Below are 47,650 nucleotides of genomic sequence, written 5' to 3'. Positions count from 1 at the left end.
GTCGGTGCCGATCACGTCCTTGACAACGCTCTTCACGCCCTTTGAGCGGCCTCGTAGTCGCATATAGGCAAGATCGTAGGAGTCGCTGCGGGGATGGCCATCCTGGCTGCGATCCTGACCGTGCGACCTACGCGGCAACGAGCTCGCACCATACGCATTTTCCCCGGTTGCCGTTCCTGGTCAGCGGCTGCCACCCCCACACGTCGGCACAGGCGCGGACCAGTGCGAGACCGCGGCCCTCCTCCGCGTCGACCAAGTCGCCCAGCTTCGATGGAGGTTCGGGCGGCTCGGGGTCAGCGTCCCAGGCGCCGATGCGCAGCACACCGCCGCGCCACCGCAGACGCAGGGCGGCGGGTCCTTTGGTGTGGCGTACGGCGTTGGAGGCCAGCTCTGTCGCGAGGAGCTCGGCGGTGTCGACGAGGCTGATCAAGCCGTGCATCGTGAGGATCAGGCGAACGGTACGGCGACAGACGGTGACGGCGCGCGGGTCGTTCGGGATGTACAGGGAGTACTCCCAGGGTTCGTTATCAGGCATGACAAAACTCCTGTCGGAAGAAGGGAAGTTGGCGAACTCTGCGGCAGGGCGGGCGGTGGCAGTGCCGCAGCCGTCATGGCAGGACGGAGCGGTGCGCTTCCGGAGGTCCCGAACTCCGCAGCGTGTGCGTCGCGTCACCGACGGTAGACTTAACTTTTTAAGTTTCGCAAGCCGGTCGCGTAATCTGGCCCCGAACGAGTAGCGCTTCCAGGCGCGTTGAGAGGAGCGGTAGATGGCGTTGAGGAGCGAGGCGACTGCACGTCAGATGCGTCTGGCGGTCGAACTGCGCAGGCTCCGCGACGCGGCAGGCCTCACCACTCGCGAGGCAGCAACCCTGCTCGGTGTGAGCGCCCCGCAGATCAGCCAGATCGAGGCGGCCCTCGCAGGTGTAAGCGAGAAGCGGCTACGCCGCCTTGCGGCCAATTATGCCTGTTCGGATGCCGAGCTGATCGAAGCACTGGTAGCCATGGCGACTGACCGGACGCGTGGCTGGTGGGAGGATTACCGGGGTCTCCTGCCAACGCAGTTTCTGGATCTGTCCGAGCTGGAGCACTACGCCAGTTACCGGTGGGACGTGGACTTCCTGCACATTCCGGGCCTTCTGCAGACTGCGGACTACGCTCGAGCGCTCTTCTCTTACGTAAACCCGGAGTTCTCGGAGGGCGAGGTGGAGCGCTGGGTGGAACACCGCATGAAGCGCAAAGTCATCATCGAGCGCCCTGAACCGATCCCGTACGCAACCCTGATTCATGAGGCGGCGTTGCGTATCAGGGCTGGCGACCGTGCCGCGACACGGGCTCAGCTTGCCCGCATCCTGGAGCTTTCCGAAGCCGACCACGTCACCGTGCGCGTTATCCCCTTCGAACTGGAGGGCTTCGGAGGGGCTGGGAGCACCATGGTGTACGCGGGCGGTCCCGTCTCCAAACTGGACACCGTGGTGCGAGACGGGCTCAACGGCCCTGTGTTCATCGATGCCGAAGCCCAACTCAGCCGCTATCGAACGCTCTTCCGTAGGGTAGAAGCGGTGTCGCTCGACCTCGATCGGTCGCGTGACTTCATCCACCGGCTGGCGAAGGAGCTGTAAGGACATGACCACCCCCGACACCTGGCAGAAGTCGTCCTTCTCGGGCGGCGGCCAGGGCGACGCCTGCGTGGAGATAGCGAACCTGCGCACCCGAGTCGCGATACGCGACTCGAAGGACCCGGCCCAGGGCACGCTCTCCTTCCCTGCCGACACCTTCACGGCATTCATCAGCACCCTCAAATCCGACACTGGTCGCATCGAAGGCCCGTAGCCTGTTGATGGCCAGGCTCCCCACCGTCGCGTCGCCATGTTCGTCGGCCCGTGCCCGGCGCGGATTCTCGACGCGTCCTCGGTGAACGTCACATCCCGCACGTGGTGCACGGTCACGGCCTCGATGTCCTGTTCCGAGCACGCCAGTTGCCCGGTGCCCCAGGGCTGATGCGTCGCGCGCCACCATGTCCGTGATCGTGTAGATGATCTGGCGTGAGACCTTGCCCGTCTTGATGTCGCGGCGTCGCCGGTGGATCCACGCCGCCTGCACCAGGTGCGGAAACCCCAGGCCCAGATCGGTTACGGTCCGCGCGCGCATCGACTGGGTCTCCCGCCGCCCCACTCCCGGCCTCTGTTCATGCACGGAAGACGGGGCTTGTCCGTGACAGGGGCGCGTCAGCTAGGGTGATCGCCTCGAACTCATGAGTGAGCAGGAGCAACGGGGGTTGCCTTATGTCCACTTGGGTGGACTTTTCGTGCCCTGAAGGGTGCTCGGGCTGGTCGAGCAGGAGCCGGCATGGCTTCTGATTTCTCCCGGCTGATGAAGCAGGACTTCTCCGACCTGGAAGCCGCGGCCAAGGCATGGCGTCAGCTGTCGACGACCATGGATTCCCTCACCGACCGCCACCGTCGGCAGGTCACCGGGCCACTGCACCAATCCTGGACGGGCGACGACGCCGACGCGGCGCTCTTCTATCTGGAGGACGTCGAATCGCGGATCGGTGTGGTCGAGACGGAGGCCATGGCCATCGCCTCCGTCCTGGAATCCACCAGGTTCTGGATGGAGCAGGCCCAGACGGACCTCCGCAACGCGGTGCGGCGTGCGGAGCAGGACCACTTTGAGGTCGACGGCGACGGCTGGGTCAGCGACCCGACGACCACGGACCTGCCACGCCAGGACCCCGACGCGCGCGTGATCATCGCGGACCGCAGCGCCCTGCGCGCGGAGCACCGCGCGGCCATCGACGAGGCCCTGACCGCCGCGCACAAGGCGAGCAACGACGGCGCGAAGGCCCTGGCGGAGCTGAACGGCGACATCCTCACCGACCCGTTCAGCCATGACGCGGCAGCGGAATCCGCCCAGGACGTCAAGAACGCCATGAAGGCTCTGGGTGAGCAGCCCCCGCAGATCCCTGAGGACGATCCCAAGGCCGCTGCCGAGTGGTGGAAGGCCCTCAGTCCCGAGGAGCGTCAGACCTACACCACGCTCTATCCGAAGGAGATCGGCGCGACCGACGGTCTGCCGACGGACGTACGCGACGATGCCAATCGGACGGCCCTCGCCCAGGAGCTCAATCTGCTCCAGGAGGGCAACTACGACGAAGGGTTCCCGGGCGAGAGCCTTGAGACGGTCAACAGGCGCCTGAACAACCTCCAGTTGCTCAACGACAAGCTCGAAGCCCGGGACAGCGCACCGAAGGGCAAGGAGCTGTACCTCCTCGGTTACGACTCCAAGGACGACGGGCGGGCGATCATCGCCATGGGCAACCCGGACACCGCCGCGCATACCGGGATCCTGGTGCCGGGCACCAACACGAACATGGACGCCGTACCCGGTCAGATCGAGCGCATCGGCAAGCTGCAGTCGGCGGCGGAGCAGCAGTCCAAAGGCGAGAGCGTGGCGATGATCACCTGGCTCGGCTACGACGCCCCCGAGGCTTCCATGACCGACTTCAACAGCGTCGGCGGGACCGGGCGGGCCGAGGATGCCGCGCCGGACCTGCGTCAGTTCGTGGCAGGCACGCACGCCTCGCACGACGGGTCGCCGAGCCACACCACCGTCATGGGGCACAGTTACGGCTCCACGGTGGTCGGTGCCGCCGCCTCAGGAGGCTCCGGTCTGGGGGCGGACGACGTCGTGGTGGTCGGTAGTCCGGGGATGACCGTGGACAGAGCGCAGGATCTGCAGATGGATCCGGAACACGTCTGGATCGGCGGGGCGGAGGACGATGCCGTCATCAACCACGCCTCCGACCTCACCCTCGGCCGCAACCCGATGCTTGGAGGCTTCGGTGGCAACAATTTCGGGGTCGACACCCACGGCCACAGTGGCTATTGGGACACGGGCAGCGATTCTCTCAGGCACCAGGGAGCGGTCATCGCGGGCAAGCAGCCTGCGGAGGTGCCGAAGGAGGGCAGCGACATGCCGCCGGGGGCCGACATCGTCCCCGGCCTGTAATCCCCTTCTCCGCACGGTATTGGCTGTTTTCGCGGCCCTGCTCTTGACTGGAGGCTGTATGTCTCAAGGTGACGACCCGAACGCCCCGCTGCCCCGCATGGAAAAGGACGCCGCGCTGAAATGGGCCAAGGACTACACCGCGTACATGGCCCGGCTCACCGACGTCGAGCTCACCCCGTCGACGGCCAAGGTGCACTTCGAGGCATGCATCGGGGAGAACGACGAGGTCGCCGAGGACGGTCGGTACAGCCTCTTCTACTACGTCAACTCCCCGGCCCTCGTCACGGAACACACCCGCGTCGCGCGGACGCTCCGCCGGGAGCTAGCTCAGCAGGGGTACGAGGTCACCTCATACCGGGAGTTCAAGAACGCCTACACGTCGATGATCTTCAGTGCTCGCAACAAGAAGAACTCCTATATGGTCTCGGCCGACACCGTCGGCTCCGGCAAGACGGAGCCACAAGCCCTCTCCTTCGCCATACGCACCCCCTGCATGCTCCCGCCCGGCGCCAAGCAGCAGCAGTTCTGAACGCCTGAGAGGAACCGGACGTGTCCCAGCGCACCGACGTCGCCCCGGCCGAGCTACGCGCCTCAGCCGGAGCCTGCGACGACATAGCCCGAACCATGAAGGGCCCCGCCGACAAGGCGGTCAAGGAGGCCGGGACCGCGGGCGGTTCACTCACCGGTTGGTCGATCGGGCCCGCCCTGACGGAGATCGCCACCAGCTGGAAGCCCGCGCTCAACGGTCTGCACGCCCGCATCCAAGCCGGCGGCGACAACCTCAGGTCGTCGGCAGACGGTCATGAGTGGAACGACGAGCGGGTCTCCCAGGACTTCGAGAAGACCGGCACGGACACCGCGACACAGGTCACCCCCGGTGAGATGCCCGCGGTGCTGCGTCCGAGCGGGGGCGGGCGCCACCCCGTCGGGCACCCGGGCAGCGCCCCGGGCTTCGGCCCCGGCGGCCGGCCATCCGGCGCCGGAGCACCGGACCCGCGCGCCTCGTACGGCACGAATATGCCGACGTACGACGAGATTATCGGCACCCGTCCCACGCCCGGCACGAGCGACTTCGGCTGAGTCGCCACTCCGGCCTGACTGTCACGGACCTGCGCGGCACACGCACCCGGAGGCTGTGCGGACCGGCGGACGTGTGGTGACACGATGTCCAAGGTCGAGCTGTAAGCGGCCCGATGGTCTCTCGGCGTGCTCGCCCTGTCCGGCACCATGAGGTGACACCCCTGTCGGCGCCGGGCCGCGGGTCGACATCGCCCGTGCCGGGACCGCCAGGGGGTTCCTCCTGGGCGCGTGTTGACGTCGTCGCCATTGCCACCGGCGCGGCATGCGCGGCAGGTCGGCTGGTGCACAATGCCTGTGGATCACCGATGGGGTGGCCAGCAGGGGGGAACGGGGGACCGGTCATGCCGATGTACCGCAAGAAGGTGATCAAGCCTTGGCAGTTGGTGCTGCTGGGGCTGCCGCTGATGATCGCCGGTGTGGGGGCGCCTGCCGTCATGATGCCGTCGGCGCTGGCGGACGAGCGAGCGTACACCGCCGCCCCACAATGCCCCGTGGGGACGCCACCGGAGGCACCGGGTGACTGCCTCAGCCGGCGGAATGCCACCGTCCTCGGCAAGGACATCACCGGCGTGGACAAGACCAGGAAGTACTACCTCATTCTCGGTTTTGCAGACGGTTCCCAACAGCGGGTGCGGCTGCAGTCCGGGATCTCCAACCAGAAGAAGGTCGAGCAGGGGGAGCCGGTCACGGTCACCGCCTGGCGCCACGAGATACGCGAGATCGCCACGCGCGACGACGAACTGCTCACCACCACCGCGTACCCCGTAGGGTCGTATCTGCCCCTCATGCTGGTGGCCGTGTCCATGACACCTCTGGGAGGATCGGTGTTGTGGATGGCCTACTGGGTGCGCCGGCTGCGGCATGCTGGCCGCAGCATCGAGTCCGCCGGGCGGTGGCACACCTCGGTCCCGTTCGTGACAGCCATGCTCTACGCCATCGTCGCCGGGGTCGCGGTGGCGGCGTCGCCGACTCTCGCTGTCGGGGCCGCCGCCGCGGGAGTTGCCGCGGTCGGCGCGGTGCTGATCGCCGCCCTGCGCTGGCGGGGGGAGCAGGCCAAGGCGGAGCGGCGGGCTGCCGCGCTGCTGGCCTCCGTCGGGGTGGGCGTCCCGGTGACCGAGATGCTGCTGCCCGCCCGGGTCATCGGCGAGGTCCCCTACAGCCGCGAGGACTGTGACCACCTCGTCGTCGGCCCGGCCGGGCTGACGGCCACGCCCGACCCGCGCGGCCTGGCGGGGCGTATTCCCCTGCCCGCGTCCCTGGCCTTCGTCCGTCTGCACGCCAGTGTGGCGCTGGCCCCGCGGGCGACCGGCCTCGTCCGGCCGCTGTTTGTGGAATGCCGGGACGGCGACCGCGAAGTGCTGATCGCAGTCGGCCGCGATCACGTGCCGTGGGTCCTGGGCGCGTTGCGGGCACAGCCCCAAGGCGTCGGCTACTGAAGTCTGCTGAGCCCGCCTTGGCGCCCCCTACTGGGTCCTTCCGCCTCTCGGAAGGGCTTCGCCGGCGCCCCTGCATGAGCTCGTGAGGCAAGTCCCATGGGCCCACCCATGAGGGTCGGGGCTGCCGTCACGCGAAGAACGCCACCAGCAGGCTGATGACGAGGCCGATCACGCCCACCGCGATCAGGGCGAAGGATGTACGGAACAGGTGCCGGCTCGGCGCCCGCCCGGAGGAGAAGCCGGTGACGGCCCCGAAGAAGCCGATGGTGAGCGGCATCAGGGCGCCGAAGAACCATGCGCACCCGACCGCGATGGCGCCGACCCAGCCGTGGTCCTGCTTGTAGGAGGTGTCGCCGGTCTTGAGGGCCTCGATGACGTAGCCGCGCTGGTGCAGGGCGTCGCTCTTGAGCTCGGCGTTGAGGTCCTTGGCGGTGCCGTCGCTGGCGGTGAAGGTGCCGTAGCAGTACCTGGTCTTGGTCTTCTTCCGTGAGCTGCTCGACGTGCTGGAGCGGTACTTGTAGTCGACGGTGCAGGTCTCGACGGTGAGCTTGCCCGGGGTGGCCGTGGCGTAGGTGTAGGGGCCGAGGTAGGCGCCGAGGGCCAGGAGGACGAGACCTACGAGGATCAGGCCGGCGCCGATGAGGCGGCCGAGGCGCGTCCGGTCTCCCGGTGGGGCGGCGTTCGGCGCGGCGTTCCCGTGCACTTTTGTCATTGAGGGTTCCTCGGAGTGGGGGGTACGGACTTCACGGGACGAGACATCACTCGACCAGACATCACAGGACGAGCGCGCAGACGAGCGCTGCCAGGGCGCCCACGGTGAAGAGGCCGCCCAGAACGGGGCCGGTGGCGGCTCGGGCCGGCAGGCGCTGCCAAGAAGCCGTGAAGCCGGGGCCGTTGCGGGTGCCGAAGCCGGTGAGGAGGCAGTAGACGCCGAATGCCAGCAAGGAGAGGCAGAACGCGAGAATCGCGGCGTCGTCTCCGGGATCCCGGTCCTGCGGCTGTTCGAAGGTGTCGTCCACTTGCACGACGGGGATTTTCGCCCCCGTTTCGAAACGCGATGTCGTGGCCACTGCTACGTCTTCGTAGGTGGTCCCACCTTCTTGTGCGGACCAGCTTCCGGTGCAGCTGAACTTGAGTTCTGTGGAACGCCTGTGCGTGCCGTAGTGGGTTTTCATGTGCGTATCACATGAAGAAACGGTGAGGGTTCCTTCGGTGCCTTCGCCGGCGAGTTCGCTGCGCAGTTCCGGAATGGTCACCACGGCGACGACCACGGCCGCGAGAAGCAGTCCCAGGCCGACGAGTCTTCCCATCCACAGGCTCCGTGTACTGCCGTAACTCGGCTGTGTTGTCAGCACAGTTGACTGTCCCTTGAGTCACTTGACGATCTCTTGACTGGCGGGTTCGCCGAGTCGTGCGCGAGGAGTCTAAGGTATCGGTCCGTCGTGCAATATGAACTGTGGCAAGGGGAGTTCGGGGGAGGACAATGGCGTACGACATCTTTGACGTGGAGACGGCTGTACTCCGGCAGCAGGGGCGGAGCTTCGCCGACCTCGGAGGCGATTTCTCGAACGCCTCCAAGCGGCTTCAGACCACCCTCGAAGGGTTGGGAGAGCCGTGGGCCGAGGCGGACTTCGGGGAGATCTTCGGCCAGGTCTACACGCCGATTCGCGACGGAATCTTCACGTCGATGGACAGCCTCGCGGAACGGCTCCAGAAGATCGGCTACAACCTGCAGGACATGGCAGGTAACTACGACGCCTCGGACGCGTCGAACAGCGGCCTGATGAACGGGATTGCCGGTCAACTTTAATCAAATACGGGGCTATTGGCATGTCGCTCACACTGCCCAGTGAACTTGTCTGGGTGCTTGACCTCCTCGGCTACACCTGGCCCGAGGTCGACGAAGAAGCACTGCACAAGGTCGCCGAGGCCTGGCGGGCCTTCGGCGAGGAACTCGAAGAGATCCAGGTGGAGGGCGAACGCCTCGCCCGCACCGTGGTCTCCCACAACGTCGGCACGGCTGTCGACGGATTCAGCAAGGACTGGGGCGCCTACACCGGCGCGAACGGCGAGGACAGCTACCTGCCGGACGCGAAGACCGCGTGCGAAGTGATCGCCTTCGCCTTCGACGCGGCCGCGGTGGCGGTCCTCACGGCGAAGCTGGCCGTGATCGCCCAACTCGTCGCTCTGGCCATCGAGATCATCGCGGCGCAGGCGGCGGCTCCCTTCACCTTCGGGCTGTCCGAGGTCGGTGCGCTGGGCGCGACACAGGCCACGCGGCTGATCGTCCGGGAGCTGCTGGACAGGCTCAAGAAGGAGGTCATGGAGGCGGTCACCCAGGCCATGGAGCACGCCACCATGGACGCCCTGAAGAAGATCGCCAAGGAGAAGCTCCAGCAGTACGCCAAGGACCAGGCCAAGCAGTTCATCCAGGAGCGGGTGGTCGACGCCGCCAAGGACAAGGCCACCGAGGCTGCCGTCGGAATGGCGCAGAACATCGGCCGGCAGGGTATCGAGACCTACTTCGACGCGCGGTCCGGCATCGACCTCAAAGAGACGGTGGACGTCGCCAGGACGGCGGCCGGCGAGTACGTGGACGGCCTCAAGAACGAGGTCACCGGGGGCGAGGGATCGGCCTTCGCCGACTTCACGGACCCGGCCACGCATGTGAACAACGCCGTGGACACCGCGACGGAGCGTGTCACCGGGGCGGCCGGGGACCGCGTACAGCAGGGTGTCGACGCGCTGACCGGACACGGTGCCCACACCACGCCGGCGCCCGACGGAGCTGCGGCCGCCACCGCCACCGCCAGCGCCTCCGCGGCGAGTTCCGGCTCCTCGGGCACCACGGGGAGCGCGCAGGAGTGGGCTCGGAACGAGTTCGGATGACGCCGCCGCGCCTTTTCATCGCCCTCAACACCCTCAACACCTTCACCGCCGACAGGAAGGACGTACCGCACCCATGACCGCGGACCGGGAGATCCAGGACGAGATCCAGGACGAGATCCAGGACGAGGAACTCATGGGGATCGCCCAGGACCCCGAGCAGGCCCTGCGGCTGCGCCGCTCTCTGCGCACCATCGCCGACGCGACAACGCTCGGCCCGGACCTGCGCGACATGGCGCGTTCGGTGCTGAGCGGGCGCGTCGACGCCAAGGACGCCTTCCAGGACCCGTGCTACACCGAGGCCGTATTCCAGCGGATGCACGAGATCCGCCGGGCGGCCGACGACCAGACGTACGCGGAACGCCAGCAGTCCAAGGCCCGGTTCACGGAGTGGGACGCGCGGCAGCAGGCGGAGCTGGACCGTGAACGTGCCGAACGGGACGCGCCGGTGCACGGCTCCGGCCGGGGAGCGCGGCCGGCTCAGCGCTGAGGCTCGGGCTCGACCGCGTCCTGAGTGCGGTCGCGGTCACGGTTGCGGTCACGTTACCTTCACCAGCCCCCACTGGAACGCGGCTCATACCGATCGGTAGGCTCCGATCGAAGATCGCTTTTGATGCGATGTGATGCCCGCAGCGGGCATCGCGTCGGGCACGGGGGTAGCCAGTGAGCTCTGACTTCGACGACATACGTCCGATATCCGCGCTGAACACCGGCCCGGATCCACGCATATCCGCACCGACCGCGCCCGCCACCGGCACGGACCCGCGCACGGCGTACCAGATGCCGGAACCGCCCGCACAGACCGATGTGCGCGACCTCGACCCCGCGCCGCGCGCGACCACGGGCGGCGGCCAAGACGGCGGCTACGACGGCGGAGGCATCCGGACCATGTCGGCCGGGGGCGACTCCGGCGGCGTACGGACGAACAGCCTGCACGGCGTGGAGGACCCCGCCGCGCTCAACCGCGCGGGACAGGCCGCCAACGAAATGGCGGGCGTCGTGCAGAGCCACGGACACGTCGGTGACGACGAGCGCATGTGGGGTGCGGTGGGCGCCCTCAGCGGCGACCTGTGGGGCGGGCAGCTGGGCGTGGAGCTCAGCAGGACGATGGAGAGCTGGGACAAGCAGGCCACGCGGCTGAAGAAGCTCTGCCAGGAGATCGGCACGCGGTGCACCACGACCGCGGGGAACTACACGCGCACGGAGTCGGCGAACGAGCAGGAGATGAACGCCGTCCACAGCTCCCTCTCCGACTTCAACTGACAGGACCGGCCCAGTGATCGCCTACGAACAGCTCTACCACCTCGACGTCGACGGCATAAAGAGCGCCGTCGACTCCTGGAGCGAGTACATCCGCCGCTACGACGCCATGGACGAGGCCTACGACGCGCAGGTCGTCAAGAACTTCGACCAGGCCGGCTGGACCAGCCTCGACGGCACCGCCCTGTACGCACGTACCCAAGTCGTCATGGCGAACCAGGAGTTCACCGACGCGGTGACCGAGGGCAAGGGCATCCGCACCGTCCTCCAGGATGCCTACGACGAGCTGAGGAAGTACAAGAACGACCTGCACCAGCTCACCGAAGATGCCAAGAAGGACAACATCACCATCAGCGCCACCGGTGAGGTGTCGCTGACCAACCCGGACCCGGACGGCGACAAGCCGTTCATCCCGACCGGTCCGCTGATGCCGGACGGGCCCTCCGTCAACCAGCTCAAGGTCGAGTTCTGGGCGGCGAAGATCGCGGTCGTCCTCGCGGCCGCCGACAACGCCGACATCTCCGCGTCGCACGCCCTGCGGCGCAACACCGGCAAGGGCGGCGACGAGGGCTTCAACGACAAGACCGTCAAGTCCGTCGACCAGGACGAGTCGCAGCGCGCGTCCAGGCTGCTGAAGAAGTACGAGAAGGGCGAGAAGCTCTCTCCCGCCGAGCTCAATGAGCTCGAGCGGCTGATGAGCCACAACGAGAAGGACCCCGAGTTCAGCCGGATGGTCGTCGACAGCCTGGGCCCGGAGACGACCCTGCGCCTCGCCCAGGACCTGGAGGCCTCGACCAGCGCCGGCGGCGGCGACACCGAGAAGTACCGGAACATCCAGAACGCCCTCGCGAACAACATCGCCACCGCCAACAAGGACAAGGAGTTCTCCGAGCAGTGGCGCAGGGACATGGCCGCCCTCGGCACCAAGCGTCCCGACGGCGAACCCGCCGGCCCCTACGGCTACCAGACCCTGTCGAAGCTGCTCCAGGAGGGCGACACCGAGGGCTATCCGGCCCACATGGTGCACGGCCTCACCGACGACATGATCGCGGCCGAGAAGAAGAACCCGGACATCTGGAACATCTCCGACAGTGTGTACTCCGGTGATGACGCGGAGAAGAAGGCGGTCGTCGACCCGGTCGACAACATGCTGGGGATCATGAGCGACCACCCCAGGGCGGCCACCGACTACCTCGACCCCAAGGGCGGCAACGACCGCCTCAAGTACCTGCTGGACGACCGCGACTGGCCCGCGACCGAGGTCAGCGAGCGCAGCCACAAGGACGAGCTGGAGCTGGACCGGCACGAGGAGGACGCCACCAACTCCCGCACCGGCTTCGGCCTGGCCCTGGAGGCGGCCACCACCGGGGCGACGCCGGGCGACGAGCGGATCGACTTCAACGGGCACACCGCGGCCGAGGCCCGTGTCATGCAGGCCACCATCGAGCGCCTGGACGACTACGGCAAGGGCGGCGGCGACTCCACCATCCCGGAGAACATGCAGAAGCCGCTCGCCCGCGCCCTGTCCGACTACACCGAGGACACCCACGCGATCATCGCCGGTGACCACAAGGGCTACGGCAACGAGCAGGACGGCACCAAGGACGCCTGGACGGACGAGAACGGCAGATCACACATCGGCGTACAGGAACGCAGCGTCATCCGCGTCCTGCGGGGTGTCTCGGACGACCCGGAGAACTTCAACCAGATCTACGAGACCGAGCGCGTCTACGCCGCCGAGGTGATGGGCCGCGCCTCCGAGGAGCCCGGCAACGCCAACGAGAACTGGGAGGTCCCGGCACGCGACGTAGGCACAGTGATGGGCGCCTACAACGCCATCGGTTCCGACGTCATCCTCGACGACCGGGACGAGCGCAAGCAGTGGGCGGACGACGCCGCCAAGCAGCGCTACCACATGGGCGGCATGCCGCTCACCTTGATCCCGCAGGTCGGCGACACCGCCCAGCGCATCCTGGACCAGGCGACCTACGACTGGTCCAAAGACATCAAGAACGAGGCGGACGCGAAGGCCAACTCGCAGAACGCCGAGGACCAGGCCAAGGGCATGGCCGGCACCAGGGACATCATCGACGCATGGGCCAGGGACCGCGATTACGACGAGGACGACAACGCCATGCGCCAGGTGAAGCAGGAGGCCGAGCAGAGCTACAAGACATCCCGCAACTCCACGCACACGATCCTGGGACACAGCAGCTGATGCGCACGACGAACACCACAGTCATAACGGGGGCGGCGCTGCTGGCGGTGGCGGCCGGGGCAGCCGGGACGCTCTACTTCACCGGCGTACTGGACGGGGCGTCGCCGTCCGGCGCCGCGTCCGCACTCTGCGAAGGCCTCGTACCGCAGGCCCCGTTGGAGGAGTTCCTCGGCGGGCAGGCGCTGTCCACCGACGACATGATCACGGCCCGGCTGGACCAAGAGCCTCAGGAGTGCTCGGTCCAGCCGAGGCGCGACCCGTTGCCGGCGTACTACGACGAACTGAACGTCACCGTCAGCCGGTACGCCGGGAGCAGGCAGCTCCTCGTGTACCTGGAGCGCAGTATCTCCGACGACTGGAGGGATGTGGTGACCCCCTTGGGTAACGGCTGGCGCGGGGTGCTGAACACCAATGGCATAGAGGGCCATGCCGCGGTCGTGATGCTCTGCGGCGACGGCGGGCAGAGCGACGGCAGCGTCGTGGTAAACCTGACGGCCCGCCATCGGGGCAACACCTCGCCCCAGATCACATCGGAGCAGCGCGTCCAACTGGCCCGGCTGGCCACGGGCACCGCGGTCAACGCCGCCGAACAGGCGGGCTGCGAGGCCCCGCACGGCAAGGCCGTCCGGGAGGTGGCCGCCGCTTTCCCTGTGTCCGTGCCCTACGACAGCTCCGACAGGTCCGGGGTCACCGCGCCGGGCGAGGCCACCGGCACCTGCGCGGGCATCACGGTGGACACACGGGAAACCGAGGCCGACCCGCTGGCCCCCATCGAGGACTGCCTCCTCCTCGACGAGGCGGGCGATCCGGCCTTCCGGTTGGCCGCGTACTACGGCCCGTTCGTGCAGGGCGGGTTCGTGGCGACGTACAAGCGCGGTGACAGCGACAAGTTCCGTGGCCCCGCCGGAGGTTCGGACGGCCTGTACTGGGCCAGCGCCTCCTGCCCCGCGCAGGGCGGCACCGCGTTCTTCACGTCGGAGACCCTCCACGTCCCGGGCGACGACCGCCACACGGCCGCGGACCCCGAACTGCAGCAGTCCGCGCTGCGGACGTTCGCGCGGCGTTCGGCCGAGGAGCACGGCTGCAGCACACCGGAGTTCTCCGGGGGGAATCCGGAGAATTAGGGTCACACTCCATCGGCCGGGGTCTGAAGCAAACGATCAAGTTCGCAAAGTCAGCGACTTCTGAAAGGTCAACGAGCAGCAGCCTCCGTCGAGTTGGCACAACCTGCGAGGTTCCTGCACCGACTGCCAGTTGAAGCGTTCGCATGTGCGTTGGTAGGTTCACGCCGGTCGAGACCCGCCGACCCTCCCGATGAGGTACCCCTTGGACAGCGCCCCCAGTAGTTCCGGCAAGCCCGTGGACGACTCCGAGTTCCTGGAGATGGTCCAGCAGGACGCCGTCCAGGCCAGGATCCTTCGGCAGTCCCTGGAGCATCTCTCCTCGGGGCTGGCGGGAGATGCCCTCAAGGAGATGGCTCAGGAGGTCCTCTCCGGACGTATGGGGCTGCGCGAGGCGGCCAATGTGTCCGCCTACGCCGAGCAGGCCGTGGAGCACGCGGCTCCGCTCGCCGAGAAGTGGGCCTCCATGTCCGACAGCGAGCGTGACGCGCTCGCCGCGGAAGGGGAACGCCGGCTCGAGGAGGAGCGGCGGCAGCTCGATGACGAGCGGCGTGCGGAGTCCGAGAACCGGTCGGGTACGAAGTCGCGTCACGACGGGCGCGGCTGGTCCCTGTACTGAGCGGCCGTACCACCGGCGAGGTCAGCTGATACGGGCGATGGGGGAGATGTGAACTTTCGGGTAGAACCCGGTGCGATCGACGGCTTCTCGAAGCTGGTGGGGCGTGCCGCGGACGGCAGTGCGCAGGCCGTCTCGTACACAGGAACTCATGCGCAGATCGAGAAGTCGGCGGGCGGAGACGCCTGGGACCTCGTCGCGGGTGACCACGACCGCTATGTGAGCGAGGCCAAGAAGGCTCTGGAGAAGGTCAAGGGCCTTCTGGAGGCGTCCGAGAAGGAACTCGCGGGGACGGCCAAGTACTACCGCGAGACGGACAGCGGCGAGGCGGCCAAACTCGACGCCACCTATCCGGGTTCCAAGGTGTCGGGCGGCGGTTCCGGAGGCGATCCGCAGGACTTCTCCGATGCCAGTGACGCCGTGGACATGCTGAAGCCGTCGAGCGACAGTGACAATCCCCTCGTCAAGTACGCGTCGGGGCACGCGGACGAGTACAAGATGAACCCGGTGCAGAAGACGCTCGGCAGCGTCCTCGACATCGGCAGCCCCTCGGCGATGGCCGTGGAGGCATCCAAGCTGCTCTTCGACTTCGACCCCTTCGCCGTCTGCACGAACTGGGTGTTCGGGGACTGGAACTCGTACAACGACTGCTCCGACGTATGGGGCAACCTCGCGTCCTTCTGCGATGCCGTGGCCGCCAATGTGCGCAAGGGCAACCAGAACGTCGGTCTCGGCTGGGACGGCAACGCCGCGAACGCCGCCACCGTGTACTTCGACGAGCTCTGCAGGAAGCTCGACGAGATCAAGGAGACCTTCGAGTCCCTGCAGAGCTGTTATGCGCAGGCGGCGCAGATGGCGTTCCAGTTCGCGGAGTTCGTCAAGTCGTTCCTGGTGATGTTCTGCGACCTGCTCGTCATCTGGTTGGTCAACCTGCTCGCGGCGCAGGCCGTCAACGCGATCCCCGTCGGCGGGCAGGCCGCGTCGGTGGCCATGTTCGCGCTGGCCGCGGCACAGGCCATCCGGCTCATGCAGATGTGGGCCGAGGCGGCCAAGACGTTCGACGCGTTCGCGTCGGCGCTGAGCGCGCTCGGGGTGGTCATGTCGGCGGCCATCAACGGCTTCTCGGCGGCGGACGGTTTTCCCCAGGTGGGCACTGGCGGCTACGACCACGCCGCGGTATGAGCGGTATGAGCGGCACATGCGGTACGAGCGGTAGAAGGTAGACGGGGAGAAGGCGGTTCGGTCATGGGTTTCATCGGCGGGGTCAACGGCCTCGACGTCTTCCTCTCGCGGTCCCGCATCATGAGCGTCGGGTCGGTACCGGTCTGCTTGGCCGCCATGGTCTTCTTCATCAAGGAAGAGGGCTGGCACTACAGCTTCCTCCTGTGCTGCGTCCTGCCGCTGATCGCCGCGTACCTGGGGGTCCGGGGCGCGCGGGAGATCCGTACGGGGCTGGCGGCGACGGGGCTCGCCCTCGCCGTTGCGACGCTGCCGTTGACGTTCGTACTGGCGTCTCTTGAGGGGGCGTAGCGCGATCGGCTGGCCGGCCCGACGGGCCTTGCCGGGTGACTTCGCGCCCCCCGTCAGATCAGTCCTGGGTCCTGGTCTTGAACGCTGAGCTCCGCTGCCATGACAACGCATGGCGGCGAGGCGGCGGACATGCCGGACGGGATGGGCGAGCGGCCGCTGTCGTCCGGGGCGGGCGCGGACGAACTGCGGGCGCGGTTCCAGGCTCAGGGCCGACCGGGGCTCGTGGAGAGCCGGCGGCGTGATGCGCGGCAGGCACGTCGGATGTACGTGGCGTTCGCCGGGCTGGTCGCCGTCATCTGCCTGGTCCTCATCGTCGTACGCCTCGGCAAGGGTGACGCGGTGGGCGTCTGGACCGCCACGTACGCCGTGGGCGTGGTGGTCAGCGGTTCCGGTGCTGTGCTGGCCCGGAACGGCCGCACCCGTCGGGCGATGGCGGTCACTTGTGTCGCGGCGGCGGTGGCGAGTCTCGGCGACAGCCCCATGTTCCGCTGAGCCGGCGCTGAGCCGGGTCGACTGGAGGCAGTCGTCTGAAGCTGTTCGTAGGCGCCCCATCCAGCTGATGAGAAGTCACACCTGACGGCGCTTGTTACCGACGACGTAGGCGAGGCCCCAAGCTGCGGCTGCGGCGACCACGAGGCCGAGCGGGGAGAACCAGTCGACTCCGTCGCTGACTTCGTCGGTCCACCAGGCCTTGGCCGGGAAGAAGGGGTCGTACTCCACCATGTCCCAGACGGCACTGGGCGCTTGGCTCTCGGCGATCATGAGCGGGATGGCATTGGCGTAGCCGAAGAAGGCGCCGAGCGCGGCGACGACGGCCCCACCGATCCGGGCGCCGTTGCTGCGGTGCCCCACCGAGCCGACCAAAGCGCCGACAATCGCTCCGTTGAGGCAAGCATGGGCCAGGTAGAGGGTGTTGGCCGCGGTGAGCGACATGTCCCTGGACGTGGCCAGGACGAGACCGCTGTAGAGCAGCGAGACGACGACTGAGACGAAGAACCCGAGGAAGACCGCGCCGACGGGATGACCGCCCGTGTTCGGCTGCTGTCCGAAGGGCGGCGCCTGGAACGGCGGTCCGGGCTGCATCGGGTACATCGGTTGCCCCGGGACAGGAGAGTGTCCGGGGTACATCGACGGCTGGCCGGGAACGGGCGCCGACGCGGCCTGCTGCGGGGGTTGCCCAGGGGCGGGCGGTGGTCCGAAACCCGGGGACTGCTGCGGTGGGGCGGGCTGGGCGTACGGGTTGTAGGGGTTCTGCGGTGGCTGTGCCGGCGGCGGTGGCGGTTGGAACGGCGGCTGGCTCATTGATTCCCCACGGAGTGAACTGGCAGAAGCAGCAAGCTATCAGTGAGATCAGGAGGTGGCTGTCGGAGCCGGAGCGGGGTGCGTGAAGGGGCCTGCCGCAACCGGGCAGCTGCCTTGCAATGATCACGGGAGTCAGTCGGGGCACCAGCTCACTGCGGCCCGGGTCGACGACGCCTTCGGGAGCGGCATGTGCTGCGCATACCCGAGAGGACCCTGCCCGAGGGGCTTGAACACCCCGGAAGCAGACGGCACTTGCGGGACCTCGGCCTTGGTGAAGCACAACGTGTGATCGAAGCCCCGGCTGTTGTGGTGCTGAATGCCGTAGTCGTACTCCGACCCGCACTTAGCTGCCGGGCCGCCACCGGGTCACACGAAGTAGCTGATCAGGAACGAAACCCCGGCCCCCACAAGCCCCACCCCGATCATCCCGAGCACGGCCGCCCGCGTCGCTCCCCGCCCCGCCGCCTCCCACGCCGCGTCGAACGAGATACGGCTCCGGCCGAACGGAGCGAAACCGCTGACGAGGCAGAAGACGCCAAGCCCCGTGAGGACCCACCCACCGAAGAAGGCGCCGAACCAGCGCCAGGCCCGGTCCATGCCGGTCTGGAGGTAGTCGGCGTCCGGCGCGTCGTCCGATGTCGGCGCCTGTGCCTGCTGCACCGCCAACTCGGTGCCCTGCGCGTACCGTTGCCTGACCTGTACCGCGGCGTTGGCGTCCGTGCTCTTGCCGTCCTCGGAGACGAAGGTGCCCTCGCAGCGGACGGGCCGGCGGTTCTTACGGCTGCTGCGGGAGGCGTTGTTCGGGTAGCTCACGTCGCACTGCTGCACGGTCAGGGTGCCGCGCGTGCCCGCCCAACCCGCCGCGTACGCCCCCTCGTACGCGCCCCATCCGCTCAGCACGAGCCCCGCGAGCAGGAAGACCAGTCCGCCCGCGCGCCCGAGGCGGCCGAAGGCTCTGCCGACGAGGCCGGCGAGGGAACGGTCGGCTCCGGTGCCGCTTCCCGTGCCTTGCGTACGAGCCATGACGATACGGTCCCTCTCCTCGGTCCTGCGCCTCCTGGGCCGGCGGGGCCAGCATGGCATCCGTATGTGACCGGAGATACGACGGGAGATAATTCGGGTACCGAGAGGCGAGGACGAACGAGGAGAAGCGACATGACCAGGAGCCCTGAGAACTCACCGAACCCCGACGGCTCTTCACCCGAGCGCGGCGTGCTGGACGAGGCACTCGAACCGGAGCAGATACGTTCCCTGAACTCCGCCCTGCGCAAGCTGTCCGAGACCGGCGGCGCCGGCAAGGACCTGCAGGAGGCGGCGAAGGGGCTGCTCTCCGGCCGCATCGCCCTGCGCGACGCCCTGGACGACCCTGCGGTGGCACGGGCTCTGGGCGGCGGCATGGCGTCCCTGCGCGGTCAGTGGGAGTCACTGTCGGAGGAGGAGCGCGACCAGGTCAGGCACGGGGAGGCGCCGGCGAGCGGTGGCCCCTCTTCGGGGTCGTCCGAGCCGAGGGGCTCGGAGGGCCAGTCCTCGCAGTCCGGGAAGAAGAACCAGGGGCGCCACAGCGGCGGATTCTCCCTGTACTGATCAACTGATCACGGCACTGATCACTGGCGCTGCCTGCGATACAGCGCGATGGCAGACTCGGTGGGGTAGTTGGGGACGGTGACGGTCTCGCCGCTCTCCTTGGAGACCACGATCTTGCTGCCGCCGGGCGGAGCGGGCTGGGGCCGGCCGGCGGCGTCCGTGGCAGGAGGGAACACCGCGTACACCAGGTAGCCGATGTCGAACTCCTCGACTCGCAGCTCGGCAGGGGTGCCGTCCGGCAGTCTGGGCTGCGCGTACCTGCTGCGCACGATGGCGAGGGCCTGCTCGGAGGTGGTGGGCGGTGCCGGGTTGTCCGACGTCACGAGTTGCTCTCCATTCTTGTCTCGGTGGGGATGTTCAGAGGGCAGGCCGGTCAGAACAACCCGTGCCACATCTGCTCGACGATCAGTGACCACCAGGTGTCCGCGTTCCACAGCGCGGACGCGTCGACGGCCGCCAACTGCTCCTGCAGAGCGGCCACTTCCCCACCGGCCGCGACCGGGTCCAGGCCCTGCATCCGCTGCCGTGCCGCGGCGAGCAGCGCCAGGGAGCGGGTGAAGGCGGCGACCGAGACGTTGACGTAGCGCGCCTCGGCGGTGACGGGATCCACCGCCCAGAGCGCGCCGAGGCCGTCCGGCTGCCCCGTACCCGGCAGGCACTGCACCGCGACGACCGCGACCCCGTCGAAGCCGATCCGGACCAGGTGCGCCAGGGCACCGATCTTCTCCTCGCCGGCCGGGCTGCGCCGCTCGCGCAGATTCGTGGCGACGTCGGTGAACAGGCCGCCGGCCGGAGGGGCGTCGGGCCGGTCGGCGGTGAAGAAGAGCGGGAGGTCTGTGGGGAGCCCCGCCCAGGTGAGCGTCGACTTGGCGGGCTCGGGCAGCGGACTGTCGGCGATGTCGTCGGCGTCGAAACGACGTACGGCGTCCTGGCCGAACACCTCGACGAGATGGCGGCCCAGGGCCACGTCACGCATCGGCTCAGCAGGCGTCACCTGGGCGGGAACCGGGACGCGGTACGGGCGGGGCGGTGGCTGCCGGCCCGCGATCCGGTGCATCGTCTCGACCTGCTCGACCAGCGCGGTGACACCCTCCGCACGCGCTTCGGGACGGGCTCCGTAGGTCTGTGAGCAGGAGAGCTGGGCGTTGGGGAAGGAGTTGAGCAGCTCGGCCGTGTAACCGCCGGGGAGCAGGCTGGGACGCAGGTCGGTGTGGACGGCGACGACATCGCCGACGGGTACGTTCATCCGCTGCAGGTCGGCCCACGCCTGGTACTCGGCCGGGGGCAGCCCCGGAGCGGAGGTGCGGAAGAGGGTGGTCTCCTCGCCGTTCGCCGGGTCGACGTAGGTGAAGACGGCGGTGTTGCCGGGGCCGGTGACCGGACGGGCGCCTCCTTCGGACGCGCCCGCGTCCTGTCCCGCACCTCCGTGCTTCTGCCGGTACATCTGCACGACCTCCTCGACCGGCACCGATGGCCAGACCGTCAGCTCGCCGGTACGACGGTCCACGACCCCGCACGCGTTGCCGATCTCGGCGGGGGGGCGACGCTCCCCGGTCACAGGATCCCGCTCGGGCTCCGCCGATGCGGCCCACACGACCCAGCCGAGGTCGAACTCCTGCATCCGGATCTCACGGCGCGGCTCCGCCGAGCCTCCCGGGTTGAGCCAACGGTCGGCGATGGCGAGCGCCTGCTCCTGGCTGGTCACGAGGAGGCTCCTTCGAGATAAGTCGAGAGGGTGAGGAGGTCAAAGGGTGGAGGAGATCGTGCGGCATGCGGCTACGAGGCTATCGCCGGGTCCACCGGGCGGATACGGAGGGCCTTCGCCCCGCGCTCGGTCGCGACGACGACTATGCCGTCGGGGGACAGGTCGGCGGAGGTGAACGGGACGTCGGAGACCAGCGCGGCCATGACCTCCTCGCTCGCCCGGTCCCAGACGCGAAGGTAGTCAGCGCCGCGGCTCAGCCCCAACGGGGCGGCCGCACGCTCCTCCTCGGACGGGCGCAGGATCTGCTCAAGGTCCGCCTCGCCAGGGCCGTCCGGCGGTACGAGGCCAAGAACGAGCACCGCGGACTCGCCCTCCTCGCCCGTCGGCCGTGCGCCGGGAGTGCCGGGCGGTACGACGAGCACTGCCACTCGGGTCGCAGGTCCTTCGGCGTTGGGGATGCTGCCGACCGTCACTTCACTGATGCCGGCGACGGGCAGGCTCCACAAGGTCTGCCAGGGCAGTTCGAAGCCGAGCCGGTGCAGGGCTTCGGCATACTCGGGCAGTCCGTCCTCGACGAATGCCGTCTCCAGCAGAGCGGCACGCCAGGGCTCGGAGACCTCGTTACGGGTCAGCAGGGGCGCGGCACGCAGATACGTACGGGCCGCTGCGCCCAGCTCCTCGACCGGGACGGCCTCAATCGCGGCCCGCAGCGGCACCGGGTCGGCGTGGACGAACAGCCCTGGGTCCGTGAGGAGTTGCGGAAGCAGTCCCGCCGCCAGTGTGTGGCCGGCGATGCGGTCGCGTACGTACGGGTCGGCCCTGCCCCAGTCCTGCTCCGGCACGGCCTCCAGCAGCGCCATCGCGATCTGCGTCTGAGCGGCGGGCACGTTCGGCAGACCGGCTCGGATGGCGTCGCCTACGGCGGGGTGAAATAGGCGCAGTCGCGTCCATCCGCTGCTCTCGTCGTCGCCGTCCGCTTTCTGGTCCACGGGCTGTATGAAGGGGGCGACGAGCCGCATCCCGTTTGCGACGGCCTGGCTCATGTCCTGTCCGGCGACCGCGCTCGCCAGCCGCGGCCACAGGTGGACGGGCATGCCGTCGGCCTCGGTCAGGGCGAGCGGGGCCAGCATCAGCCGCAGCGTCTGCGGGTCGGTGCCGAGCCGTCCGGCATGCAGGTCGAGTGCCTCGCCGACAGTGGTCGGCAACTGGCCTTCGTCGGCTGGGTCGAAGCCCTCGGGGACGAGGAGAATGCTCTGGATGGCAAGTTGTACGACCAGTGGGCTGGTGCCCGCCCGGCGCCCGATGGCCGCGGCGACGGCGTGCCGGGCCTCCGGATCCACGGTGAACGGCAGGTCCGCTCCGGCGAACGAAGGTGCCAACGCCGCCTCTGCGTGCCGTACCAGCCCAACGGGGTCGGCCCACGGTGGCTCGTCGAGATCGATGATCTGTAGTGCGTCCGCCGGAAGCCCGTCGGCCAGTTCGGTCACGAGATGGCGTGGCAGCTCCGCCACCAGCCGAACCGAGTCAAGGGCGGCGAGCGGCTTGAGTACTTGGCGTACGAGTACGGAGGGTTCGTCCGTGTGCCGGACCGGGCCCGCCTGATCCACATCCAGAACCACGAGGGACACGGGGTCGCCGATTGCCGCCAGCTCCGAGTAGATGTCTTCGGTGCGGTCCACCGGTAGCTCGTAGTGATCGGCGATAGCCCAGAGGAATTGCTGGGCTGTCAGTCCGCGCGCATTCGCCGCGGCGGGTGCGGGCAGTTCAGGAGGCACGCTTGACGGATCGAGCCGATCCAGATCCAGTTGCCTGCGGGACTCCGGATCGCAGAGCATCAGAAACCCGGTGAGCAACCGCGAGCGGCCACTGCCGGAGCTTCCCGTCAGGGCCACCACACGAGGCGCCCCCGGCCGCGCCATGCGCCAGGCGGCGAGCGCACGCAGAGCGTTCGTGCGCCCACCTATGTGGGGGTGCGGAGCGTAGCCGTCCGTTGAATCGGTCATGGATTCCCGTCCTCCGCTGGTGCGGACGTGTGCGAAGGCTTTCGACTGTCGGGCACTTCAGGCCATGGGCCGGTGCGGGCTTCAGATGGGCAGGGCGCCCTTGAAGCGGGAGTTGGGTACGTCGGGGTGGGTGGTGGCGAGCCAGCCGTGGCCGTGGGTGCCGGAAGCGGGCATGCGGCCGGGTTCTACGGACAGGTAGTCGGCCGCCGTGACGGCGTAGGGGACACCTTCGGCGTATTCCTCAGCCTCGTCCTCGTCCGCGTCTTCTCGGTACTCCACCTCGAAAGGCAGTGGTTCTCCCTGAAACTGCGGCTCGTCGTAACTGCCGAAGCTTCGCACTCCGTGGCCATCGCGGGAGACGTACCAGTTCTCGGCGCGGTTGTACGGGTCGAGAATGTAGAGGTGAGCCTCACCGCATCGCTCGCTGAGCTTGTCGGCCAGCGCGAAGCCGTCGAGCTGGTCGATGAAGGAGTTTCCCCACAGCATGCACCAGTTCTGGATCGGAACCTCCGAGAGCCACGTCTCGAACGCCGGCGTGATGAACACACGGTAGGCGGTCCGTGTCGTCCCCTGGGCGTCCTGGAACTCAAGGGAGTCGGTGGCCTGGGTGGCGGCGGCCACCCCCATGACCGTGGTGGCCGCCCGAACGTCGTGAAGGCCGAGAGCGGCTACGGCGTCGTCGAGCCGGTCCGCCGGAAAGGCCAGCCAGCGACCGGCCTCCGACGGGACTCTCACCGGGCGCTCGTCCAGGAGCTTGATCCGCACGAGACGCTCCACGGCGCCGAGGTCACCCTCGTCCAGGCACTCGGCGCCCCCCAGATCGACCAGGACTTTCAGGGCGTTGCCGCGCAGTCGCCCCGGCCCCTGTCGCCGGATCTCCCGCAGACGTGGCACTGCCTGGTCGCCGAGCTTCCGAAGGACGGACTCGGCACCCCACTTCAGCCGGGACGGGCCGGCTTCTCCGGCGTAGGGCAGCAGAGTGTCGACCACCTGTACGCCGAGGGCGACCAAACGGTCCTCCGCGGCCTCCCACACGCTCCGATCATCGTCGCAGAGGTCCCGTACAAGCGCGTTGAAGCTATCTGGCATGGTGCACAGCCTAGTTGTGGTGTGTGGAGAGTGGATCAGGGCGCCGGTGAACGGCCTATTACTCGTGCAGGCTTAGCCGATCATGTTCGTCTTGAGCTTCTTCCATGTTTCTTGGAGGGAGCTGATGTGCCGATCAAATTCGGCATCGATGGCATCCTCCTTATGAGTAGCGGTCCGCTTGCGTTGCGCGTCGAATTCACCCTTGATGGCTTTAGTGAGAGCGTCTCCGGACTTTCCTTCGAGCTTCTTCAGTGCCTTTTCGAGGCCCTCTGGGTCGTTCTTGTAGTGTTCGCCCCACACCTTTTCCGCGAGCTGCCTGGAATCCTGATCCGGCATGCCCTTCATCTGCTTGACTATTTCCTTCTTGTCCTCCGCCATATCTCCGCGAATGCCCACACCCGCCGGGTCGTCACGGTAAGTCGTGGTGTAGTGGATGGGTATGCCCTTCAAGCGCTCGTCCCGGAGAGTGTCAGAGCATCTCGCGTGGCCCTGACCTTCACCGCACGGTTCCCGCTCGGTGTACAGCCCGAGAGGTGTGTAGGTCGATCCGTCCGGGTCCATGCGCTTCAGCCAGTCGAGCAGGTGTCGCTCCGAGTGACGCGGTTGCACGCCCTTCAATTCCTTGTTGGCCGGTACCGACGAGTCGACGATGTATTGGACGTCATTCTTCGGCGGAGGGCCCAGAACCTCCAGGACGGCGTAGTTTTTTCCGCTGAAATCAGGTCCGTGGCGTCTGATTTCCTTGAGCTTTCCCTCCTCGAGGGCCTTGAATTCCGCCCGCTTGAACAGCGCGTTCATCGCCATACGATGCAGCCGCACACCGAGCGACTCCTTGGAGAGCTTCGCGCCTCGATCCGGGGTGTCCTTGGCAGGGGCAGCCTCGCCCTCGTTCCGGTAGGGAAACGGGATCCGTTCCGGGCTGGCGCCCACAGCGTGTGCCTGGTGGAAGGACAGGCTGAGCCTGGCGAGGGACGCCACAACGGCTTGCTGCTCTCCTCGCGACAGGTCACCGAAACCGGGCAGGCTGTCGATGAGCTGATCCCTGGTGAAGCTACGAGGCCCGTCAGGATGGGGATGCTTCCCGGCTCCGGCCGTCGCCCGCACGACGTTCGCGAGGGCGCCCGACTCCGTCCAGCCGTTGAGTCGGGCGTGGACCCGGTCGAGTTCGACCCGGTGGACACTCTGTTCCCGGCGCAGCCGCTGCTGCAGCGCGTCGGGCTCCAGGCCGTATTCCTTGGCCTTGTCGGGCTCCCGTGTCTCATGGGTACGCGAGACATCACTGTCCGGGCCGCCTTCGGTGACACGGCGGCTTTCGGCCGCCGTGTCACTGGTGCCCCGGTCGTGAGGCTCGTCGTAGGGGCGGTCGTCGGGATCCTTGGTGCTGTTCTTGTCGCCCGTCGGATCCGAGGGGTCGTCGTGCGGGTGAGCGTCCTGTCCGGCGGGGTTCTCGGGTCCTCGGCGGGCTGTGTCGTCGTCGCGGGTGTTGTCTGCTGGACGGTCAGGACGGTCAGGACGTGCCGGGGTGTCGCGGGGGGCGTCGGGCCGTTCGTCTCGGTGGGGTTTCCGGGTGGACGGGTCCTGCCCGCGTGGATCGGCCGACCGCGTAGTGGGGCTGTGCTGCTGTGAGGCCGCGCGCGGGTCCGTGACAGGGTGCCCCTGGCTGCTGGACCGATCGGTGGTCGGGGCATCCGCTCCTGGGCGCGTGGAAGTGTCGGAACGGTCGCTCGGCGAGTCTGACTGCGGCTCAGGTGCCGGATTGGTGGCCCTGTCCGGGCTGGGCGTACTTGCCTCGTTGGTGCGAGTGCCGTTGTCGCGCGGCGACGTCTCGTCCTGACCAGGGGTTGTGACCCGGTCGGATTCCGAGTGCGGGAGGTTCTCGCCGGGAGCGTGTGCGGGAGCCTCGCCCGCGTGATCCGGCTGGTCGGCCTGCTGGTTCTCGGGACCGTCCGATGCGTTGTCGGTCTCCTGCTGGGCACTGTCACTGCCCTGCTGGGACGTGTCCGTCCCCTGCTCGGAATTCTCGGAGTCCTTCGAGTCCTCGGCGTCCTTGTCGTTGGACTGGGTGGTGTCGATGGGGTTCCGGTCGGCGTCCAGCGGGATGTGGAAGACGTCTTTCGCGTTGTCGAGATGGATGGGCTCGGTGCTGACCTGCCCGCTCTGGGTGTCGATCCAGACGATCTTGCCGTTGTGGTTGACGACGTTGAAGGCGTGGCCGCCTCCGCCGTTCCAGTTGACCTGGACGATGGCCGCTGAGCCGGGTCCGGCGTTCTGGAGGACGGAGGCGATGTTCTGGGCGGTGTTGGGGTCGTTGCCGGGGCCGGCGTAGGTGTGGGCGGCGCCGGTCCAGCGGATCTGGTTCTCGTTCGCGTTGTTCTCGGGGGACCAGAGGTTGGGTTTGCCGTTTTCGTCGGTGTCGAGGGTGCGGGGGGCTGAGACCTGGGGGTTGCCGTACCAGGTTTCCAGGAAGGAGCGGGAGCAGTCGGCGCAGTTGTTGCTTCGGCCGGGGACGGTGTTGCCGCCGTCGTTCTGGAGTTGCGTGTAGGGGCCGAAGGGGTCGGGGAAGCGTTGCGGGGTGCCGTCTTCGTTGTGCGGTACCGCGTCGGCCAGTGCCTGCTGATCGGCGGGGTCGGGGTCGGACAGGCCTCCCGGGTGGTGGTCCAGGTCGGAGCGGATGTCGTCCAGGCTGTCCTGTTGGGGCTGCTGCTGGTGGTTGGGGTCGCCCGGGTTGGACTGGGGTGAGCCCGGCTGTTGCGGCGTGGCAGGGGGCGAGTGCGACGGGGGCGTCGAGGAACTCGGTGTCGTGACGACGGTGTGGATCGGGACCGCCGTCACCTGCTGCTGTTGTTGTTGCTGTGGGTTGGGCGGTGTGTTCTCCGGCTTGTGAGGCTGCGCGGCCGGCTGCTGCGGAGTGCTCGGGGTCGGCGGGGTGTTGGGTGTGTTGCCCGCGGGCTGGTGGGGTGGCCTGTTGGGGCCGGGGCCGCCGCTCGGCTGGTTCGGCGTGCCGGGCGTGCCAGGGGTACTGGGTGTGCCGGCGGTGTCAGCGCGGCCCGGCCGCGTAGACGGGCTCGGGGCGTTGTTGCTCGGTGCCGAGGTCCGGTCAGAGCCGGTGTTCGGGGAGGTGGAGGGCGTGGTCGTCGGGGTGTTGTTGGACGGGGGCGTGGTCCTGGAGGGCGACGACTGGGCCGGGTTCTGGTTCGGGGTGGTCTGATTCGGGCTCTGGCTCGTGGCAGGGCTCGGGTTCTGGCCGGGTGCGCGGGTGCCGGTCGGGTCCGCGTTGTTGCGCGGCGGGGTGCGGTCACCTGGTGTGGTGCCGGGGGTGTCCCGGGGAGGTGTGCGGTCGCCCGGCGTGGTGCGCGGAGTGTCCCGGGGCGGGGTGCGGTCACCCGGCGTGGTGCCGGGAGTGTTCTGGTTCGGGACGCGGCTGTCCGCCGTACCTGGCGTTCGGCTGTCGGTACCCGGTATTCGGGGGTCCGGTGTGGGCGTCGGCGTTGTCCGGGGCGTCGTCGGCGACGTGGGGCTCGGTGTGGATGCAGGGCCGGTCCCTGTGGCGGAGGGCGTGGTGGGCGTGCCGGTGGAAGGATTCCTGGCTGGGCCCGAGTTGGGGGTGGGGCTCGTCGCGGACGGGGTGCCTCCTGAGGCGCTCGGGGCGTTGTGCGTGCCCACAGTCGCGCCCCCGGTGGAAGGTGCCACGGGTGATGTCGGCGTGGCTGAGCCGCCGTCCGAACGGCCGCCGGTGCCGGTGGGAGACGGGTCGGCCGTCGTCGACGTCGGTGCTGCGTTGGACTGTGTGGGGACGCCGGCGGCCAGGCCGTCGATCTGGGTGCCGATCGAGCCGCCCCCCGGCGAGGACGACGTACTGCCGGACGACGCGGGCGTGGGCGTGGACTGTGCGGTCGGGGATGACAGGCCGGATACGGGGGAGCCGCCGTTCGTGCCGGACGGGCCGGAGGTGCTCGGAGTGCCGGAGGAGCCGTTGGAGTCGGGGGCGCTGGACGAAGGCCCGCCGGGCGAGGGGTCGTCGAAGTCCGACAGGGACGGCCCTGACTGAGACGGCGTCGGCCTTGAGTACGGGGTGTCCGAGGAGGACGGACTCCCGGAATCGGACCCAGACCCGGCCCCGGACCCGGAGTTGGGGCCCGCCCCCACATCCGGTGCGCCGATGCCGGCGCCGCCCGTGTCGGCGGATATCCCGCTGCCTATGTTCACGCCAGGGCCGGTGCCGTTGCTCGTACGCGTCGAGGTGGAGGAATCCGACCCCGACGAACTCGAGTCGGAGGACGAGGAGTTGGAGGACGAGGAGTTGGAGGACGAGGAGTTGGAGTTGGAACTTCCCGACCCGGAGTCGCCGCCGCTGTCGCCTCGGCCGCCGCTCTCGCTGCCACCGTCTCGGCCGTCGCTGCCGCTGCCCGATATCCCCGACGGCCCGTCGTACCCGTCGATACGGCTGTCGATCGCGTCACGGGCCCGGCTACCGGCCTTCTGGCCCAGGCTGTCGCGGACGCCTTCCGCGAAGGTCTGCGGGCTCTGCCTCAGGGCATCAAGGCCTGCCGTGCCGCCGGCCTTCATGGTGGCGCCGACGTCGTAGCCCTCCTGGGCGCCGAAACCGACGTTCACCGTCTGCCGGATGAGGTCGGTGATCATCGCCTCGACCGCCGAGATCGCGGGCTCCTTCATCGTCTCGATGAGCGCGTCGATCATGGCTTGTTTGAGCTCGTCCAGGAGGCGTCGGACGATCAGCCGGGTGACCTGGGTGGCACCGAGGCCGGCGACCTCGGACAGACCGAAGGTGAACGGCGCTGCGGCGTGGGCGGCGACGATCTCGATGGCCAGCGCGATCAGCTGGGCGATCACCGCCCACTTGGCGAACTCGACGAGGAAGGCGCAGGCATCCAGCACGTTCGCGATGAGGAAGGCGGCCTGCGCGGCGTTCCGGAGGTAGCCGTCGGAGCCGCCTCCGCCGTCGAACTTCTCGTAGGCCTTGGTGAACTTGTCGATCGCCTCGCCGGCGTTGTGGGCGGTCACCGTGCGGGCACTGGTGTTCGCCGCGGTGTGCAGTTCGGTGACGTTCTCGCCGAACTGCCGCCACAGGGCGGCCGAGTCTCTGAGCTTGTCCTCGTTCGCCGTCGGCCAGCGGTAGCCCAGCATCTCGAGAACCCACTCGAGCTCGTCCGGCAACATCATCGCCACAGCAGAAAGCACCCCCGTCAGCCAATGTGGCCGTACAACTCCCCCACTCATCAAGGGAAACCACACAGATGTACAGCCGTGCCCAAAGCTTACGGACTCACCGGCAGGCAACTTCAGAGGGTTGCTGTCACAAATTCGTTGCAGGGCAGCACTGTTGTGCCGAGGGGCAGCTGACCCGGTACAGCCGTTGCGTCAGTGCATACGGCCCCGAGTCCGCTCCTTGTGCCCCTTGATGTCGGGTCGGCCGATGTGCCCCTCCGCGCGCTCCGACTCTCCGAGCCAGATGTGCGGGACGTACTGCTGGACCGCCGTGACCACCTGCTGTTGGAAGCCGGTGGGGAAAGGGACGCGGTAGCGCAGGCGGGGCAGGTCGGGGTGCAGCGGCTCCTCGTCGCGGACCAGGGTCCACAGGACCGGGTCGTCCCGGTCGATGGGGACGGTGGGGAACAGTTCCAGGGAGTAGAGCTTCTGGCCTCGGCCGAACTTGCTCCAGTGGAGGCCGACTCCGGCGAGGCTCTGCCGGGGGATGACGTTCCGAAGCCTCCCGCTGTCGACCCACAGGCCGGTGTGGTCGACGAGGATCCTCGTGTTGCGGTTCGCCCAGTTGGCGATGAAGAGGAACACGCCGGCAACACCCAGCGCCAACATGAACACGAGGCCCGCGAACCCCGTGACGGTGGACTCGCCCTTCTGGTTGCCGGTGGCGATCACGACAGCACCGAAGACACCGACGGCGCCCATCGCGATGAGGAGGACGGAACAGGGGAGTCCGACCACGGCACCGCGGCGGCCGGTCCGGATGACTGTGGCATCCGGCGCGGGGGAGGGCGTGTGCGATGGCGACATGGTGCGTGAGCTTAGGGCCTGTCCGGCGGATCATGTCGCAGATGCGGGGCTCGGCACGCCCATCTGCTGCGTTGTCGTCGGTTGCCGACTCCCCCACTCTCGACTTCGCTCGAGCGGGGGGACCCCCATCGCGTCGACGCCCTTCTCCGCCTTGCAGCTGGACGCACCAAGCCCCGCTCACCGGCGTCCATGAGGGGCCGCCGATTCCCTGCGACCTGATCCGCCGGACAGGCCCTAGCGAATTCACCTACGCTGCCTCGTCATGACGACGCACGACCGGGAACGCGGCGGGGAACAGGTACAGATGCAGGTGCGAGACGGCGAGGGCGAACCGGCCCTGCCCGGCGTGGACGAGCTCAGGGCGCGTTTCCAAGGGCAATCGGATCCGGGATTCGCGACACAGTGGTCACGGCTCGCGCGGAACGCACGCGGCGGCACCATGGCTGCTGGGGCGTCGGTGGCACTGGCCTGCCTTGTCGGGATCGTGGGGCGTCTCAACAGTGGTACGGAGGCGGGCGTTGGGACCGTGGCGTAGGGCGTGGGCCTCGGAGCCGCCGGTCTCAGCGTGGAGTTGGCGCGGCGCGGACGGACCCGCTGGGCCATGACGCTGATGCTGTTGGGGGTGGCGGGCGCGACGCTGGGGAACGCGCCGCGCTGACCATGCTCAAGGAGCTTGATCAGCTGAGCATGCTCGATGAGCTCGATCAGCTGTCGGCAGCCGAGAACGGCCGCCGCCCGCTGCTGCGGCGGCCGGTGAGCGAGACGAAAGCCTCCGGATCACGATCGCCACGACCCTGATCTCCGGCGCCGAGCCGACCCCGGAGCAAGCCGATTGACCCCAGTGTGAACGCCGAGGGCCCCGGAGCCAGTCGACCTAGTCGGCCACCAACCCCCCGTTGTGCGGCGCCGGTTCCAGGTCGAACTCCCCGTCCCGCGCCCCGAGTACGAACGCCCGCCACTCCGCTTCGGTGTACCGCAGCACGGTATCGGGGTCGAGGGACGACCGCATGGCCACGGCGCCCTCGGGCAGGTACGCGATCTCGACTCGCTCCTCGTGCTCCTCGGTGCCGGGCGCGCTGTGCCACTCGACCCCCGAGATGTCGAGGGCGTACAGCTCGTCCCGCTCCCGTTCCTTGCGGGCCTTGATCTCGGCCTGAGTCTCGACCTTGTTGTGCTGTGCCTCGGTCATGCTGCGGGGGCCTCTTCCTGACATGTGAACGAAGTACGCGTCTCACCCTACTTGCGTGGGTGGCCGCCGCACATCCGTTACGGATCAGGGGTGCTGCGCTGTGCGCAACGTGCCCTGCGCGACTCCGGGCGGCAGCTCCACCTGGCCGTCGTACTCGGTGGTCGTCGCCTGCCAGATGGCCAGCTCGTCGGCCTCGTTCTGCTCGTGCGCCACACCCATCTTGGTGAAGGCGACCCCCATGCCCGCGATCCGCTCCGCCAGGCTGCCCATCGAGTCGTACATGCCGTCGCGCAGGCCCTCGTAGACGACTCCGAACTTCTCGCCGATGTCGTCGTCACCCCACGGCGGGGTGTCACCCTCCTCGAGGCTGGTGAGCCCGGCCGTCAGGCTGGTCACGGCCTTGGAGAACTCCACGCCGACGTTGAACATGTGGAAGCCCTCGGTCTTGAGGACCTCGGGATCGGAGTTCATGTAGTCCGACGGCACAACTGCCCCCCCGTGGCTCGTCTTCTCTGTCGCAACCCCACCTTAGCGGTGGCACCCGTACCAGACCCACCCCCCACAGGCAACGGAGAGGGGCGGCACCCACCCGGGTGCCGCCCCTCCGTCCATCGCTGGAACCGCTAGAACCGCGCGGGAAGCCATCCGGTCTGGATCAGCTGCCCACCACGCCGCCGCGTGTGGAAGTACCCACGCCCGGGCGGCAGTTGCGACGGAGTGATGTTGCCGAGCAGCGCGCCCTCCGACCGGTCTCCGGAGAGCACGATGCCCTGGGCGCCGAGCTCGCGCATCCGCTGCATCACCGGCTCGTACAGCGACCGGCTCGCACCGCCCGAGGAGCGCGCGATGATGACGCGCAGGCCGACGTCACGGGCGAAGGGAAGGTACTCGAGGAGCGGGGACAGCGGGTTCATGCCCGTCGCCACCAGGTCGTAGTCGTCGATGATGACGAACGCGTCCGGGCTGCTGTACCAGCTGCGGTTGCGCAGCTGCTCGGGCGTGACGTCCGGGCCCGGCATCCGGCGGCTGAGCGAACCGGCGAGGCCTTCCAGTGTCTCCGACAGGGCGGGCGCCGACGCGCAGTACCGCGACAGATGCGTCTCGGGCACCCCCTGCAGGTGGGCGCGCCGGTAGTCACCCATGACGATCTTCGCCTGGTCCGGCGTGTACCGCTCGGTGATCTGCTTGATGAGCAGCCTCAGCATCGCGGACTTACCGGACTCGCTCTCACCGAACACGATGAAGTGCGGGTCCGTCTCGAAGTCGACGAAGACGGGCGCGAGCGACGACTCGTCGATGCCGATGGCCACGCCGCGGTCCGGGTGCTCGAACCCCTTGGGCAGCCGGTCCGACTGCAGGACCTTGGGCAGCAGCCGTACGGACGGGGCGTGGTTGCCCTGCCAGTTGTCGTTGATGCCGCGGATGAGGATCGACGTCGCCTCCGACAGGTCGTCCGTCTCCGAGGAGCCGTCGACCCGGGGCAGCGCGGTCATGAAGTGCAGCTTGTCCTGGGTCAGACCGCGGCCGGGCACGCTCGCGGGGACGTTCTGGGCGACCTTGCGGTCGATCTCCGACTCGGTCGGGTCACCGAGCCGCAGCTCGATGCGGTTCTGCAGCATGTCCTTGAGCGCGGGCCGCACCTCGGTGTAGCGGCTCGCGGTCAGGATCACGTGCACACCGAAGCCGAGGCCCCGCGTCGCGATCTCGGTGACCGTGGACTCGAGCATCTCGTAGTCCGTCTTGAAGGTGGCCCAGCCGTCGATGACGAGGAAGACGTCCCCCCACGGCTGGTCGGGGAGCTGCCCGGCGGCCCTGCGCTGCCGGTAGGTCTGGACCGAGTCGACGTTGTTGGTACGGAAGTACTCCTCGCGCGCGTTGAGGATCCCCTCGACCTCGCTGACCGTACGGCGCACCCGCTCGGCGTCGAGACGGTTGGCGACCCCGCCGACGTGTGCCAGCTCCTCCATCGCGATCAGGCTGCCACCGCCGAAGTCCAGGCAGTAGAACTGCACTTCGGACGGCGTGTGGGTGAGGGCGAACGACGAGATGAGCGAGCGCAGCAGCGTCGACTTGCCGGACTGCGGGCCACCGACGAACAGACCGTGACCGGCGCCGCCCGAGAAGTCCCGGTACAGCACGTCGCGCCGCTGCTCGAACGGCTTGTCCACCAGGCCGACCGGCACGTTGAGCCGCCCGAGCGCCGTGTAGTCCGGCGCGGTCAGGCCGCGCTCCGGAGTGACGGCGAGCTGGGGGAGGAGCTGCTCCAGCGAGGGCGCCTCCTCGAGCGGGGGCAGCCACACCTGGTGGGCGGGCGGCCCCTGGTTGACCATCCTGCCGACGATGACGTCCAGGACGGTGTCGGCCAGCGCGTCGTCCACCCGGTTGTCGGGCTCCGGCTCCTCGATCACGGGCTGCGGGGGCAGCGCCACGTGCTCCGCGGTGAAGAGCGCGGGCCGCAGCTGGGTGGAGCGGTGCACCCTGGACGGGCCTTCGCCGTGGTACGGCCCCGACACGTACGCGGCCTTGAAACGGACCATGGTGTCGGTGTCGTACCGCAGATAACCGGAACCGGGGATCGACGGCAGGTGGTAGGCGTCCGGGACGCCGATCGCCGTACGGGACTCGGCGGCGGAGAAGGTGCGCAGACCGATCCGGTACGACAGATAGGTGTCCAGACCGCGCAGCTTGCCCTCCTCCAGGCGCTGCGACGCCAGCAGCAGGTGCACACCCAGCGAACGGCCGATGCGGCCGATCTGGATGAACATGTCGATGAAGTCCGGCTTGGCGGTGAGGAGTTCGGAGAACTCGTCGAGCACGATCACCAGCGAGGCCATCGGCTCGAGCGCGGCGCCCGCCGCCCGGGCCTTCTCGTAGTCGTGCAGGTTGGCGTAGTTGCCGGCCGTGCGCAGCAGCTCCTGACGGCGCTGCGTCTCACCCATGATCGAGTCGCGCATACGGTCGACGAGGGTGAGGTCGTCAGCGAGGTTGGTGATCACGGCCGCGGTGTGCGGCATGTCCGCCATACCGGCGAAGGTCGCACCGCCCTTGAAGTCCGCGAGGATGAAGTTCAGCGTCTCCGAGGAGTGCGTCACCGCGAGACCGAGCACCAGCGTACGCAGTACCTCGGACTTGCCCGAGCCGGTCGCGCCGACGCACAGGCCGTGCGGGCCCATGCCCTCCTGCGAGGCCTCCTTGAGGTCGAGCATGACCGGCTCGCCGGACTCGCCGACACCGATCGGCACCCGCAGCCGCTCGTGCAGCGTGCGCGGACGCCAGGTGCGCGAGACGTCCACGGTGCCCGGGTCGCCGATGCCCATGAGGTCGGTGAAGTCCAGGTTGGACAGCAGGGGTTCGCCCTCCTCCGCGGAGCCCACCCGGAAGGGGGCGAGCTGCCGCGCCAGCGACTCGGCCTGCGCCGTGTTCAGCACGTCGGGCTTGCCCGTGTACGCCGACTCGTGGCCGACGAACAGCCGCATCCTGTCCGGCTTCACATAGGCCGTCAGACCCGCGCGCAGCTCCTCCTCCAGCTCGCCGGGGGCGATCTCGAGGAAGGTGACGCCCTGGAGCCCTTCGGAGCTGGCGAGTTCGGAGTCAGGCGGCACGGTGCCGCCGTCGAGCACCACGATCAGATGCGGCTGGTCGTAGACGGGGTTCGCTTCCCGGTTCCAGCGGGGCCGGTCGTCCAGCTGGTCCGCCAGCGCCTCCTCCAGCTCGCCGAGGTCGTCGAACAGCAGCCGGGTCGAGCCCGCCCCGTCCTTGGCCTTCGGGTGCTGGCTGTGCGGCAGCCACTTGATCCAGTCCCAGTCCGCCGCCGCGGAGGGGTGCGCCACCACGGCGATCACCAGGTCCTCGGGCGAATGCAGCGTCGCCAACTGACACAGAGCCGCACGGGCGTTGCCGTACACCGTGTCGGTCTCTCCACAGATCGTCATGTGGTAGAAGGCGCGCAGCGAGACGGCGACGGGCAGGTCGGTCAGACTGCCGTGCGCGTCGAGGAAGGCCTTCATGGCCGCCGCGGTCAGCGGCTCCAGCTCCTCCTTGGGGGCCGTCTCCGGTGCGACGAGCGGGGTGTTCAGCTGCTGCACACCGCGACCGATCCGTACGGAGGCGAAGTCCGCGTCGACCGGGCGCCGCTCCCACAGACGCGTGCCGTCGGCCGCCACCGCCCACAGCTGCTCCGGGTCGGGATGCTGGAAGAGCTGGCTCTGCCGCTGCAGTTCAGCGGTCTTCTGTACGTCCTTGCGGACCTGTTCGAGGTAGCGGAAGTAGTCACGCCGGTTCTGCGCCATCCCCGCGCCGCCGCCCTGCCGGGACTTGGCGAACTGGGCGATGGCCATGGCCAGGGTCGAGGCGAGCATCAGCCCGCCGACCACCCTCATATAGGAGGGCAGGTTGGGCATGAAGAAGAAGCCGACGGAACCCAGCATGCCCATCATGGGCAGCAGGTTCATCAGCGCGCTCTCGTCGCCCTCGCGGGGAATCTCGGGCGGCGTCTCGAGTTTGACCTCGCCGTCCGGGACGACCGGGGGCACTATCCGCGGTGGCCGTTTGATGATGACGACGCTCACCGAATGCACTCATCCTTCGCGATTGATACGTCCTGGCACCGACGCCCCCGTGTACCGCTGTGCCGAGATGGTTTCCCGTTCGCGTAGGCGTCGTTCGCGTAGGCGTCGATCCTACTGACACGGTCGGCGCCCCAGGGAACCAGGAGGATGGAGATGCGGAGCAGGTCCTGGGAGGAATGGGGGAGGGAGGTCCTTCGCCGGGTGCGGCAACGGATATGGTGGCGCTCCGCGTCGTACGAGCGGCGCGAGGAAGCGTTGTCTAGCAGGGGGAACACCAGGTGAGCACGGGGACTTCGACAGGTTTCTGCCGAATCACCATCGCAGCGCCGGACAGCCGAGTCGATGTCGCGCTGCCCGAGGATCTGCCGATCCAGGACCTCTTTCCCGAGATCGTCAGGCTCTCGGGCCTGGTCCAGTCGGACACCAGTCCCGCCGGCTTCCACCTCGTGACCCGCCAGGGCCAGGTGCTCGACGCGAGCCGTTCGCTGGTCGAACACCGGGTCAGGGACGGCGAGGTGCTGCTGCTGCGGACCTTTGCCGATTCGCTGCCGCCGGCCGTGCACGACGACGTGGTGGACGCGATCGCCGCCGCGGTCAAGCAGGACGTCCGCAGCTGGAACGACAAGCTGATGCGGGTGGCCGGTCTCGTCTCCGGTGCGCTGCTGCTGGTCATGCTCGGCTTCGTCTTCTGGTTCGCGGACCCGGTGCGGCACGACATGCACGGCCTCCAGGGCATCCTCGCCGGAGTGACCGCACTCGCCCTGACGGCACTCGCCGGTATCCGGGCCCGGGTGTACGAGGACCGTGGCTCCGCCGTCGCACTCGGCATCTCGGCGCTGCCGCACGCGCTCATCGCGGGTTCCGGCGTCATCGCGCAGGACGCGGGTGAAGGCCCCGGCAGGATCCAGTTCCTCGTCGGCTGTGTCGCCGTGCTGCTCTTCTCCGTCGTGCTGATCATGCTGCTGCCCCAGGGAGACGCCCCGTTCGTGGCCGCCGCGCTGGCCGCCGCGATCGGTACGCTCGCCGTGTTCTGCGGTGTGCTCACCGAGGCGGCGCCGCGGGAGATCGCCGCGGGCACCTCGGTCGTCGCCCTGGCGGTCGTCGGCTTCCTGCCCGGCTGGTCGGCCCGCTTCGCCAAGCTGCCGATCGGTTTCCGCAACCCGGAGGACCTGGCCAGGGCGCGTCGTGACGGCGCGGAGGGCGACCTCGAGGCCGTCGACGTCCAGCGCATCGTCGCCCAGACGAGCCGCGGCCACGAACTGCTGCTCGGCCTGGTGGGCGGCTGTGCCGTCGTCATCGTCGGCGCGGGCGGCGCGGTGCTCGGCTTCAGCGACAGCGGCTGGGCCCAGCTGCTGGCCCTCGCCACCGGCCTCGCCGCGATGCTGCGGGCGCGACTGTTCCGGTACACCGCCCAGGTCACCTGCCTGTTCGTGGCCGGTGTCGTCACCCTCGGTCTGCTGGTCCTCGGCCTCGCGATCTCGCCGCCGGTCGACATCGTCATGGAACTGCTCAAGGGCAACTCCGGCCCCGTCGACGTACGCACCCTGTGGCTCGGCGCCTCGGTCGGGGCCGGTGTGCTGCTGCTGATCGCGATCGCCCTCATCGTGCCGCAGAAGGGGCTCTCCCCGTTCTGGGGCCGCATGCTGGATCTCGCGGACTCGCTGGTGCTGCTCTCCCTGATCCCGATCTGCCTGGCCGTCCTCGACGTCTACGGCAAGGTCCGCGGCGGCATCTGACCCGCGAAGGGCCGTCTGTCAAGAGCGCGCTCGCGTGCTGGTACGCTGTGTGACGGCCGTTTGTGTACGCACCCCCGGAGCCCCAGGCCCTGGAGGACGCGCCCAGCGGATCCCCGCCTCCCGAGTAACGGAAGCTCCCCCGAGACACAGACCGGGGGCACTCGGTGGCCACACAAAGACTACGAGGAGTACGCGTGTCGCTCGACGCCGCTACGAAGAAGCAGATCATCACCGACTTCGGTACCAAGGAGGGCGACACCGGCTCCCCCGAGGTCCAGGTCGCGATGCTCTCGCGCCGTATCTCGGACCTGACCGAGCACCTCAAGACCCACAAGCACGACCACCACTCCCGCCGTGGTCTGCTGATCCTGGTCGGTCAGCGCCGCCGCCTGCTGCAGTACCTCGCCAAGAAGGACATCCAGCGCTTCCGTACGCTGGTCGACCGCCTCGGCATCCGCCGCGGTGCGGCGGGCGCCAAGTAAGACGCCGTGAAGGGAGCGGTCCCCACTTTCGAGTGGGCCGCTCCCTTTGCTGTACGTACGGAAACGTGCGGAGTGTCACCACCCCTTTGTAGTGTGGTAGCACAACGCAATACGTACGAGAACGAGGAGAAGTGCACCTCGCCGCCGCCGGTCCTCGGTAGTGGCCCCCGGGGGATTGCGAGCCCCGGGTGCTTCGATCGAAGACCGGCCCGCACCAGATGGAGCGCTTCTCCGCCGACGTCCCCCTGCCACACGGGCAGGACGGGACGAAAGACGAAAAGTATCGGAGAAAACGCTAGTGGAGAACGAGACCCACTACGCCGAGGCCGTTATCGACAACGGTTCCTTCGGCACCCGCACCATCCGCTTCGAGACGGGCCGCCTGGCCAAGCAGGCCGCCGGATCCGCCGTGGCGTACCTGGACGACGACACCATGGTGCTGTCGGCCACCACCGCCTCCAAGAACCCCAAGGACCAGCTCGACTTCTTCCCCCTGACGGTGGACGTCGAGGAGCGGATGTACGCCGCCGGCAAGATCCCCGGCAGCTTCTTCCGCCGTGAGGGCCGGCCGAGCGAGGACGCGATCCTCACCTGCCGCCTCATCGACCGCCCGCTGCGCCCGTCCTTCAAGAAGGGCCTGCGCAACGAGATCCAGGTCGTCGCCACCATCATGGCGCTCAACCCCGACCACCTGTACGACGTCGTGGCGATCAACGCCGCCTCCGCGTCCACGCAGCTGGCCGGTCTGCCCTTCTCCGGCCCGATCGGCGGCGTCCGCGTCGCGCTGATCCGCGGCCAGTGGGTGGCGTTCCCGACGCACACCGAGCTCGAGGACGCCGTCTTCGACATGGTCGTCGCGGGCCGCACCCTGGAGGACGGCGACGTCGCGATCATGATGGTCGAGGCCGAGGCCACCGACAAGACCATCCAGCTGGTCAAGGGCGGCGCCGAGGCGCCCACCGAGGAGGTCGTCGCCGCCGGTCTGGACGCCGCGAAGCCCTTCATCAAGGTGCTCTGCAAGGCCCAGGCCGACCTCGCGTCGAAGGCCGCCAAGCCGACCGGCGAGTTCCCGATCTTCCTCGACTACCAGGACGACGTCCTGGAGGCGCTCGCCGGCGCCGTCCGCCCGGAGCTCGCCTCCGCGCTGACCATCGCGGGCAAGCAGGAGCGCGAGGCCGAGCTGGACCGCGTCAAGGCGCTCGCCGCCGAGAAGCTCCTGCCGGAGTTCGAGGGCCGCGAGAAGGAGATCTCCGCCGCGTACCGCTCGCTCACCAAACAGCTGGTCCGCGAGCGCGTGATCAAGGAGAAGAAGCGCATCGACGGCCGCGGTGTCACCGACATCCGCACGCTGGCCGCCGAGGTCGAGGCCATCCCGCGCGTGCACGGCTCCGCCGTGTTCGAGCGTGGTGAGACCCAGATCCTGGGCGTCACGACACTGAACATGCTCCGCATGGAGCAGCAGCTGGACACGCTGTCGCCGGTGACGCGCAAGCGCTACATGCACAACTACAACTTCCCGCCGTACTCCACCGGTGAGACCGGCCGCGTCGGCTCCCCGAAGCGCCGCGAGATCGGCCACGGCGCCCTCGCCGAGCGCGCCCTCGTGCCGGTGCTGCCGACGCGCGAGGAGTTCCCCTACGCGATCCGCCAGGTGTCCGAGGCGCTCAGCTCGAACGGCTCGACCTCCATGGGCTCGGTCTGCGCCTCCACGATGTCGCTGCTGAACGCCGGTGTGCCGCTCAAGGCCCCCGTCGCCGGTATCGCCATGGGCCTCATCTCCCAGGAGATCGAGGGCGAGACGCACTACGTCACCCTCACCGACATCCTCGGTGCGGAGGACGCCTTCGGCGACATGGACTTCAAGGTCGCCGGCACCAAGGAGTTCGTGACCGCCCTCCAGCTCGACACCAAGCTGGACGGCATCCCGGCCTCCGTCCTGGCCGCCGCCCTCAAGCAGGCCCGTGACGCCCGCCTCCACATCCTCGACGTGATGATGGAAGCGATCGACACGCCGGACGAGATGTCCCCCAACGCCCCGCGGATCATCACCGTCAAGATCCCCGTGGACAAGATCGGCGAGGTCATCGGCCCCAAGGGCAAGATGATCAACCAGATCCAGGAGGACACCGGCGCCGACATCACGATCGAGGACGACGGCACGATCTACATCGGCGCGGTCGACGGACCGTCCGCCGAGGCCGCCCGCACCACGATCAACTCGATCGCCAACCCGACCATGCCGGAGGTCGGCGAGCGCTACCTGGGCACGGTCGTCAAGACGACCACCTTCGGCGCGTTCGTCTCGCTGCTCCCCGGCAAGGACGGTCTGCTGCACATCTCGCAGATCCGCAAGCTCGCCGGCGGCAAGCGCGTGGAGAACGTCGAGGACGTGCTCGGCGTGGGCGCCAAGGTCCAGGTCGAGATCGCCGAGATCGACTCCCGCGGCAAGCTGTCCCTGATCCCGGTCATCGAGGGTGAAGGCGACGAAGAGAAGAAGGACGCTGCATCCGACAGCAGCTCCGCTGCGGGCGACCAGTGACATCAAGCAGCCCCACGGCGACGGCCCGCACCTCTTCTGAGGCGCGGGCCGTCGCCCGTACCCAAACCCTCATCAAGGGCACGAACGGCATCGGCACGGTCCGCAAGACCACCCTCCCCGGCGGCCTGCGCATCGTCACCGAAACCCTGCCCTCGGTCCGCTCGGCGACCTTCGGTATCTGGGCGCACGTCGGCTCCCGCGACGAGACCCCGTCTCTGAACGGCGCCACGCACTACCTGGAGCACCTGCTCTTCAAGGGCACCACCCGCAGGTCCGCCATGGACATCTCCTCGGCCCTCGAGGCGGTCGGCGGCGAGATGAACGCGTTCACGGCGAAGGAGTACACGTGCTACTACGCGCGCGTGCTCGACACCGACCTGCCGCTCGCCATCGACGTCGTCTGCGACATGCTGACGGGCTCGCTCATCCTCGAAGAGGACGTCAACGTCGAGCGGGGCGCGATCCTCGAAGAGATCGCCATGACCGAGGACGACCCGGGCGACGGTGTGCACGACCTGTTCGCGCACACGATGTTCGGCGACAACCCCCTCGGCCGCCCGGTCCTCGGAACGGTCGACACGGTCAACGCCCTGACCGCCGACCGCATCCGCCGCTTCTACAAGAAGCACTACGACCCGACCCACCTGGTGGTCGCGGCGGCCGGCAACATCGACCACAACAAGGTCGTACGCCAGGTCCGCGCCGCCTTCGAGAAGGCCGGCGCGTTCAAGAGCCCCGACGCCCAGCCCATCGCCCCGCGTGACGGCAAGCGCGCCCTCCGCACCGCGGGCCGCGTCGAGCTGATCGGCCGCAAGACCGAGCAGGCGCATGTCGTCCTCGGCATGCCCGGCCTGGCCCGCACGGACGAGCGCCGCTGGGCGCTGGGGGTGCTCAACACCGCCCTCGGCGGCGGCATGTCGTCCCGCCTCTTCCAGGAGGTCCGGGAGAAGCGCGGACTGGCGTACAGCGTGTACTCGTACACCTCCGGCTTCGCCGACTGCGGCCTGTTCGGCGTGTACGCGGGCTGCAGGCCCTCGCAGGTGCACGACGTGCTGAAGATCTGCCGCGACGAGCTGGACCACGTCGGCGAGCACGGCCTGTCCGACGACGAGATCGGCCGCGCCATCGGCCAGCTCCAGGGCTCCACGGTCCTCGGCCTCGAGGACACCGGTGCGCTGATGAACCGTATCGGCAAGAGCGAGCTCTGCTGGGGCGAGCAGATGTCCGTCGACGACATGCTGGCCCGGATAGCCTCGGTCACCCCGGACGACGTCCGCGCGGTCGCCCGCGACATCCTGGGACAGCGGCCCTCGCTGTCGGTGATCGGCCCGCTGAAGGACAAGCAGGCGTCCCGTCTGCACGAGGCCGTCGCCTGGTCAACTCCGGAACCCCGGTAAGGAAGCAAGAAGATGAGCAAGCTGCGCGTGGCGGTCCTCGGTGCCAGGGGCCGCATCGGCTCCGAGGCGGTACGGGCGGTCGAGGCCGCCGAGGACATGGAGCTGGTCGCCGCCCTGAGCCGGGGCGACAAGCTGGAGACGCTGACCGAGACCGGCGCCCAGGTCGCCGTCGAGCTGACCACGCCGGCCTCGGTGATGGACAACCTCGACTTCTGCGTACGGCACGGCATCCACGCCGTCGTCGGGACGACCGGCTGGACCGACGAGCGCCTCGCGCAGCTGCGCGGCTGGCTGGCCCAGTCCCCGGAGACGGGCGTCCTCATCGCGCCGAACTTCTCCATCGGCGCCGTACTGACCATGAAGTTCGCGCAGATCGCCGCGCCCTACTTCGAGTCCGTCGAGGTCGTCGAGCTGCACCACCCGAACAAGGTCGACGCCCCCTCCGGCACCGCCACCCGCACCGCCCAGCTGATCGCCGAGGCCCGCCGCGCCGCCGGCACCGCTCCGGCACCGGACGCCACGGTCACCGCCCTGGACGGCGCCCGCGGCGCGGACGTCGGCGGCGTCCCGGTGCACGCGGTCCGCCTGCGCGGCCTGCTGGCCCACCAGGAGGTCCTGCTCGGCGGCGAGGGCGAGACCCTCACCGTCCGCCACGACTCCCTGCACCACAGCAGCTTCATGCCGGGCATCCTGCTCGGCGCCCGCAGGGTGGTGACCACTCCGGGCCTCACCTTCGGCCTGGAGAACTTCCTGGACCTGGGCTGACCCGGGCCATGCGCGCCAAACTCTCCTACGCCATAACGGCTGCCGTCCTGGTCTTCTACTTCGGCCTGGTCGGCAGCCGGGGCATCATGCTCATCCAGACCGGCACGCTCGTCACCGTCACCTTCGGGGTCGCGGTGCTGATCCTGCCGGTGATCGGCCTGTGGTTCCTGTGGAAGAACACCCAGTTCGTCCGCAAGGCCAACCAGCTCGCCGCGGAACTCGACGCCGAGGGCGGCCTGCCCGTCGACGAACTGAGGCGCACGCCGGGCGGCCGTATCGACCGCGACTCGGCCGACGAGGTCTTCGCCAAGCGCAAGGCCGAGACCGAGGCGTCCCCCGACGACTGGCGCAGCTGGTTCCGGCTGGCCGTCGCCTACCACGACGCCCGCGACACCCCGCGCGCCCGCAAGGCGATGCAGCGGGCCATCGCGCTGCACGACGGCAGGACCGTCGAGGCCTGAGCCGTACGCCGAAGGGGCCGACCCGCACCGCTGCGGATCGGCCCCTTCGTGTGCTCGTCGGGTCAGCCGCGGCCGTTCTCCGCGGCCCACGCCTCGACCGTGTCCGCCGCCCGGTCGAAGGCCTCACCCCGCGCCAGGAAGTCCGCGTTGTGCGTGGTCAGCAGCGGCGGTACGCCGTCCGCCGCCCGGTCCCGGCGTACGAGGACCAGCGCTTGCCCCTGCACCGTGCGCGGCAGCCCGAGCCAGCGCACCGGCTGCTGCACCGTCCGCACCGTGACGATCTGCTCCCAGGGCGCCGTACGCGTGACGAAGAAGCCGACATGGCGCAGCCCCCGCGCACTCACCCACACACCCACCCGCAGCAGTCGCAGAGCGCAGGTGATCACCAGCAGCGCGGTACCGAAGACAACGCCGCCCTCCGTCACCGTGCCGGTCAGCGCGATGATCACCGCAGCGAACAGCACATACGAGGCGAGCAGCAGCGACAGCGCCGCCACGGCGACCCGCCAGGGCCCGGGACGGTAGGGACGCCGCCAGCGATCGTGGTCGTCGAAGGGCAGCGCGACATCGTCGGCTGCCTCGAAGGCGCGGTCGGCCGTCAGGAAGGGCAGGGGCACGGCTGGTCCTCACTCGTCCATGCGTGGGCTGTGCCCGGTGAGGCTATCGACCCGTGTCCCACCTCACCACCCTCGGGGGTCCGGATGGAGTCAGTCACGAGCAGCGCGACGATGCGTAGAGTGGGCGCCGCCCCAGAGAAGTGATGGAAGGACCCTCCGAGCCGTGACCGACACCCCCGCCGACGACCTCAAGCCCAGCTTCCGCAGCGACGTCACCGTCGAGTTGGTCAAGCACACCGCGGCCGACTCCGACGTCCTGTGGGCCGCCCGCGTCTCCACCGCCGGCGAGCAGTCCCTCGAGGAGCTGCAGAAGGACCCGGAGCGCTCCAAGGGCCTGATCAACTACCTGATGCGGGACCGGCACGGCAGCCCCTTCGAGCACAACTCCATGACCTTCTTCATCAGCGCCCCGATCTTCGTCTTCCGCGAGTTCATGCGGCACCGCGTGGGCTGGTCGTACAACGAGGAGTCGGGCCGGTACCGGGAGCTCCAGCCGGTCTTCTACATCCCCGGAGAGTCCCGCAAGCTCGTCCAGGAGGGCCGCCCCGGCAAGTACGTCTTCGTGGAGGGCACCCAGGCCCAGCAGGAGCTGACCGGCCGCGTCATGGCGGACACGTACCGCCAGGCGTACGAGGCCTACCAGGAGATGCTCGCCGCCGGCGTTGCCCGCGAGGTCGCCCGCGCGGTGCTCCCGGTCGGCCTGTTCTCCTCGATGTACGCCACCTGCAACGCCCGCTCGCTGATGCACTTCCTCGGCCTGCGCACCCAGCACGAGCTGGCGAAGGTCCCGTCCTTCCCGCAGCGGGAGATCGAGATGGTCGGCGAGAAGATGGAGGCCGAGTGGGCCAGGCTCATGCCGCTCACGTACGCGGCCTTCAATGCGAACGGCCGTGTGGCGCCGTAACGGACCCTCGTTCCCCGGCCGGGCACAGATGTACGGACCAGCCTCGTGAACTGTCCGTATTGCGGCATTTAGTGAAGTTCATCTAGCCTGAACAAACGGACCCGGCACTGCTTGAACCCCCGAGCAGGCAGTGCCGGGTTCCGCCTTTGTCACGACTTGTCGCCAGCCCCGAGGGCAGACCCCGCCTTGAGCAGCGAGTAGCGTGTTACCCATGGCTCCGACCTCCACTCCGCAGACCCCCTTCGGGCGGGTCCTCACCGCCATGGTCACGCCCTTCACGGCGGACGGCGCACTCGACCTCGACGGCGCGCAGCGGCTCGCCACCCATCTGGTGGACGCAGGCAACGACGGCCTGATCATCAACGGCACCACCGGCGAGTCGCCCACCACCGGTGACGCGGAGAAATCGGATCTCGTACGAGCGGTTCTGGAGGCCGTCGGCGACCGCGCCCACGTCGTCGCCGGCGTCGGCACCAACGACACCCACCACAGCGTCGAACTGGCCCGCGCCGCCGAGAAGGTGGGCGCACACGGCCTCCTGGTCGTCACGCCGTACTACAACAAGCCCCCGCAGGAGGGCCTGTACCGGCACTTCAAGGCCGTCGCCGACGCCGCCGAACTGCCGGTCATGCTCTACGACATCCCCGGCCGCAGCGGCGTCCCGATCAACACCGAGACCCTCGTCCGCCTCGCCGAGCACCCGCGGATCGTCGCCAACAAGGACGCCAAGGGCGACCTCGGCCGCGCCAGCTGGGCCATCGCCCGCTCCGGCCTCGCCTGGTACTCCGGCGACGACATGCTCAACCTGCCCCTGCTCTCCGTGGGCGCGGTCGGCTTCGTCTCGGTCGTCGGCCATGTGGTGACCCCGGACCTGCGCGCCCTGGTCGAGGCGTACGTCTCCGGCGACGTCCAGAAGGCCACCGAGATCCACCAGAAGCTGCTCCCGGTCTACACCGGCATGTTCCGCACCCAGGGCGTCATGACCACCAAGGCCGCGCTCACCCTCCAGGGCCTGCCCGCAGGACCTCTGCGCGCCCCCATGGTCGAGTGCTCACCCGAGGAGATCGAGCAGCTCAAGATCGATCTTGCCGCCGGCGGGGTACAGCTCTAGCACCAGACTTCGCGCGCCCACCGCGCGCAACCAGACTTCACAACTGAATAAGCAGGCCACCGGTGCCTGCGTCCACAACGACAACTGCTTCTGCACGAACGTCATGCGCGCCACGTGCCCCACCGGTACGTGGCGTGTGTGGTTGAGGAGAGTCTTTTGAGTCATCCGCATCCTGAACTCGGCTCGCCGCCGCCGCTCCCCGAGGGCGGCCTGCGGGTCACCCCGCTCGGCGGCCTCGGCGAGATCGGCCGAAACATGACGGTCTTCGAGTACGGCGGCCGCCTGCTGATCGTCGACTGCGGAGTGCTCTTCCCCGAGGAGGAGCAGCCCGGAATCGACCTGATCCTGCCGGACTTCTCGTCCGTCCGGGACCGCCTCGACGACATCGAGGGCATCGTCCTCACCCATGGCCACGAGGACCACATCGGTGGCGTCCCCTTCCTCCTCCGGGAGAAGCCGGACATCCCGCTGATCGGCTCCAAGCTGACCCTCGCCCTGATCGAGGCGAAGCTCCAGGAGCACCGCATCCGCCCGTACACCCTGGAGGTGGCGGAGGGGAACCGCGAGCGCATCGGCCCGTTCGACTGCGAGTTCGTCGCGGTCAACCACTCCATCCCCGACGCCCTGGCCGTCGCCATCCGCACTCCCGCGGGCATGGTGGTCCACACGGGCGACTTCAAGATGGACCAGCTGCCGCTGGACAACCGCCTCACGGATCTACACGCGTTCGCACGGCTGAGCGAGGAAGGTATCGACCTCCTCCTCGCCGACTCCACGAACGCCGAGGTCCCGGGCTTCGTCCCGCCCGAGCGCGACATCTCCAACGTCCTGCGTCAGGTCTTCGCCGGTGCTCGGAAGCGGATCATCGTGGCGAGCTTCGCCAGCCACGTCCACCGCATCCAGCAGATCCTGGACGCGGCCCACGAGTACGGCCGCCGGGTCGCCTTCGTCGGCCGTTCGATGGTCCGGAACATGGGCATCGCGCGGGACCTGGGCTACCTGAAGGTCCCGCCGGGCCTGGTCGTGGACGTCAAGACGCTCGACGACCTCCCGGACGATGAGGTGGTCCTGGTCTGCACGGGCTCCCAGGGCGAACCGATGGCCGCCCTGTCCCGGATGGCCAACCGCGACCACCAGATCCGCATCGTCGACGGCGACACGGTGATCCTGGCGTCGTCGCTGATCCCCGGCAACGAGAACGCGGTCTATCGCGTGATCAACGGCCTGACCCGCTGGGGCGCGAACGTCATCCACAAGGGCAACGCCAAGGTGCACGTCTCGGGCCACGCGTCCGCGGGCGAGCTCCTGTACTTCTACAACATCTGCCGGCCGAAGAACCTGATGCCGGTGCACGGCGAATGGCGCCATCTGCGCGCCAACGCCGAGCTGGGCGCCCTGACCGGCGTCCCGCACGACCGCATCGTCATCGCCGAGGACGGCGTGGCCGTCGACCTCATCGAGGGCAAGGCCAAGATCTCCGGCAAGGTCCAGGCGGGTTACGTGTACGTCGACGGCCTCTCGGTCGGCGACGTGGGCGAGCCGGCCCTCAAGGACCGCAGGATCCTCGGCGACGAGGGCATCATCTCGGTCTTCGTGGTCATCGACTCGTCGACCGGCAAGATCACGGGCGGCCCGCACGTCCAGGCCCGCGGCTCCGGCATCGAGGACTCCGCCTTCGGGGAGGTCATCCCGAGGATCACGGAGGTCCTCGAGCGCTCGGCTCAGGACGGCGTGGTCGAGCCCCACCAGATGCAGCAGCTGGTGCGGCGGACCCTGGGCAAGTGGGTCTCGGACACCTATCGGCGCAGGCCGATGATCCTGCCTGTGGTGGTGGAGGTCTGACGGTCCGTCGGACCTCCATGGGCCTGAACCTGGAGCGGGGCGCCTTGATTTGCATCGAGGCGCCCCGCTCCAGTACGTTTACGGCTCCGCCTGAACGGGAACCCGGTCGCCTCGTGCACCGGAACCAGTCCCCGCAAGGGGCGGGAATTCCGACTCAGAACTTCTGAT

42 protein-coding genes are annotated in these 47,650 nt (G+C 68.7%); 26 read left to right on the top strand and 16 right to left on the bottom strand.

Annotation, left to right across the window (positions count from 1 at the left end; genetic code table 11):
• Positions 1–127: 127 nt before the first annotated feature.
• On the bottom strand, positions 128–535 hold the full coding sequence (locus AQJ91_RS45425; protein ID WP_067035264.1) for an ATP-binding protein: 408 nt from the start codon (positions 533–535) through the stop codon (positions 128–130).
• 232 nt (positions 536–767) lie between these two features.
• Between AQJ91_RS45425 and AQJ91_RS45420 the strand changes: the two genes are divergently transcribed.
• From AQJ91_RS45420 to AQJ91_RS45395, 6 genes are all read left to right on the top strand, one after another.
• Positions 768–1,619: a helix-turn-helix domain-containing protein gene (locus AQJ91_RS45420; RefSeq protein ID WP_067035260.1), complete on the top strand. Its 852-nt coding sequence runs from the start codon at positions 768–770 to the stop codon at positions 1,617–1,619.
• Between the two features lie 4 nt (positions 1,620–1,623).
• Entirely contained in the window at positions 1,624–1,830 is a 207-nt protein-coding gene (locus AQJ91_RS45415) for a DUF397 domain-containing protein (protein ID WP_067035258.1), read from the top strand.
• A 516-nt stretch (positions 1,831–2,346) separates the two neighbouring features.
• A complete protein-coding gene (locus tag AQJ91_RS45410) occupies positions 2,347–4,008 on the top strand; it encodes an alpha/beta hydrolase (RefSeq protein WP_067035255.1) in 1,662 nt (553 codons plus the stop codon).
• 58 nt (positions 4,009–4,066) lie between these two features.
• Positions 4,067–4,537 (top strand): hypothetical protein, encoded by a 471-nt coding sequence (locus tag AQJ91_RS45405; RefSeq protein ID WP_067035252.1) that lies wholly within the window; start codon positions 4,067–4,069, stop codon positions 4,535–4,537.
• Between the two features lie 20 nt (positions 4,538–4,557).
• The gene (locus AQJ91_RS45400; protein ID WP_067035249.1) at positions 4,558–5,088 is read left to right on the top strand and encodes a type VII secretion target; all 531 of its coding nucleotides are present in this window, start codon (positions 4,558–4,560) and stop codon (positions 5,086–5,088) included.
• Positions 5,089–5,429: 341 nt separating this feature from the next.
• Positions 5,430–6,524 (top strand): hypothetical protein, encoded by a 1,095-nt coding sequence (locus AQJ91_RS45395; protein WP_067035245.1) that lies wholly within the window; start codon positions 5,430–5,432, stop codon positions 6,522–6,524.
• A gap of 127 nt (positions 6,525–6,651) precedes the next feature.
• Here the strand turns inward: AQJ91_RS45395 and AQJ91_RS45390 are convergent, their stop codons facing one another.
• Entirely contained in the window at positions 6,652–7,236 is a 585-nt protein-coding gene (locus AQJ91_RS45390) for a hypothetical protein (RefSeq protein WP_159054808.1), read from the bottom strand.
• Positions 7,237–7,297: 61 nt separating this feature from the next.
• Positions 7,298–7,834 carry a hypothetical protein gene (locus AQJ91_RS45385; RefSeq protein WP_067035239.1) on the bottom strand — a complete coding sequence of 179 codons (537 nt, stop codon included), beginning with the start codon at positions 7,832–7,834 and terminating at the stop codon, positions 7,298–7,300.
• Positions 7,835–8,007: 173 nt separating this feature from the next.
• Between AQJ91_RS45385 and AQJ91_RS45380 the strand changes: the two genes are divergently transcribed.
• The 10 genes from AQJ91_RS45380 to AQJ91_RS45335 all read left to right on the top strand — a co-directional run bounded on the left by AQJ91_RS45380 (position 8,008) and on the right by AQJ91_RS45335 (position 16,647).
• Positions 8,008–8,334: a hypothetical protein gene (locus tag AQJ91_RS45380; RefSeq protein WP_067035237.1), complete on the top strand. Its 327-nt coding sequence runs from the start codon at positions 8,008–8,010 to the stop codon at positions 8,332–8,334.
• 20 nt (positions 8,335–8,354) lie between these two features.
• A complete protein-coding gene (locus tag AQJ91_RS45375; protein WP_067035234.1) occupies positions 8,355–9,413 on the top strand; it encodes a WXG100-like domain-containing protein in 1,059 nt (352 codons plus the stop codon).
• 73 nt (positions 9,414–9,486) lie between these two features.
• The gene (locus AQJ91_RS45370; RefSeq protein WP_234383422.1) at positions 9,487–9,900 is read left to right on the top strand and encodes a hypothetical protein; all 414 of its coding nucleotides are present in this window, start codon (positions 9,487–9,489) and stop codon (positions 9,898–9,900) included.
• Positions 9,901–10,073: 173 nt separating this feature from the next.
• Positions 10,074–10,673: a WXG100 family type VII secretion target gene (locus AQJ91_RS45365; RefSeq protein WP_067035231.1), complete on the top strand. Its 600-nt coding sequence runs from the start codon at positions 10,074–10,076 to the stop codon at positions 10,671–10,673.
• 13 nt (positions 10,674–10,686) lie between these two features.
• Positions 10,687–12,888 carry a hypothetical protein gene (locus AQJ91_RS45360; RefSeq protein ID WP_067035229.1) on the top strand — a complete coding sequence of 734 codons (2,202 nt, stop codon included), beginning with the start codon at positions 10,687–10,689 and terminating at the stop codon, positions 12,886–12,888.
• Positions 12,888–14,012 carry a hypothetical protein gene (locus AQJ91_RS45355; protein ID WP_067035226.1) on the top strand — a complete coding sequence of 375 codons (1,125 nt, stop codon included), beginning with the start codon at positions 12,888–12,890 and terminating at the stop codon, positions 14,010–14,012. The genes AQJ91_RS45360 and AQJ91_RS45355 overlap by 1 nt, the downstream gene beginning before the upstream one ends.
• 202 nt (positions 14,013–14,214) lie before the next feature.
• Positions 14,215–14,628, top strand: a complete 414-nt coding sequence (locus tag AQJ91_RS45350; protein WP_067035223.1) for a hypothetical protein — start codon at positions 14,215–14,217, stop codon at positions 14,626–14,628.
• Between the two features lie 48 nt (positions 14,629–14,676).
• Positions 14,677–15,807, top strand: coding sequence for a hypothetical protein (locus tag AQJ91_RS45345; RefSeq protein WP_067035220.1), 1,131 nt, complete (start codon positions 14,677–14,679; stop codon positions 15,805–15,807).
• Between the two features lie 63 nt (positions 15,808–15,870).
• Entirely contained in the window at positions 15,871–16,155 is a 285-nt protein-coding gene (locus tag AQJ91_RS45340) for a hypothetical protein (protein ID WP_067035217.1), read from the top strand.
• A gap of 99 nt (positions 16,156–16,254) precedes the next feature.
• The gene (locus AQJ91_RS45335; RefSeq protein ID WP_234383421.1) at positions 16,255–16,647 is read left to right on the top strand and encodes a hypothetical protein; all 393 of its coding nucleotides are present in this window, start codon (positions 16,255–16,257) and stop codon (positions 16,645–16,647) included.
• Positions 16,648–16,722: 75 nt separating this feature from the next.
• Here AQJ91_RS45335 and AQJ91_RS45330 read toward each other — a convergent pair whose 3' ends face one another.
• A complete protein-coding gene (locus tag AQJ91_RS45330; RefSeq protein WP_234383420.1) occupies positions 16,723–17,238 on the bottom strand; it encodes a hypothetical protein in 516 nt (171 codons plus the stop codon).
• Between the two features lie 585 nt (positions 17,239–17,823).
• The gene (locus AQJ91_RS54180) at positions 17,824–18,480 is read right to left on the bottom strand and encodes a hypothetical protein (RefSeq protein WP_067035210.1); all 657 of its coding nucleotides are present in this window, start codon (positions 18,478–18,480) and stop codon (positions 17,824–17,826) included.
• 132 nt (positions 18,481–18,612) lie between these two features.
• Here AQJ91_RS54180 and AQJ91_RS54175 point away from each other — a divergent pair, with 132 nt between their 5' ends.
• Entirely contained in the window at positions 18,613–19,041 is a 429-nt protein-coding gene (locus AQJ91_RS54175) for a hypothetical protein (protein WP_067035207.1), read from the top strand.
• A gap of 20 nt (positions 19,042–19,061) precedes the next feature.
• Here the strand turns inward: AQJ91_RS54175 and AQJ91_RS45315 are convergent, their stop codons facing one another.
• The 10 genes from AQJ91_RS45315 to eccCa all read right to left on the bottom strand — a co-directional run bounded on the left by AQJ91_RS45315 (position 19,062) and on the right by eccCa (position 35,628).
• Positions 19,062–19,364 carry a hypothetical protein gene (locus AQJ91_RS45315; RefSeq protein ID WP_234383419.1) on the bottom strand — a complete coding sequence of 101 codons (303 nt, stop codon included), beginning with the start codon at positions 19,362–19,364 and terminating at the stop codon, positions 19,062–19,064.
• A 50-nt stretch (positions 19,365–19,414) separates the two neighbouring features.
• The gene (locus tag AQJ91_RS45310; protein ID WP_067035204.1) at positions 19,415–20,746 is read right to left on the bottom strand and encodes an SUKH-4 family immunity protein; all 1,332 of its coding nucleotides are present in this window, start codon (positions 20,744–20,746) and stop codon (positions 19,415–19,417) included.
• A gap of 71 nt (positions 20,747–20,817) precedes the next feature.
• A complete protein-coding gene (locus AQJ91_RS45305; protein WP_067035201.1) occupies positions 20,818–22,749 on the bottom strand; it encodes an ATP-binding protein in 1,932 nt (643 codons plus the stop codon).
• 81 nt (positions 22,750–22,830) lie between these two features.
• A complete protein-coding gene (locus AQJ91_RS45300) occupies positions 22,831–23,838 on the bottom strand; it encodes a hypothetical protein (RefSeq protein ID WP_067035198.1) in 1,008 nt (335 codons plus the stop codon).
• A gap of 72 nt (positions 23,839–23,910) precedes the next feature.
• Positions 23,911–29,019 carry a toxin glutamine deamidase domain-containing protein gene (locus tag AQJ91_RS45295; protein WP_067035194.1) on the bottom strand — a complete coding sequence of 1,703 codons (5,109 nt, stop codon included), beginning with the start codon at positions 29,017–29,019 and terminating at the stop codon, positions 23,911–23,913.
• A gap of 198 nt (positions 29,020–29,217) precedes the next feature.
• Positions 29,218–29,871: a YdbT family protein gene (locus AQJ91_RS45290; RefSeq protein WP_067035191.1), complete on the bottom strand. Its 654-nt coding sequence runs from the start codon at positions 29,869–29,871 to the stop codon at positions 29,218–29,220.
• A gap of 247 nt (positions 29,872–30,118) precedes the next feature.
• On the bottom strand, positions 30,119–30,244 hold the full coding sequence (locus tag AQJ91_RS57630; RefSeq protein ID WP_267891314.1) for a hypothetical protein: 126 nt from the start codon (positions 30,242–30,244) through the stop codon (positions 30,119–30,121).
• Positions 30,245–30,745: 501 nt separating this feature from the next.
• Positions 30,746–31,060: a DUF397 domain-containing protein gene (locus AQJ91_RS45285; RefSeq protein ID WP_067035188.1), complete on the bottom strand. Its 315-nt coding sequence runs from the start codon at positions 31,058–31,060 to the stop codon at positions 30,746–30,748.
• 84 nt (positions 31,061–31,144) lie between these two features.
• Positions 31,145–31,531 (bottom strand): hypothetical protein, encoded by a 387-nt coding sequence (locus tag AQJ91_RS45280; protein WP_159054807.1) that lies wholly within the window; start codon positions 31,529–31,531, stop codon positions 31,145–31,147.
• Between the two features lie 152 nt (positions 31,532–31,683).
• Entirely contained in the window at positions 31,684–35,628 is a 3,945-nt protein-coding gene (gene eccCa, locus AQJ91_RS45275; protein ID WP_067035182.1) for a type VII secretion protein EccCa, read from the bottom strand.
• A gap of 278 nt (positions 35,629–35,906) precedes the next feature.
• Here eccCa and eccD point away from each other — a divergent pair, with 278 nt between their 5' ends.
• From eccD to AQJ91_RS45245, 6 genes are all read left to right on the top strand, one after another.
• Positions 35,907–37,364, top strand: a complete 1,458-nt coding sequence (eccD, locus tag AQJ91_RS45270) for a type VII secretion integral membrane protein EccD (protein ID WP_079085689.1) — start codon at positions 35,907–35,909, stop codon at positions 37,362–37,364.
• Between the two features lie 194 nt (positions 37,365–37,558).
• Entirely contained in the window at positions 37,559–37,846 is a 288-nt protein-coding gene (gene rpsO, locus AQJ91_RS45265; protein ID WP_067035180.1) for a 30S ribosomal protein S15, read from the top strand.
• 298 nt (positions 37,847–38,144) lie between these two features.
• Positions 38,145–40,385 carry a polyribonucleotide nucleotidyltransferase gene (locus AQJ91_RS45260; RefSeq protein ID WP_067035177.1) on the top strand — a complete coding sequence of 747 codons (2,241 nt, stop codon included), beginning with the start codon at positions 38,145–38,147 and terminating at the stop codon, positions 40,383–40,385.
• A complete protein-coding gene (locus AQJ91_RS45255) occupies positions 40,382–41,782 on the top strand; it encodes a M16 family metallopeptidase (RefSeq protein ID WP_067035174.1) in 1,401 nt (466 codons plus the stop codon). Before AQJ91_RS45260 ends, AQJ91_RS45255 begins: the two co-directional genes overlap by 4 nt.
• Before the next feature lie 12 nt (positions 41,783–41,794).
• Positions 41,795–42,547 (top strand): 4-hydroxy-tetrahydrodipicolinate reductase, encoded by a 753-nt coding sequence (gene dapB / locus AQJ91_RS45250; RefSeq protein WP_067035171.1) that lies wholly within the window; start codon positions 41,795–41,797, stop codon positions 42,545–42,547.
• 8 nt (positions 42,548–42,555) lie between these two features.
• On the top strand, positions 42,556–43,008 hold the full coding sequence (locus tag AQJ91_RS45245; RefSeq protein WP_067035169.1) for a tetratricopeptide repeat protein: 453 nt from the start codon (positions 42,556–42,558) through the stop codon (positions 43,006–43,008).
• A 62-nt stretch (positions 43,009–43,070) separates the two neighbouring features.
• On the opposite strand, the gene AQJ91_RS45240 is transcribed toward AQJ91_RS45245, so the two are convergent.
• Positions 43,071–43,625 (bottom strand): PH domain-containing protein, encoded by a 555-nt coding sequence (locus AQJ91_RS45240; protein ID WP_067035166.1) that lies wholly within the window; start codon positions 43,623–43,625, stop codon positions 43,071–43,073.
• 163 nt (positions 43,626–43,788) lie between these two features.
• Here AQJ91_RS45240 and thyX point away from each other — a divergent pair, with 163 nt between their 5' ends.
• The 3 genes from thyX (at position 43,789) to AQJ91_RS45225 (ending at position 47,482) form a co-directional block, all read left to right on the top strand.
• Positions 43,789–44,529 (top strand): FAD-dependent thymidylate synthase, encoded by a 741-nt coding sequence (thyX, locus tag AQJ91_RS45235; protein ID WP_067035163.1) that lies wholly within the window; start codon positions 43,789–43,791, stop codon positions 44,527–44,529.
• Positions 44,530–44,740: 211 nt separating this feature from the next.
• Positions 44,741–45,640, top strand: coding sequence for a 4-hydroxy-tetrahydrodipicolinate synthase (gene dapA / locus AQJ91_RS45230; protein ID WP_067035159.1), 900 nt, complete (start codon positions 44,741–44,743; stop codon positions 45,638–45,640).
• A gap of 156 nt (positions 45,641–45,796) precedes the next feature.
• Positions 45,797–47,482: a ribonuclease J gene (locus AQJ91_RS45225; RefSeq protein ID WP_067035156.1), complete on the top strand. Its 1,686-nt coding sequence runs from the start codon at positions 45,797–45,799 to the stop codon at positions 47,480–47,482.
• Positions 47,483–47,650 lie beyond the last annotated feature (168 nt).

The sequence above is a fragment of the Streptomyces dysideae genome, from assembly GCF_001514305.1.
Taxonomy (GTDB): Bacteria; Actinomycetota; Actinomycetes; order Streptomycetales; family Streptomycetaceae; genus Streptomyces; species Streptomyces dysideae.
Note: the sequence above shows the minus strand (reverse complement) of the source record. Positions and strands in the feature narration are given on the sequence as shown.

Excerpts from the sequence above, each read along its gene's own strand:
- AQJ91_RS45425 (WP_067035264.1), bottom strand. The coding sequence starts at position 535 with ATGCCTGATAACGAACCCTGGGAGTACTCCCTGTACATCCCGAACGAC.
- AQJ91_RS45420 (WP_067035260.1), top strand. The coding sequence starts at position 768 with ATGGCGTTGAGGAGCGAGGCGACTGCACGTCAGATGCGTCTGGCGGTC.
- AQJ91_RS45415 (WP_067035258.1), top strand. The coding sequence starts at position 1,624 with ATGACCACCCCCGACACCTGGCAGAAGTCGTCCTTCTCGGGCGGCGGC.
- AQJ91_RS45410 (WP_067035255.1), top strand. The coding sequence starts at position 2,347 with ATGGCTTCTGATTTCTCCCGGCTGATGAAGCAGGACTTCTCCGACCTG.
- AQJ91_RS45405 (WP_067035252.1), top strand. The coding sequence starts at position 4,067 with ATGTCTCAAGGTGACGACCCGAACGCCCCGCTGCCCCGCATGGAAAAG.
- AQJ91_RS45395 (WP_067035245.1), top strand. The coding sequence starts at position 5,430 with ATGCCGATGTACCGCAAGAAGGTGATCAAGCCTTGGCAGTTGGTGCTG.
- AQJ91_RS45390 (WP_159054808.1), bottom strand. The coding sequence starts at position 7,236 with ATGACAAAAGTGCACGGGAACGCCGCGCCGAACGCCGCCCCACCGGGA.
- AQJ91_RS45385 (WP_067035239.1), bottom strand. The coding sequence starts at position 7,834 with ATGGGAAGACTCGTCGGCCTGGGACTGCTTCTCGCGGCCGTGGTCGTC.
- AQJ91_RS45380 (WP_067035237.1), top strand. The coding sequence starts at position 8,008 with ATGGCGTACGACATCTTTGACGTGGAGACGGCTGTACTCCGGCAGCAG.
- AQJ91_RS45375 (WP_067035234.1), top strand. The coding sequence starts at position 8,355 with ATGTCGCTCACACTGCCCAGTGAACTTGTCTGGGTGCTTGACCTCCTC.
- AQJ91_RS45370 (WP_234383422.1), top strand. The coding sequence starts at position 9,487 with ATGACCGCGGACCGGGAGATCCAGGACGAGATCCAGGACGAGATCCAG.
- AQJ91_RS45355 (WP_067035226.1), top strand. The coding sequence starts at position 12,888 with ATGCGCACGACGAACACCACAGTCATAACGGGGGCGGCGCTGCTGGCG.
- AQJ91_RS45340 (WP_067035217.1), top strand. The coding sequence starts at position 15,871 with ATGGGTTTCATCGGCGGGGTCAACGGCCTCGACGTCTTCCTCTCGCGG.
- AQJ91_RS45335 (WP_234383421.1), top strand. The coding sequence starts at position 16,255 with ATGACAACGCATGGCGGCGAGGCGGCGGACATGCCGGACGGGATGGGC.
- AQJ91_RS45330 (WP_234383420.1), bottom strand. The coding sequence starts at position 17,238 with ATGCAGCCCGGACCGCCGTTCCAGGCGCCGCCCTTCGGACAGCAGCCG.
- AQJ91_RS54180 (WP_067035210.1), bottom strand. The coding sequence starts at position 18,480 with ATGGCTCGTACGCAAGGCACGGGAAGCGGCACCGGAGCCGACCGTTCC.
- AQJ91_RS54175 (WP_067035207.1), top strand. The coding sequence starts at position 18,613 with ATGACCAGGAGCCCTGAGAACTCACCGAACCCCGACGGCTCTTCACCC.
- AQJ91_RS45305 (WP_067035201.1), bottom strand. The coding sequence starts at position 22,749 with ATGACCGATTCAACGGACGGCTACGCTCCGCACCCCCACATAGGTGGG.
- AQJ91_RS45300 (WP_067035198.1), bottom strand. The coding sequence starts at position 23,838 with ATGCCAGATAGCTTCAACGCGCTTGTACGGGACCTCTGCGACGATGAT.
- AQJ91_RS45295 (WP_067035194.1), bottom strand. The coding sequence starts at position 29,019 with ATGATGTTGCCGGACGAGCTCGAGTGGGTTCTCGAGATGCTGGGCTAC.
- AQJ91_RS45290 (WP_067035191.1), bottom strand. The coding sequence starts at position 29,871 with ATGTCGCCATCGCACACGCCCTCCCCCGCGCCGGATGCCACAGTCATC.
- AQJ91_RS45285 (WP_067035188.1), bottom strand. The coding sequence starts at position 31,060 with ATGACCGAGGCACAGCACAACAAGGTCGAGACTCAGGCCGAGATCAAG.
- AQJ91_RS45280 (WP_159054807.1), bottom strand. The coding sequence starts at position 31,531 with ATGAACTCCGATCCCGAGGTCCTCAAGACCGAGGGCTTCCACATGTTC.
- dapB (WP_067035171.1), top strand. The coding sequence starts at position 41,795 with ATGAGCAAGCTGCGCGTGGCGGTCCTCGGTGCCAGGGGCCGCATCGGC.
- AQJ91_RS45245 (WP_067035169.1), top strand. The coding sequence starts at position 42,556 with ATGCGCGCCAAACTCTCCTACGCCATAACGGCTGCCGTCCTGGTCTTC.
- dapA (WP_067035159.1), top strand. The coding sequence starts at position 44,741 with ATGGCTCCGACCTCCACTCCGCAGACCCCCTTCGGGCGGGTCCTCACC.